The organism is Streptomyces sp. YPW6 (assembly GCF_018866325.1).
Taxonomy (GTDB): domain Bacteria; phylum Actinomycetota; class Actinomycetes; order Streptomycetales; family Streptomycetaceae; genus Streptomyces.
Genome location: NZ_CP076457.1, coordinates 2733079 through 2790749, shown reverse-complemented (window position 1 = coordinate 2790749; position 57671 = coordinate 2733079). Strand labels below are relative to the sequence as shown.

Annotated in this window: 41 protein-coding genes, 4 pseudogenes and 1 riboswitch (2 of these 46 only partly in view); of the genes and pseudogenes, 30 read left to right on the top strand and 15 right to left on the bottom strand. The window is 72.8% G+C overall.

Features of this window, described 5'->3' with window-relative positions; translation table 11 throughout:
• The 5 genes and pseudogenes from KME66_RS12025 to KME66_RS12005 form a co-directional block, all read left to right on the top strand.
• Positions 1-483, top strand: a pseudogene (locus KME66_RS12025) (protein kinase); it begins 3001 nt to the left of the window's first position.
• Between the two features lie 144 nt (positions 484-627).
• A pseudogene (locus tag KME66_RS12020) lies at positions 628-2342 on the top strand (protein kinase).
• Positions 2343-2500: 158 nt separating this feature from the next.
• Positions 2501-4117, top strand: coding sequence for a succinic semialdehyde dehydrogenase (locus tag KME66_RS12015; protein ID WP_073227720.1), 1617 nt, complete (start codon positions 2501-2503; stop codon positions 4115-4117).
• Positions 4118-4233: 116 nt separating this feature from the next.
• Entirely contained in the window at positions 4234-6114 is a 1881-nt protein-coding gene (locus KME66_RS12010; RefSeq protein WP_216321791.1) for a GMC oxidoreductase, read from the top strand.
• A gap of 164 nt (positions 6115-6278) precedes the next feature.
• The gene (locus KME66_RS12005; protein WP_216321788.1) at positions 6279-8036 is read left to right on the top strand and encodes a peptidase; all 1758 of its coding nucleotides are present in this window, start codon (positions 6279-6281) and stop codon (positions 8034-8036) included.
• Positions 8037-8391: 355 nt separating this feature from the next.
• Here the strand turns inward: KME66_RS12005 and KME66_RS12000 are convergent, their stop codons facing one another.
• Positions 8392-8691 (bottom strand): chorismate mutase, encoded by a 300-nt coding sequence (locus KME66_RS12000; protein ID WP_216321784.1) that lies wholly within the window; start codon positions 8689-8691, stop codon positions 8392-8394.
• Positions 8692-9035: 344 nt separating this feature from the next.
• On the opposite strand from KME66_RS12000, the gene guaA reads away from it, so the two are divergent.
• The 6 genes from guaA to KME66_RS11970 all read left to right on the top strand — a co-directional run bounded on the left by guaA (position 9036) and on the right by KME66_RS11970 (position 15056).
• Entirely contained in the window at positions 9036-10622 is a 1587-nt protein-coding gene (gene guaA, locus KME66_RS11995) for a glutamine-hydrolyzing GMP synthase (RefSeq protein ID WP_073227708.1), read from the top strand.
• A gap of 139 nt (positions 10623-10761) precedes the next feature.
• A complete protein-coding gene (locus tag KME66_RS11990; RefSeq protein WP_216321780.1) occupies positions 10762-11373 on the top strand; it encodes a Uma2 family endonuclease in 612 nt (203 codons plus the stop codon).
• A 43-nt stretch (positions 11374-11416) separates the two neighbouring features.
• Positions 11417-12187 (top strand): cyclopropane-fatty-acyl-phospholipid synthase family protein, encoded by a 771-nt coding sequence (locus tag KME66_RS11985; protein ID WP_216321777.1) that lies wholly within the window; start codon positions 11417-11419, stop codon positions 12185-12187.
• Between the two features lie 81 nt (positions 12188-12268).
• Positions 12269-13057, top strand: a complete 789-nt coding sequence (locus KME66_RS11980; protein WP_216321775.1) for a class II aldolase/adducin family protein — start codon at positions 12269-12271, stop codon at positions 13055-13057.
• A gap of 113 nt (positions 13058-13170) precedes the next feature.
• Positions 13171-14439: a hypothetical protein gene (locus KME66_RS11975; RefSeq protein WP_073227695.1), complete on the top strand. Its 1269-nt coding sequence runs from the start codon at positions 13171-13173 to the stop codon at positions 14437-14439.
• Positions 14440-14543: 104 nt separating this feature from the next.
• A complete protein-coding gene (locus tag KME66_RS11970) occupies positions 14544-15056 on the top strand; it encodes a DoxX family protein (protein WP_216321772.1) in 513 nt (170 codons plus the stop codon).
• On the opposite strand, the gene KME66_RS33910 is transcribed toward KME66_RS11970, so the two are convergent.
• The 4 genes from KME66_RS33910 to KME66_RS11955 form a co-directional block, all read right to left on the bottom strand.
• Complete coding sequence (locus KME66_RS33910) at positions 14963-15226, bottom strand: hypothetical protein (protein WP_253208311.1); 264 nt, start codon at positions 15224-15226, stop codon at positions 14963-14965. The genes KME66_RS11970 and KME66_RS33910 overlap by 94 nt on opposite strands.
• Positions 15213-16562 carry a PspC domain-containing protein gene (locus KME66_RS11965; protein ID WP_073227686.1) on the bottom strand — a complete coding sequence of 450 codons (1350 nt, stop codon included), beginning with the start codon at positions 16560-16562 and terminating at the stop codon, positions 15213-15215. Before KME66_RS11965 ends, KME66_RS33910 begins: the two co-directional genes overlap by 14 nt.
• A 143-nt stretch (positions 16563-16705) precedes the next feature.
• A complete protein-coding gene (locus KME66_RS11960; protein WP_216321769.1) occupies positions 16706-16897 on the bottom strand; it encodes a hypothetical protein in 192 nt (63 codons plus the stop codon).
• Entirely contained in the window at positions 16894-18096 is a 1203-nt protein-coding gene (locus KME66_RS11955; RefSeq protein ID WP_301184490.1) for a glycosyltransferase family 2 protein, read from the bottom strand. Before KME66_RS11955 ends, KME66_RS11960 begins: the two co-directional genes overlap by 4 nt.
• A gap of 483 nt (positions 18097-18579) precedes the next feature.
• Here KME66_RS11955 and KME66_RS11950 point away from each other — a divergent pair, with 483 nt between their 5' ends.
• Together KME66_RS11950 and KME66_RS11945 are read left to right on the top strand one after the other, a co-directional pair.
• Complete coding sequence (locus KME66_RS11950) at positions 18580-19866, top strand: ATP-binding protein (protein ID WP_216321766.1); 1287 nt, start codon at positions 18580-18582, stop codon at positions 19864-19866.
• The gene (locus KME66_RS11945) at positions 19863-20558 is read left to right on the top strand and encodes a response regulator transcription factor (protein WP_216321763.1); all 696 of its coding nucleotides are present in this window, start codon (positions 19863-19865) and stop codon (positions 20556-20558) included. The genes KME66_RS11950 and KME66_RS11945 overlap by 4 nt, the downstream gene beginning before the upstream one ends.
• Positions 20559-20683: 125 nt before the next feature.
• Here KME66_RS11945 and KME66_RS11940 read toward each other — a convergent pair whose 3' ends face one another.
• Complete coding sequence (locus KME66_RS11940; RefSeq protein WP_216321760.1) at positions 20684-21763, bottom strand: C40 family peptidase; 1080 nt, start codon at positions 21761-21763, stop codon at positions 20684-20686.
• A gap of 318 nt (positions 21764-22081) precedes the next feature.
• On the opposite strand from KME66_RS11940, the gene KME66_RS11935 reads away from it, so the two are divergent.
• Positions 22082-22435: a hypothetical protein gene (locus KME66_RS11935; protein ID WP_216321758.1), complete on the top strand. Its 354-nt coding sequence runs from the start codon at positions 22082-22084 to the stop codon at positions 22433-22435.
• 47 nt (positions 22436-22482) lie between these two features.
• Here the strand turns inward: KME66_RS11935 and KME66_RS11930 are convergent, their stop codons facing one another.
• Positions 22483-23679, bottom strand: a complete 1197-nt coding sequence (locus tag KME66_RS11930) for a C40 family peptidase (protein WP_073227667.1) — start codon at positions 23677-23679, stop codon at positions 22483-22485.
• Positions 23678-23833: riboswitch (cyclic di-AMP (ydaO/yuaA leader) on the bottom strand. (Overlaps the previous gene by 2 nt.)
• A gap of 302 nt (positions 23834-24135) precedes the next feature.
• Between KME66_RS11930 and pcrA the strand changes: the two genes are divergently transcribed.
• Complete coding sequence (gene pcrA / locus KME66_RS11925) at positions 24136-26574, top strand: DNA helicase PcrA (RefSeq protein ID WP_216321757.1); 2439 nt, start codon at positions 24136-24138, stop codon at positions 26572-26574.
• A 61-nt stretch (positions 26575-26635) separates the two neighbouring features.
• On the opposite strand, the gene KME66_RS11920 is transcribed toward pcrA, so the two are convergent.
• Together KME66_RS11920 and KME66_RS11915 are read right to left on the bottom strand one after the other, a co-directional pair.
• Positions 26636-28450: a M23 family metallopeptidase gene (locus KME66_RS11920; protein WP_216321756.1), complete on the bottom strand. Its 1815-nt coding sequence runs from the start codon at positions 28448-28450 to the stop codon at positions 26636-26638.
• 205 nt (positions 28451-28655) lie between these two features.
• Positions 28656-29561 (bottom strand): alpha/beta fold hydrolase, encoded by a 906-nt coding sequence (locus KME66_RS11915; protein WP_216321755.1) that lies wholly within the window; start codon positions 29559-29561, stop codon positions 28656-28658.
• A gap of 359 nt (positions 29562-29920) precedes the next feature.
• Here KME66_RS11915 and KME66_RS11910 point away from each other — a divergent pair, with 359 nt between their 5' ends.
• The 3 genes and pseudogenes from KME66_RS11910 to KME66_RS11900 form a co-directional block, all read left to right on the top strand.
• Positions 29921-30334, top strand: coding sequence for a cobalamin B12-binding domain-containing protein (locus KME66_RS11910; protein WP_010058670.1), 414 nt, complete (start codon positions 29921-29923; stop codon positions 30332-30334).
• A 398-nt stretch (positions 30335-30732) separates the two neighbouring features.
• Complete coding sequence (locus KME66_RS11905; protein WP_253208309.1) at positions 30733-32208, top strand: NF041680 family putative transposase; 1476 nt, start codon at positions 30733-30735, stop codon at positions 32206-32208.
• Between the two features lie 65 nt (positions 32209-32273).
• Positions 32274-32774: pseudogene (locus KME66_RS11900) on the top strand (transposase); the annotation flags it as partial.
• Between the two features lie 130 nt (positions 32775-32904).
• Here the strand turns inward: KME66_RS11900 and KME66_RS11895 are convergent.
• The 3 genes and pseudogenes from KME66_RS11895 to KME66_RS11885 all read right to left on the bottom strand — a co-directional run bounded on the left by KME66_RS11895 (position 32905) and on the right by KME66_RS11885 (position 36964).
• Positions 32905-33432: a hypothetical protein gene (locus KME66_RS11895; RefSeq protein ID WP_216321754.1), complete on the bottom strand. Its 528-nt coding sequence runs from the start codon at positions 33430-33432 to the stop codon at positions 32905-32907.
• Between the two features lie 76 nt (positions 33433-33508).
• A pseudogene (locus tag KME66_RS11890) lies at positions 33509-35184 on the bottom strand (DUF5691 domain-containing protein).
• A gap of 367 nt (positions 35185-35551) precedes the next feature.
• A complete protein-coding gene (locus tag KME66_RS11885; protein ID WP_216321753.1) occupies positions 35552-36964 on the bottom strand; it encodes an SWIM zinc finger family protein in 1413 nt (470 codons plus the stop codon).
• A 197-nt stretch (positions 36965-37161) separates the two neighbouring features.
• On the opposite strand from KME66_RS11885, the gene KME66_RS11880 reads away from it, so the two are divergent.
• The 7 genes from KME66_RS11880 (at position 37162) to sucD (ending at position 47476) form a co-directional block, all read left to right on the top strand.
• On the top strand, positions 37162-38286 hold the full coding sequence (locus tag KME66_RS11880; RefSeq protein WP_216321752.1) for an AAA family ATPase: 1125 nt from the start codon (positions 37162-37164) through the stop codon (positions 38284-38286).
• The gene (locus tag KME66_RS11875; protein ID WP_253208308.1) at positions 38283-40724 is read left to right on the top strand and encodes a DUF5682 family protein; all 2442 of its coding nucleotides are present in this window, start codon (positions 38283-38285) and stop codon (positions 40722-40724) included. Before KME66_RS11880 ends, KME66_RS11875 begins: the two co-directional genes overlap by 4 nt.
• Before the next feature lie 131 nt (positions 40725-40855).
• On the top strand, positions 40856-42259 hold the full coding sequence (locus tag KME66_RS11870) for a VWA domain-containing protein (protein ID WP_216329272.1): 1404 nt from the start codon (positions 40856-40858) through the stop codon (positions 42257-42259).
• A 115-nt stretch (positions 42260-42374) separates the two neighbouring features.
• Positions 42375-43643 (top strand): hypothetical protein, encoded by a 1269-nt coding sequence (locus KME66_RS11865; protein ID WP_216321750.1) that lies wholly within the window; start codon positions 42375-42377, stop codon positions 43641-43643.
• A 108-nt stretch (positions 43644-43751) separates the two neighbouring features.
• Entirely contained in the window at positions 43752-44933 is a 1182-nt protein-coding gene (locus KME66_RS11860; protein WP_216321748.1) for a hypothetical protein, read from the top strand.
• A 455-nt stretch (positions 44934-45388) separates the two neighbouring features.
• Positions 45389-46570, top strand: a complete 1182-nt coding sequence (sucC, locus tag KME66_RS11855) for an ADP-forming succinate--CoA ligase subunit beta (protein WP_216321746.1) — start codon at positions 45389-45391, stop codon at positions 46568-46570.
• 21 nt (positions 46571-46591) lie between these two features.
• Positions 46592-47476, top strand: coding sequence for a succinate--CoA ligase subunit alpha (gene sucD, locus KME66_RS11850; RefSeq protein WP_006126995.1), 885 nt, complete (start codon positions 46592-46594; stop codon positions 47474-47476).
• A 101-nt stretch (positions 47477-47577) separates the two neighbouring features.
• Here the strand turns inward: sucD and KME66_RS11845 are convergent, their stop codons facing one another.
• Complete coding sequence (locus KME66_RS11845) at positions 47578-49014, bottom strand: helix-turn-helix domain-containing protein (RefSeq protein ID WP_216321741.1); 1437 nt, start codon at positions 49012-49014, stop codon at positions 47578-47580.
• A gap of 126 nt (positions 49015-49140) precedes the next feature.
• Between KME66_RS11845 and KME66_RS11840 the strand changes: the two genes are divergently transcribed.
• Positions 49141-50985, top strand: coding sequence for a DUF6350 family protein (locus KME66_RS11840; RefSeq protein WP_216329270.1), 1845 nt, complete (start codon positions 49141-49143; stop codon positions 50983-50985).
• Here the strand turns inward: KME66_RS11840 and KME66_RS11835 are convergent.
• A complete protein-coding gene (locus KME66_RS11835; RefSeq protein WP_216321738.1) occupies positions 50975-51856 on the bottom strand; it encodes a hypothetical protein in 882 nt (293 codons plus the stop codon). The two genes, KME66_RS11840 and KME66_RS11835, sit on opposite strands and share 11 nt — an antisense overlap.
• A gap of 261 nt (positions 51857-52117) precedes the next feature.
• Here KME66_RS11835 and purN point away from each other — a divergent pair, with 261 nt between their 5' ends.
• From purN to KME66_RS11820, 3 genes are all read left to right on the top strand, one after another.
• The gene (purN, locus tag KME66_RS11830; RefSeq protein WP_073227623.1) at positions 52118-52774 is read left to right on the top strand and encodes a phosphoribosylglycinamide formyltransferase; all 657 of its coding nucleotides are present in this window, start codon (positions 52118-52120) and stop codon (positions 52772-52774) included.
• Positions 52761-54314, top strand: a complete 1554-nt coding sequence (purH, locus tag KME66_RS11825) for a bifunctional phosphoribosylaminoimidazolecarboxamide formyltransferase/IMP cyclohydrolase (RefSeq protein ID WP_216321736.1) — start codon at positions 52761-52763, stop codon at positions 54312-54314. The genes purN and purH overlap by 14 nt, the downstream gene beginning before the upstream one ends.
• A gap of 132 nt (positions 54315-54446) precedes the next feature.
• Entirely contained in the window at positions 54447-55991 is a 1545-nt protein-coding gene (locus KME66_RS11820) for a DUF2079 domain-containing protein (protein WP_073227617.1), read from the top strand.
• 105 nt (positions 55992-56096) lie between these two features.
• On the opposite strand, the gene KME66_RS11815 is transcribed toward KME66_RS11820, so the two are convergent.
• Complete coding sequence (locus tag KME66_RS11815) at positions 56097-56720, bottom strand: RDD family protein (RefSeq protein ID WP_073227614.1); 624 nt, start codon at positions 56718-56720, stop codon at positions 56097-56099.
• A gap of 222 nt (positions 56721-56942) precedes the next feature.
• Between KME66_RS11815 and KME66_RS11810 the strand changes: the two genes are divergently transcribed.
• On the top strand, positions 56943-57671 hold the 5' portion of the coding sequence (locus tag KME66_RS11810) for a bifunctional methylenetetrahydrofolate dehydrogenase/methenyltetrahydrofolate cyclohydrolase (protein ID WP_073227610.1). 153 nt of this gene lie beyond the right edge of the window; the window shows 729 of its 882 coding nt (coding positions 1-729); the start codon lies at positions 56943-56945; the stop codon falls past the right edge of the window.

The window sequence follows — 57671 nt, the reverse complement described above, 5'->3', positions numbered from 1 at the left end:
CCGCAGACCAGCCGGTCCGCGGCCGCCCTCGCCCCCGGCTACACGCTCCGCAAGGACGCGGAGGGCTTCGAGGTCGGCGTACCGGAGGACTGGCAGCGCAGCCCGGCCAACGCGGACCGTCAGATCCGGTACGGGAGCGACGGGTTCACCCTGCTCGTGGTGCCCGGCCGGGACACCGTGAAGTCGGGCGGCAGCGATCCCCTGGACTACCAGCGCGACAAGGAGCCCGAACTCCAGCCGTTCCGGGACTCCAGCTGGTCCTCCTCGTCCGGGCTGCGCCGGGTCGACGTCGGCCGGCAGGCGATGGCCGAGGGGCAGTTCACCTGGCAGGAGAGCGGCGGGCGCGAGGTGTTCGTCCGCAACCTCGCCATGATCGTCGACGGCCGGTACCACGTCATCCAGGCCATCGGCCCGGAGAACGACCGGGACAAGGTCACCGAGATCTACGAGCAGGCCATCGCCTCGTACCGGATCGCCAACTGACCGCACGTCATCGGCGCCGCCCGTGGGTGGGGGTTGTGCGGTACCGACAACCATCACGGTGCGGTCTCGTGGGCGATCCCCGGTATCCCCGCCGCGTCCCGCCTCCGTAATCTGGCCCTCCGAGGAACGGGGCGGGGACATCACGTGGATCGATCACAGGGCGCGGACGCGGGACCGGTGCTGGCGGGGCGCTACCGGCTGGGCGACGTCCTCGGCCGGGGCGGCATGGGCAAGGTCTGGCGCGCCCACGACGAAGTGCTGCACCGCACGGTCGCCGTCAAGGAGTTGACCGCCGGACTGTACGTCGCCGAGGCCGACCGGCTCGTCCTGCACGCCCGGACCCAGAAGGAGGCCCGCGCCGCGGCACGCATCACCCACCCCGGCGTCGTCACCGTCCACGACGTGATCGAGTACGACAACCGCCCCTGGATCGTCATGCAGTACGTCGACGGGCCCTCCCTCGCGGACGCCGCCAAGGAGAGCGGCGAGATCGCCCCGCGCGAGGCGGCCCGCATCGGGCTGCACGTGCTGAGCGCCCTGCGCGCCGCCCACGGCGCGGGGGTGCTGCACCGGGACGTCAAGCCGGGGAACGTCCTGCTGGCACGCGACGGGCAGGTGCTCCTGACCGACTTCGGGATCGCCGCGATCGAGGGCGACGCCACCATCACCCGTACCGGCGAACTGGTCGGCTCCATCGACTACCTGGCCCCCGAGCGGGTACGCGGCGGCGACCCGGGCCCGGCCTCCGACCTCTGGTCGCTGGGGGCGACGCTGTACGCGGCGGTCGAGGGGGCCTCGCCGTTCCGCCGTACGTCCCCGATCTCCACCATGCAGGCCGTCGTCACCGAGGAACCTCCCGCGCCGGTCAACGCCGGTCCGCTCGGGGCCGTCATCACCGCGCTGCTCCGCAAGGACCCGGCCGAGCGGCCGACGGCCGCGCAGACCGAGCAGATGCTGCTGGACGCCATGGAGGGCCGCGAACCCCGGGCCGCCCAGGCCCACGTGCCGACCCAGCGCTTCCCCGAGGAGCCCCGCCACGGCTACGGCGGCGGCTCCGTGGCCCTGCCCGGCTCCGAGGGCGCCACCGCCCGGCTGCCCGGCGCGCCCTCCACCGCGACCGGCCCGGCCGCCCACGTCACGCCGGCCGCCCGCACCGCCCCGGCCCCGGCCCCGCCTCCGCCCCGGTGACCCGGCGCGCCGGATCGCGGTGGCGCACGGTGCTCGTCGTGGTCGTCGCCGCGGCCGTGCTGGGCGGCGCCGCCGGGCTGATCGCGATGAAGTACGGCGAGGGCTCGGGATCCCCGGCCGGGGCGAGCGGCGGTCCGGGCGCCGGAAGCACACCCTCCGCTCCCCGGACCGCCCCGGGGCCCACCGGCCCCGCGCAGGGCGCGTCCGCGGTGCCCGACGGCTGGCACCGGGTCGACGACCCGGCCGGCTTCAGCCTCGTCGTGCCCGACGGCTGGGAGCGCCAGGTGAACGAGGGCCAGATCGACTACACCCCGGACGGCGGGGCCCACCGGATACGTATCAGCGTCGACCCCGACCCGGACTTCGACCATCCGTATCTGCACATGGAGAGCCTGGAGGAGCAGCTCTCCCGGAGACTGCCGGGCTACCAGCGGATCGGGATGCAGAAGAACAGCTTCCGCGACCGGCCGGGCGCTCTCTGGGAGTTCCGCTGGAACGAGACCAAGGACCACGCGGGACCCCGGCACGGGATCGACCAGATGTACTACGGGGGCGCCGGCGGTCCCGAGTACGCGCTGTACCTGACGGCCCCGGAGGAGGGCTGGGAGGCCAGCCGCAAGAAGTTCGACATCATGCTCCGCAGCTGGCGCGCACCGCGGGTGCAGCAGTGAGGGCGCCGGGCGATCGGCCGCAACGCCGCTGATCAGCGATTATGTCGCCAGCGATCACTGGCTCGTTCGAAGGGGATGCCGAACGAGCCGGACAGGTCCTGTGAAAAACTGTTACCGACGGGTACCCAAAGGCTCGGGCTGGACATACTCTCGGCCCCATGACGGACTCGCAGGCTCCTGACGCCCCTCTCGGCACGAACCCGGTGGCGGTCGCCCCCGCCGGGGTGCGCACGGCCGCCGACGTGGTCACCCCCGAGGTGATCGCCCAGCTGACCCGCGGCGTCGTCGGGTCGGGCCGAACGGCCAACCACACCCCCTTCACCGGGGAGAAGCTGGCCGACCTGCCCGAGTCCACCCCCGAGGACGTCGCCACCGCCTTCGACCGGGCCCGCGCCGCCCAGCCCGGCTGGGCCTCCGTCCCCGTACGACAGCGCGCCGCCGTCCTGCTGCGCTTCCACGACCTCGTCCTGAGCCGGCAGTCCGAGGTCCTCGACCTCATCCAGCTGGAGACCGGCAAGGCCCGTCTGCACGCCCACGAGGAGGTGCAGGCCATCGCCGTCGCCGCGCGCCACTACGGGCGCAGGGCCGCCTCCTACCTCAAGCCCCGCCGCCACACCGGCGTCGTCCCGACCCTCACCAAGGTCACCGAACTGCGCCAGCCGCGCGGCGTCGTCGGCCAGATCGCCCCCTGGAACTACCCGCTCGAACTCTCCGTGGGCGACGCCCTGCCCGCCTTCGTCTCCGGCAACGCCGTCGTGATGAAGCCCGACACCGAGACCGCGCTCACCGCCCTGTGGGCCCGCGACCTGCTGATCGAGGCCGGACTGCCCGCCGAGGTCTTCCAGGTCGTCCTCGGCGAGGGCCCGGTCGTCGGCCCCGAGGTCGTCAGCCGCGCCGACTACGTCTCCTTCACCGGCTCCACCCGCACCGGCCGCGAGGTCGCCGTCGGCGCGGCCTCCCGGCTGGTCGGCGTCTCCCTGGAGCTCGGCGGCAAGAACGCCATGCTCGTCCTGAAGGACGCCGACGTCGAGAAGGCCGCCGCCGGAGCCGTCCGGGCCTGCTTCTCCTCCGCCGGACAGCTCTGCATCTCCATCGAGCGGCTGTACGTCCACGAGTCGATCGCCGACGACTTCGTCCAGCGCTTCGCCACCCGCACGAAGGCCATGCGGCTCGGCAGCTCCCTGGCGTACGGGGCCGACATGGGCTCCCTCGTCGGCGAACGCCAGCTGGAGACGGTCGCGCGCCACGTCGACGAGGCCGTCGAGAAGGGCGCGACCCTCGTCGCCGGCGGCGTCGCCCGCCCCGACATCGGCCCGCTCTTCTACGAGCCGACCATCCTCGACGGCGTGGAGGCCCCCATGGCCGTCTGCGGCGAGGAGACCTTCGGGCCGGTCGTCGCGGTCTACCGCTTCCGCGACGAGGACGAGGTGATCGCGCTGGCCAACGCCACTCCGTACGGTCTCAACTCCAGCGTCTGGACCACCGACTCCCGGCGGGGCCACGCGGTCGCCGCCCGGCTGCGCACCGGCACCGTCAACATCAACGAGGGATACGCCCCCGCCTACGGCAGCGTCCAGTCCCCGATGGGCGGCATGAAGGACTCCGGTCTCGGCCGGCGGCACGGGTCCGAGGGCATCCTCAAGTACACCGAGGCCCAGACCGTCGCCCAGCAGCGGCTGATCCCGCTCGCGCCCGCCTTCGGGATGGACGACGAGAAGTACGCCGCGTTCATGACGAGCAGCCTCAAGGTGATGAAGGCGTTCCGGCTGCGCTGAGACGCCGGGAAGCCCGGCGCGCGGGAGGCCGAACGCGGACGCCCGACGCGTGGGGGACCGGCCACCGTGACGCCGCAGCACGCCCCTTCCGTACCGATTCCGTTCCGAGGAGTGCCATGTCCCAGGACAGCCCTGCCCAGCATCAGGCCGTCAGCCATGTCCCGGCCGAGGACGACGCCGCGTACGACTACGACGTCCTGGTCGTCGGCTCGGGCTTCGGAGGCGCGGTGTCGGCGCTCCGGCTCACCGAGAAGGGGTACCGCGTCGGTGTCCTGGAGGCGGGCCGCCGCTTCACCCCCGGCACGCTCCCCAAGACCTCCTGGGACCTGAAGAACTACCTCTGGGCCCCCGCCCTCGGGCTCTTCGGCCTCCAGCGCATCCACCTGCTCGGCAACGTCATGGTGCTCGCCGGGGCCGGCGTCGGCGGCGGGTCGCTCAACTACGCCAACACCCTGTACGTGCCGCCCGCCCCGTTCTTCGAGGACCGCCAGTGGGCCTCGATCACCGACTGGCAGGACGAGCTGAAGCCGTACTACGACCAGGCCCGGCGCATGCTCGGGGTCCGCCTCAACCCGACCATGACCCCCTCCGACATCCACCTCAAGGCCGTCGCACAGACCATGGGCGTCGGCGACACCTTCCACATGACCCCGGTCGGCGTCTTCTTCGGCGACGGCAAGGACGCCGACGGCACCGTGAAGGCCGAGGCCGGCGCCACCGTCCCCGACCCGTACTTCGGCGGCGCGGGCCCCGAGCGCAGGGCCTGCACCGAGTGCGGCGAGTGCATGACGGGCTGCCGCCACGGCGCCAAGAACACCCTCAACGAGAACTACCTCCACCTCGCCGAGCGGGCCGGAGCCGTCATCCACCCGATGACCTCCGTGGTCGCCGTCACCGAGGACCCCGAGGGCGGCTACCGCGTCCTCACCGTCCCCACCGACCGCCGCCGCCGGGCGAAGCCCACGAAGCTGCGCGCCCGCGAGGTCGTCGTCGCCGCCGGAACGTACGGCACCCAGACCCTCCTGCACACCATGAAGGACCGGGGGCTGCTGCCCCGGATCTCCGCGAAGCTCGGCGAACTGACCCGCACCAACTCCGAAGGCCTGGTGGGCGCCCAGACCAGCGACCGCCGCTACCGCAGGAAGCACGGCACCGCCAAGGCCGACTTCACCCGGGGCGTCGCGATCACCTCGTCGATCCACCCCGACGACAACACCCACATCGAGCCCGTCCGCTACGGCAAGGGCTCCAACGCCATGGGCATGCTGACCGTCCTCCAGGTGCCCTACGGGGCCCACCGGGTACGCCGCTGGGTCGCCGGCATGATCAAGCACCCGGCCCTCGCCGCCCGTTCGCTCTCCAACCGCCGCTGGTCCGAGCGCAGCATCATCGGTCTGGTCATGCAGTCGCTGGACAACTCCCTCACCACCTACCGCAAACCGGGCGGTATCGGAAAGGGCCTGCTCACCGCCCGCCAGGGCCACGGCGCCCCCAACCCGACGCAGATCCCGGAGGCGACCCTCGGCGCCAGCCTGCTCGCCGAGGAGATCAACGGCTTCGCCGGCTCCAACGTGGGGGAGCTGATGGGCACCCCGCTCACCGCCCACTTCCTCGGCGGCTGCCCGATCGGCGCGAGCGCCGAGGAAGGCGTCATCGACCCGTACCACCGCCTCTGGGGCCACCCCGGCATCAGCGTCGTCGACGGCTCCGCCGTCTCCGCGAACCTCGGCGTCAACCCGTCGCTGACCATCACCGCCCAGGCCGAGCGCGCGATGTCGCTGTGGCCCAACAAGGGCGAGGCGGACCCGCGCCCGGAGCAGAGCGCGGCCTACGAGCGGCTCGCCCCGGTCGCACCGCGCACGCCCGCCGTGCCGAAGGAGGCGTTCGGCGCGCTGAAGCTGCCGTTCCTGGGCATCCCCGTGGTGCCCCCGAAGGGCACGGCGGAGGCCGGGACGGACGTCAAGGGCGTCGGGAACACCCCCGTACCCAACCCGTGACCGAAGCGCGCGGGACCGTGCCCGATCCGTGACCTCGGGCGCGGGGCCGTGCCCGACTCGTGATCTCAGGGAGGACAACCGTTCGGGAAGCTGTGGGGTCCAACCCGTACCGCCACAACTGTCACAGCAGCCACACAGCTCCTGCCGAACGACTGAGGTACCCGATGACACGCTTTTCCCCCAGAACCGTGCTGCACCGCGCAGCCGGCTCCCTCGCCGCCGCCGGCCTGCTGGCCGCGGCCTCGCTCGCCGGGGCGGCCGCCCCGGCACAGGCCGCGGACGCGCCGGTGTTCACGCTCGGCGGCCCCGCCGAGACCGCCCTGCACCCGTACCCGGAGAGCGGCAAGCCGAAGTCCTCCACGGTCGGGATCAGCCTCAACAATCCGTCCGAGGACGAGGAGAACGGCGGCTTCGGCGGCTCCTTCACGCTCACCTTCGACCTCAGCGGCGTCGCGGGCGTCGCCGATGTGGAGTTCGAGGGGGAGGGCAACCCGGACTGCGAGGTCACCGGCACGAAGGCCGTCTGCGAGGACTGGGGCATCTGGCCCGGCCTCAACGGCGCGGTCGACCTCTTCGTCACCGCCGCCGACGGCAGCGAGAACGGCGACACCGGCACGATCACCGTGACCGGCGAGGCGGACGGCGCCACCTTCACGCCGTTCACCACCCGGCTCACGGTCGGCGGCCCCGACCTGGTGATGGAGCGGCTGCCGTTCAGGACGGAGCTGACCCCGGGGGAGAAGCAGCAGGCCCCGATCACCTTCGCCAACCGCGGCACCCGGGACGCCGACGGCGTCCTGCTCACCCTGCGGTACTCGCGCGGCCTCGACATCCCGCAGCGCTACTCCAACTGCGAGTACACGGTGGACGCCCCCGACCAGCCGGACTTCGGTTCGACCACGGCGCTCTGCTCCGTCGAGGGAGCCTTCGAGGCGGGCGCGACGTACACGCTGGCCACCCCGCTGACGCTGGAGGCCACCCAGCGCGCCTACTACGACACCTTCCTCTACCGCGTCCAGGAGGACAGCGCCGCCCAGCGCGCCGCCCAGCGTGCGGGCGCCACCTTCGAGCGGGGCACCGGCGGCGTGCTGAAGGCGGTCCCGGTCAAGAAGGGCCCCGCGGCCCGCAGCACCGACCTCGATCCGTACGACAACCAGCAGGACGTCGACTTCCGTACGAAGAACACGGCCGACTTCGTGGCGTACGGCGACGACGTGGCCGGGCCCGAGGGCTCCACCGTCAAGGCCGACATCGGCTTCCGCAACGAGGGCCCGGCGTGGATCGGCCACATCCGGTCCGGCGAGGACGTCGCCACCGTCGACTTCACCGTCCCGCAGGGCGCCTCGGTCACGTCGAAGCCGGAGCGCTGCCGCGCGGTGCAGGCCGACGGCACGTACCGCGAGGACCAGAAGAGCCCCGCGCCGCGCTACGTCTGCAACACCTCCATGTCCGTGCGGGACGGGGCCGGCCTCGACCTGCCCTTCGAGCTGCGGGTCGACAAGGCCATGGTCGGCGCGAGCGGCGAGGTGACCGTACGCGACACCTGGCTGCAGAAGCCGAAGCTGCCGTTCGACCCGAATCCGGCCAACAACACCGCCTACCTGATCCTGAACGGTGAGGGCGACGGCTCCGACTCCGGTGGCGCGACGGAGGGCGGCGACGGCGGCTCCGGTGAGCCGTCCACCCCGCCGACCTCCACCCCGGCCCCGGAGGAGAGCGCGCCGGGCACCTCCGGCACCTCCGGCACCACCACGTCCGGCGGCTCCTCGGCGGGCACGGCCGGAGGCTCCGGCGGTGGAGGCGGCGGCCTCGCCTCGACGGGGTCGGTCGCCCTGATCGCCTCGGGCACCGCGGCCGCGGCACTGGCCGCCGGCCTGGTGCTCTTCACGGCGGCACGGCGACGGGCCGCGCGCCAGAGCTGAGAAGCGGAGCGTGGCGGAGGAGGGATCGGGCCTCCGCCCGGATGTGTTCCGATGCGGCCGACCCGGGCGTCCCCGGGATCGGCCGCATATGGGGTGACCGGGCTGCTGTCCCCTGCGGACCGGTCACATACGCCGGGTCGTGGTCCCACGACGCACCTGCAGTACGTCACACTTCCCGGCGGAGCCACGCGTGGTTTCCTACCGATGCCGCCCCTGGTTGGCACGGACACCCGGACCAACGAAGGCACCGCGCTCCTGGTCACGCGCCGTACGGGTGAGACGGGTCCCGAACGCAGATACGGCCCGTGCGGCGCGGGCGGAGAACCGTTCCGTCCGCGCCGCCGCCCGCCCCGGCTCAGACCCGGCCGCGGCACAGCTCCAGGAGCGTCATCGCCAGCGCGGTGCCCGGCTTGCCCAGCGCGTCCCGGTAGTGACCGAGCACGGCCGTCTCGCGGGAGAGGCTGACCCGCCGACCGCCCGAGGTGATCCGGGCCTCCTGGATCACCGCCGAGACGGCCATCCGTTCCTGGACGAGACCGATGATCCGGTCGTCGAGGGCGTCGATGCGCTCCCGCGCACCGCCGATCAGGGCGGCGGCCTCGTCGGTGTGCGCGCCGGTGGCGGCGGTGGTGTCCGTGGTGCCGATGCTGCTCATGGTGACTCCCGTGGGTCGTGGCTGACGGCCCCCGGGGCCAGGGCCCGGACACGGCAGACGCCCCGGGCCTGGTGGCCCGGGGCGCCTGGAACGCTGCTTGTCAGTGGGTCAAGCAGCACGACCATGGCAGCCGGCGGGCCGGATGCCATAGGTAAAGACGAAGGTCGTGTGCTGACGCATGGCGCACAGTATGGCCCCGATGCCGTCGCCCCGACAAAACGCGGCCCGGATCGTGAGACGTGACCGGGCGGGCGCACCCCCGCGACCGGCCCGGCGGAGGGGCCGTGCACGGCCGGTAGAATCGGAAGAACCGACCCTCATCACCACCGCCGGAAGGCCGCCCCGTGCCAGCAGCACCCCCCGCCGCCCCCGACGCCACGGCCGACGTGGTCCTCGTCGTCGACTTCGGCGCGCAGTACGCCCAGCTCATCGCCCGCCGCGTCCGTGAGGCCCGGGTCTACAGCGAGATCGTTCCGTCCACCATGCCGGTGGCCGAGATGCTGGCCAGGAACCCCCGCGCGATCATTCTCTCCGGCGGTCCGTCGTCGGTGTACGCGGAGGGTGCGCCGTCCCTGGACCGCTCGCTGTTCGAGGCCGGGGTCCCGGTCTTCGGCATGTGCTACGGCTTCCAGCTGATGGCGACGGCGCTCGGCGGCACGGTCGACGACAACGGGGCCCGCGAGTACGGCCGTACCCCGCTGCACGTCACCAAGGCGGGCTCGACGCTCTTCGAGGGCACGCCCACCGAGCAGCCGGTGTGGATGTCGCACGGCGACGCCTGCTCGGCCGCCCCCGAGGGCTTCACGGTCACCGCCTCCACCGACGTGGTCCCGGTCGCCGCCTTCGAGAACGACGAGAAGAAGCTCTACGGCGTCCAGTACCACCCGGAGGTCATGCACTCGACCCACGGCCAGCAGGTCCTGGAGCACTTCCTCTACCGCGGCGCGGGCATCGAGCCCAACTGGACCACCACCAACGTGGTCGAGGAGCAGGTCGCCCTCATCCGCGAGCAGGTCGGCGACAAGCGCGCCATCTGCGGCCTGTCCGGCGGCGTCGACTCCGCCGTGGCGGCCGCGCTCGTCCAGAAGGCCATCGGCTCCCAGCTCACCTGCGTCTACGTCGACCACGGACTGATGCGCAAGGGCGAGACCGAGCAGGTCGAGAAGGACTTCGTCGCCGCGACCGGCGCGAAGCTGAAGGTCGTCGACGCGGAGAAGCGCTTCCTCGACGCCCTCGCCGGGGTCTCCGACCCGGAGCAGAAGCGGAAGATCATCGGCCGCGAGTTCATCCGCGTCTTCGAGCAGGCCCAGCTGGAGATCCTCCAGGAGGAGGGGCCCGAGGTCGCCTTCCTCGTCCAGGGCACGCTCTACCCGGACGTGGTGGAGTCCGGTGGCGGCACCGGCACCGCCAACATCAAGTCCCACCACAACGTCGGCGGTCTCCCCGACGACATCGAGTTCCAGCTCGTCGAGCCGCTGCGCCAGCTGTTCAAGGACGAGGTCCGCATGGTCGGCCAGGAGCTGGGCCTCCCCGAGGAGATCGTCCAGCGCCAGCCGTTCCCCGGCCCCGGCCTCGGCATCCGCATCGTCGGCGAGGTCACCAAGGACCGCCTCGACCTGCTCCGCGAGGCCGACGCCATCGCCCGCGAGGAGCTGACGGCGGCCGGCCTGGACCGCGACATCTGGCAGTGCCCGGTGGTCCTCCTCGCCGACGTCCGCTCGGTCGGCGTCCAGGGCGACGGCCGCACCTACGGCCACCCGGTCGTGCTGCGCCCGGTCTCCTCCGAGGACGCGATGACGGCCGACTGGTCGCGCCTGCCGTACGAGACGCTGGCGAAGATCTCCACCCGCATCACCAACGAGGTCGCCGACGTCAACCGCGTCGTCCTCGACGTGACGAGCAAGCCGCCGGGGACGATCGAGTGGGAGTGACCCCACCCGCCTCCTGAGCAGCACCCGGAGGCCACCGGGTCAACGCCGATGCCGTCGCTCATTCGTTTGGGCGGCGGCATTGTCGTATCGGATGGGTACGCTGAGTGAAGAGACGAGACTTCGGCGTATGGGAGCAACTATGAGCGCCGCACCCGAGGACCGGCTCGGCCAGGAGCCGAACCGGTGGCCGGTCCCGCCGGAGGGCGGCTGGACGGCGGACGACCTCGACCGGATTCCGGGCCTCCCGCCCCACACCGAGCTGATCGACGGGAGTCTCGTCTTCATGAGTCCGCAGCGGAAGTTCCACACGCGAGCCATGTGGCTGCTGGAGTCCGCCCTCCTCGCCCACGTCCCCGCGGATCTGGACGTGGACCGGGAGATGACCATCAGGCTCAACACCAGCAACCGCCCGGAGCCCGACCTCCTGGTGTACCGGGCCGATGCCGACACCGGCCCTGACCAGACCTGGTACGCACCCGAGGACGTCGTCCTCGCCGTCGAGGTCGTGTCCCCCGACTCCCGGGAGCGCGACCGGGGCGTCAAACCGCGCAGGTACGCCGAGGCCGGCATCAAGCACTTCTGGCGGGTCGAGCAGGACGACGACGATCTCCCCGTCGTCTACGTCTACGAGCTCGACCCGGCGACGCGCACCTACACGCCCACCGGCATCCACCACCGGAAGATGAACCTGTCCGTTCCCTTCCCGATCGACGTGGACCTCAGCGAGGTGTACCGCCGGGGCCGCCGCTAAATCCCTGGCACAGGCCCCACCCCCCGTGCCAGGCTCTTCGACCATGTCCGCCGAAGAAGTCCGCTCCGTCATGTCCGCCGCCGGGAACGACCGTCTCACCTGGAACACCCCCCTCTCCGAGGACCACGCGTCCCGTCTCATCGCCGCCTGCGACCCCGCCCCCGGGGCCCGGATCGTCGACCTCGGCTCCGGCTGGGGCGAACTGCTGATGCGGCTCGTGGAGTCCGCGCCCGGGGCCACCGGCGACGGCGTCGAGACCGACCCGGACGCCGTGGCGCGCGGACGGAAGCTCGCCGGGGAGCGGGGGCTCGCGGACCGGGTGCGGTTCCACGGGACGCCCGCGGCCGAGTGGACCGAGGGAGGCTACGATCTCGCCGTCTGCATCGGCTCCTCGCACGCCTGGCCCGGCGCCACCGCACGCGAGTCGACCGCGAACGCCCTCGCGGCCCTCGCGGCCGCCGTACGCCCCGGCGGGCGGGTGCTGTTCGGCGAGGGGATCTGGCAGCGGGAACCCACGCCCGCCGCGCTCGCGGGGCTGGGCGCCGGGCCGGAGGACTTCGGATCACTGCTGGAGCTGATCCGGCTCGCCGAGTCCGCCGGGCTCCGCGCCCTCCAGGTCACCGTCGCCGACGAGCGCGAATGGGACCTCTTCGAGTCCGAGGGCCCGATCGGACGGGGGCAGCGGTGGGCCCTGGCGAACCCCGGACATCCGCTGCACGCCGAGGTGACGGCCGAGGTCGACGCCCGCCGCACCGGCTACTACGGCGGCTACCGCGCCTCCTTCACCCTCGCCTATCTGGTGCTCGGCACCTGACCCGCAACCCACCTCTTCTCACCAACCCCACCCGGCGGTAACTTCCGTTCCTGTACGCCCCCGAGAACGTGAGGAGCCGCCGTGTCCGAGCAGATCGCCGTGTCCGACCCCGCCCCGATCCCCGTCGAGCAGCTCCAGTTCGCGATGCCGCCCGTGCACGCCTCGCCCGCCGAGGAACGCACGTACCGCAGGGAACGTCTGGCGGGCGCGCTGCGGCTGTTCGGGCAGCTCGGATACGAGGACGGGGTCTCCGGGCACATCACCGCGCGCGACCCCGAACTGGCCGACTGCTTCTGGGTCAACCCGTTCGGGGCGCCTTTCGCCGACATCACCCCCGGGGACCTGATCCTCGTCAACGGCGACGGCCAGGTCGTCCGGGGCCGCTTCCACGTCAACCAGGCCGCGTTCGCCGTGCACGCGGCGGTGCACCGGGCCCGTCCGGACACGGTGGCCGTCGCGCACACCCACTCCACGCACGGCCGGGCGCTCGCCGCCCTCAGGGAGCCGATCGAGCCGATCACCCAGGAATCCTGTGCCTTCTACGAGGACCACGCGCTGTACGACCACTACTCCGGGGTCGTCGTGGACGAGGACGAGGGCCGGCGGATCGCCGCCGCGCTCGGGCCGCACAAGGCGGTGATCCTGCGCAACCACGGGCTGCTGACCGTCGGGGACTCGGTGGACGCGGCGGCCTGGTGGTTCCTCACGCTGGAGCGCGCCTGCCAGGTGCAGCTGCTGGCGCGCGCCGCCGGGAAGCCCGTGCTCATCTCGCACCGGGACGCCGTGACCACCCGCGATCAGCTCGGCAGCGACCTGGTGGCCTGGATCAACTACCAGCCCCTGTGGCAGCGCATCGGTCGAACGTTCTGACGACACCCGCCCCCGGCCCGCCCCGATGCGGGGGCCGGTCGCCCGGTACGGCACAATTCGTCGATATCGCAAGTGAGTTGGCTGTACCGGGGCGGGAAAGGGCGTAATCCTCCGTGGCGTTGGACGAAACCAGGACGAGCGGCAGGGACAGCGGCGGCTGCACCTGCGGCGACTGCCCGCACGGAGCGCGCCGCGGACACCGGCACGCGGTCGCCGCGTTCCTCGCCAAGCGCGACGAACTCGCGGCGGGCAACGGACTGCCCGCCGGGGTCGCCCAGTCCGCCTCCGCCTCCCGGCAGTGGGTCTCCGACGAGCTGACCGGGTCCGCCCGCGCCGTCGCCGAACGGGCCCGGGAGGCCGGGGACGCCTGGCTGCACCGGCTCTGGCGGTCCACCCTGTTCACCGTCTGGGGCGCCGCCGGGGCGCTGCTCGTCGGGGTCTGCGTCACCGCGATCGGCGCCGGCTGGTCCACCGCCCGCACCGCCGCCCTGCTGGCCGCCCTCGTCACCGCCGGGCTGCTCACCGCCGCCGCCCGCCTCCACCGCGCCCGGGGCGGCCTCCTCGCCCCGCTGATCGGGGAGGACAACCGGCTCTCCACCTCCCGGACGGTCGCCGCCTCCTGGGTGCTGCTCGCCGTCTTCGCCGTCCTCGTCCTCGCGCTGCAACTGGCCGGGGCCTCCGACCCGCAGGCGCGGGACGCGCTGATCGAGGGGCTCGACCTCGTGCGCTCCGCCGGGGTCGTGGCCGTGCTGGCGCTGGTGTGCGCGGTCGCCGTCGTCGTTCGCCGCGTCGTCACCGTACGGGTGCTGGGCCGGCGGCTCCAGAAGCTGCGCGCGGACCGGCCGCGCGCGGCGGACCTGCTCACCGACGACTCCGGGCGCGGGTCGTTCACCGATGTGCAGTACGTGCTGGTCAGCGCCGTCGCCGTGCTGTTCGCCGCGGTCCGCCTGGCCCGCCGCCCGGAGCAGCTGCCCGACCTGCCGTGGGGGCTCGCACTGCTGGTGGCCGTCTCGGCGGCGACCTACTTCGCCGGGAAGTACGCGGAGGGCGGCCGGCCCGTCGTGCTGTCGGTCGTGCGGGCCCGGGAGGCCGGGGACCTGGACGGCGCGATCCGGACCGGCGACGACATCGAGATCCGGGGCGCGGGCTTCGTCCCGCCCGGCGCGGGCACCCCCGAGCGGCTGGCCCGGCTCGTCGTGCGGATAGGGACCGTCCACGTCCACGTCCCGCTGGTCCCGGTCGCCGGAGGCTTCGCCAACCCCACCGACACCGTCCTCACCGTGCCCGTCCCGGTCGAGGTCGAACCGGGGACCGTGGAGGTCCAGGTCGTCACCGCCGCCGGGGTGGAGACCGACCCGATCCCGATCGACGTCACCGACTGACCACCGTCCCCAGGCACCGAACCGCCCCGCAACCCTGGTGAGCGCCGCGCCGAAGGCGTACGTATGGTCGAAACGACGGGACAGCGGGAAGTGGGGCAGCGGCCATGAACGGATACGGCGACAGCGGTTCGTACGGACTGGGCGAGCGCAGGACACGCAAGGAGCGGGCGGGCACGTACGCCCTGCTGCCGCTGCGGATCTTCCTCGGCGTCACCTTCGTCTACGCGGGCCTCGACAAGCTCACCGACAGTGCGTTCCTGTCCGCGACCGGCAGCGGCTCGATCGGCGAGATGATGCGCGCGGTACGCGACTCCTCCGCGACCCCCGCCCTCGTCGACCTGGCCCTGAAGAGCCCCGAGGGCTTCGGCTACGCCATCGCGATCGGTGAGCTCCTCGTCGGCCTCGGCACCCTCGTCGGCCTCTGGGCCCGGCTCGCGGCGCTCGGCGGGGCGCTGATCTCACTGAGCCTCTGGCTGACCGTGAGCTGGCAGGCCACCCCGTACTACTACGGCAACGACCTGCCCTACCTCATGGCGTGGCTGCCGCTGGTGCTGGCGGGCGCCCCGTTGTTCTCCGCCGACGCCTTCCTCGCCGCGCGCCGCCGCCGCAGCAGGTAGGCGGCCCAGGTCACGGTCGCGGCCAGCCCCAGCCCACCGCAGAACAGCGGCAGGAAGAACGTCCACGGAGCCTCCCACGCCCCGGCCGCGTCCGCCGCGTACCCGGCGGCCAGACCCAGCATCACCAGGCCCGCCACAGCCCTGCCGGGCCGGAATTCATGACGCAGCACGGGTGACCTCCACCTGTCCGATGCCGACTTCCACGACCAGTTCGACCGTCCCGGCGGGCGCCGTGCCCTCCGGCGGCGGCAGCGTGCGCTCGGTCGACTCGCCGTTGTTGATCCGGACCTGCACCCGCTGCCCCTCCTCGAGTCGGACCTCCCCGAGACCCGCCTCGGCGCGCACCTCGACCGTCACATCCGCCGGAACGACCACGGCCGCCCGCCCCGCCGCCACGTCGAGCGCCGTGCGCACCGTCTCGCCCTCGGGGACCTTCAGGCCGGACAGGTCCAGCCGGGCGTCACCCGTGCTCAGTTCGTAGCGCGGCTGGACGGCGGTCACCGAGGCGGGCCGCCACTCCTGGCGGGCCCAGGAGGTGTCGATGTCCTTCGGCAGCACCGCCGCGCCGGCCAGCAGGCCCGCCGTGACCATCGCCATGAGGACCGTGCCGAAGCCGGTCCGTCCCAGCAGCGAAGCGGTCAGCAGGCCGAGCCCGAAGACGGCGAGAGCCGCGACGAGACCGATCTGGAGCGCGGTGCCCAGCGGCTGGTGCTCCCAGCTCAGCCCCGTGCCCAGACCGCCCGCCACCAGCGCCGTCAGGAAGACCACACCGCCGATCGAGCGCGGCCCGCGCGGCGCGGGCGAGGGCTGCGGCGCCCGGAACGGGGCGTCCGGAGTGGGCCGCCCGGCCTTCGCCCCGGCCCGCGCCGCCTCCGCGTCGGTGTCCGGCGGTCCCCACAGATAGCCGGAGCCGACCGGCCCGGTGGTGCCGTCCTTGACGATCGGATCCCGCCACCACGACGGACCGCCCGGCGTCGGAGGGGCCTTCACCTCCGGCGGCGGCGTGCCGAGCCCGCCGGTGTGGGCGGGTCCCGGAGGGGCGGCCGGTGCGCCGGGCGGGGCGGCCGGGTCCTCGGGGTCCGCCGTCCGGCGGGACTGCGTCCACACGGCGAAGCCGACGACGGCCACCGTCAGCAGCGCGGCGAACGACAGCATGCCCCGGTTGTGCAGCATCGACAGGAAGAGACCGCAGCCGATCAGCGCCAGCAGCAGCGCCACCAGGGCCGCCCCGTCGACCCGCCCCGACAGCAGCTTGCGCGCCTCGTTCTGGTCCTCGCCGTCGGCGGGCAGCAGCAGCCAGGCGAAGCCGTAGAAGATCAGCCCGATGCCCCCGGTCACCGACAGCACCCCGATCACGATCCGGAAGATCACCGGGTCCACGTCGCAGTACCGGCCCAGCCCGCCGCACACCCCGGCGACGACCTTCTGCCGGGGGGTGCGCCGCAGCGTCGGCTTCGGCGCTTCGGGGGGCGCGACGCCGGGAGCGGCGTTGGAGGGAGCGGTCATGCCTCCATGGTGACGGCCCGGACCGCCCGCCGGGACCCGCCCCGACCCTGGACGGTCCCTGATATTGGCCGCGCACGCCCCTGAAGGGCCGGGCGCGGCGGACTGTCCGTCCATCGCCCCCGGCGACCGGGCCGGACCGTCGCTCACCCCGGGGAGGGCTCCCTGGAGGGGAACACGGCCGGGGGCCGCGCCGAGCGCTCGTCCACGACGCGCGCGTCGTGCCACCTGCGGGCGAACGAGGCCAGGTAGCAGCCGGCGCTGAACAGGAGGATCAGCAGGCTGACGCCGAGGAAGACCAGGCCGAGCGGGCCCAGTTCGGAAAGGGTGCGTGTCACGCCCATGTGGCCGCTCCGGAGGTGTAGGAGCGCCACAGGGAGGCGCCCATCCAGTAGGTACGGATGAACTGGAAGACCAGCTCCGGCAGGAGCAGAGCGCACACCAGCATCGCCTTCCAGCCCAGCGGGATGACCCGGACCGCCGAGAAGACCGACCAGGCGAGCAGGAGGAGCAGCCAGAGCGGGTCTCCGGCGGGCTGCCCCTGCGCGATGGACTGGGCGGCCCACACGGCGACCCAGCCGAGGCTGTAGGCGAAGCCGAGGAGGCCGAGTACGTACTGGACGATCGAGAGCCGCGTGTGCCGGGTCCAGCCACGCTGCCGCATGATGTCCAGTGTTCCGCGTACCCAGCGCTCCCGTTGGCGCACCAGGTCGCCGAGAACCGGCATCAGGTCGGTGTAGGCGACGCAGTACTGGTTGGCGGTCACCCGCCAGCCCGCCTCCTTCAACGACAGCGTTGTCTCGTAGTCCTCGACCAGGTTGCCGCTGTGCTGCCAGAAGACTTCGCCGCGGGCGTCGATGAGGTGCTGAAGGGCGGCCGTGCTGTAGAAGGAACCGGCGCCGGCCATGGTGTGCAGGTCGGTCCGGGAGCGTGTGTGGGCGTACCTCCCGTACTCGATGATCTGCATCCCGGCGAGGTAGCGCTGCCATGGGTTCTGCCACAGACCGCTGCGGCCGTAGCAGGTCGCGCTGACCCCGCCCAGAGTCGGATCGGATTCCATGACCATCCGTGCCCGCTGGACGAATCGTGGATGCAGGGAGGTGTCCGCGTCCATGACGAGGACGTAGCGTGCCGCGCCGGTGAGGTCCCCGCACTGCTCGGCGAGACCCGCGAGGGCATGGTTGAGAGCCCCCGCCTTCTTGTGGGGATTGTCGGGCAGGCACAGGACCCGGGTCTGCGGAACGCCGGGCCGGCCGGCGAACTCGCGGGTGATGCGCTCCGTGCCGTCCGTCGAGTTGTTCACCACGACGAGGATCAGGTCGGGGCGGTGGGTCTGGGCGGCCAGGGACTCCAGGGAGCTGAGCACTTCGGCTTCCTCGTTCCGGGCCGGGATCACGACCACGGTGTCGTGCGCTGGTTCGCGATGCGCTTTCGGCAACACCTTGTCCACTGCTGGGGGCGGCGCCTGCCTGACGGCTTCGGTGCCTGGGGGAAGTGCTTCCTCGGAATCGAGCAGGGCCGACCCTGTCAATGCCATAAGGGTTCTCCAGTCGAGCGCGGATCGATATGTGCAGCACACGGCACTGTGTACCTGGTTCACCTGGCAGCGGTCATGATCACACACCTCTTGTCATTGGTCTGGACCTGTCTCGGTGTACGGGTCGCGAAGAAGTGGCGAACTCTGGTCCGGTCTTTTCGGTTGATTGCGTTGGCAACGATCTACGTATGCATTCCGGCCACTCCGTCAGCCACGCTTTTGGGAGAAACCGCCCGATCTCGGCCGAGGCTGCCTTATGTGCATTTGATGAGACGTCAGGGAGGCGGCCGGCGTCCGGTGAGCGAACTCACATGAGCACCTCCGGGGCTCCGTCTCCGCAGGGCGCGTTCCAGAGGCGCCACCGCGCGTCGGACCGCATCGAGACGGACGCCGGCACCCGGCCGCGTGCGGGGGACGGCATCAGGGTCACTTCGGGGGCTGACCCTGATGCCGCACCGCGTGCGCGCGTGTGACGATCGGGGTATGCCCGCCGCCACCGCCCGAGCCGCCAGCTCCTTCACCGCCGACCCGGGGGAGACGCCGCCGCGCAAGCTCTACCGCAGTGCCGACGGACGGCTGCTGGGCGGCGTCGCGCGCGGGCTGGCCGGGCACCTGGGCCTGCCGGTCGCCTGGGTGCGGCTCGTCTTCCTCGGACTGTTCGTCACCGACGGCCTCGGCGCCCTGCTCTACGCGGTCTTCTGGATCGTCGTCCCGCTCGGCGTCGGCGGCGTCGAGCCCTCCCGCTCCGTCTTCGAGACCGGCGCCGACGGCCGCCGCAGGCTGCGCAAGCCGGACAAGGGGCAGGTCTTCGCGCTGATCGCCCTGGTGAACGGGGCCGTGGCCTACTTCGTCAACGTCGACATGGGCGGCGAGACCGGTCGCTACATCTGGCCCACCCTCCTCATCGGCGCGGGCTCCGTCCTGGTCTGGCGGCAGGCGGACAACGCCCGACGCGCCCGCTGGATGGAGGTCAGCCGCAACCGCAGGCTGCTCCACGTGGCCCGCGGCCTCGCCGGGGTCGCCCTGGTCGGCCTGGGCCTCGCCGTCTTCCTCGTCGTCCGCGGCTCCGCCGCCCAGCTCGGCAATGTGCTCACCGCCGCGATCGCCGTGCTGACCGGCATCTTCCTGCTCGCCGGGCCCTACCTGGTGCGGATGACCCAGGACCTGTCCGAGGAGCGCCTGATGCGCATCCGGGCCCAGGAGCGGGCCGAGGTCGCCGCCCACGTCCACGACTCGGTGCTCCACACCCTCACCCTGATCCAGCGCAACGCGGACGACGCGGGCGAGGTCAGACGCCTCGCCCGCGCCCAGGAACGCGAGCTGCGCAACTGGCTCTACAACCCCGAGGGCACCGGCAAGGACGAGGACGACGAACCGGAGACCCTGGGCGAGGCGGTCAAGCGGGCCGCCGCCGAGGTCGAGGACAAGCACGGCGTCCCCCTGGAGGTCGTGGTGGTCGGCGACTGCCCCCTCGACGAGAAGCTGGCCGCCCAGATGCAGGCCGCGCGCGAGGCGATGGTCAACGCCGCCAAGTACGGTGGCGAGGGCGGGGCCGTCCAGGTCTTCGCGGAGGTCGAGGGCCGGACGGTCTTCGTGTCCGTACGGGACCGGGGTCCGGGCTTCGACCTGGACGAGGTTCCCGCGGACCGGATGGGCGTACGAGAATCAATCATCGGCCGGATGCAGCGCAACGGCGGGAGCGCCCGGCTGCGTTCGGTGCCCGGCGGAGGCACCGAGGTCGAGCTGGAGATGGAGAGGGCGGGCGAATGACCGAGAACACCGGGGCCACCGGGGGCCCGGAGCGGCGGGTACGGGTCGTGCTCGTCGACGACCACCGGATGTTCCGCACCGGGGTGCAGGCCGAGATCGGCCGCACCGAGGAGACCGGCGTCGAGGTGGTCGGCGAGGCCGCCGACGTCGACCAGGCGGTCACCGTCATCACCGCGACCCGCCCCGAGGTCGTCCTCCTCGACGTCCACCTCCCGGGCGGCGGCGGCGTCGAGGTGCTCCGCCGCTGCGCCCCGCTGATGGGCGCGGTGGAGAACCCGGTCCGCTTCCTCGCGCTCTCCGTGTCGGACGCGGCCGAGGACGTCATCGGCGTGATCCGGGGCGGCGCCCGCGGCTACGTCACCAAGACGATCACCGGCACCGACCTCGTCGACTCCGTCTTCCGGGTCCAGGAGGGCGACGCGGTCTTCTCGCCCCGACTGGCCGGGTTCGTCCTGGACGCCTTCGCCTCCACGGACGCCCCGCCGGTCGACGAGGACCTGGACCGCCTCACCCAGCGCGAGCGCGAGGTCCTGCGGCTGATCGCCCGCGGCTACGCCTACAAGGAGATCGCCAAGCAGCTGTTCATCTCGGTGAAGACGGTCGAGTCGCACGTCTCGGCGGTGCTGCGCAAGCTCCAGCTCTCCAACCGGCACGAACTGACCCGCTGGGCGACGGCGCGACGGCTGGTCTGAGACCGGGGGCCAGGGGACGGGGACGGGGGCCAGGGGCCCGTGCCGGCCCGGTACCGGGGCCTCGTGCCGGCGTCCGGTGCGGGAGCCCGGTGCCGGCGCATGGCGCCTGGCGCCGCGGCCCGGGGCTACGCCACCCGGGTCGCGCCCGCGAACGGCATCTGGTCGATCGGCGCGATGCGCACCGGTGCTCCCGGACGCGGGGCGTGGATCATCTCGCCGCCGCCGATGTAGAGGCCGACATGGCTGATCCCGGAGTAGAAGAACACCAGATCGCCGGGGGCCAGTTGGGAGCGCGGGATGCGCTGTCCGGCGTTGATCTGGGTGTAGGTGGTGCGCGGCAGGCTGACCCCCGCGGCCTTCCAGGCCGCCTGGGTGAGGCCGGAGCAGTCGAAGGCGTTCGGTCCGGTCGCGCCCCAGACGTACGGCTTGCCGATCGCGCCGCGGGCGAAGGCGATGGCCTGCCCGGCGCGGGAGCCGGTGGCCGGTGCGGGGCCGCTGCGGGCGGTGGAGCGGTCGGCGTGGACCGGGCCGCCGCCGTGCCGGGCGTCGGCGGCGCGTTCGACGTCGGCCCGTTCGTCGGCGGTCAGGGTGGCCAGCAGCTTCCGGGCGTCGGCCAGCTTGGTGCGGATCGCGGCGCGGTGCTCGCGCAGTTCGGTGCGCCGGGCGGCGAGGCGTTCGGTCTCCTCGTCGGCGCGGGCCTTGACCTGGGAGATCCGGGAGACCTGCCGCTTGATGTTCCGCAGCAGCCCGCTCTGCCGGTCGCCCGCCCGGTCGAGGTAGGAGGCGCGTTGCAGATAGGCGTCGGGGTCGGAGGAGAGCGCCAGTTGCAGGGCCGGATCCAGGGTGCCGGAGCGGTACTGCGCGGTGGCCAGTGAACCGAGCGCGTGCCGGGCGGTGTTGAGGCGGTCGGTGCGGCGGGCGGCCTCGTCGGTCAGGGCGTCGACGGCGCGGGTGGCGGCATCCGCCTTCTCCTTCGCTCCGTTGTACTTCTCGGTGGCGACCTCGGCGTCGTGGTAGAGCCGGTCGACCTTCGCCTTCACCTGGTCCGCGGTGGGGGCCGGTTCGGCGGGGGCCGCCCCCGCACCGGTGACCGATCCGGCGGTGGCGGCCCCGGCGAGCGCCAGGGTGGCGGCGGTGCGGGCAGCAGGGCCGAAGAGCGGGCGCTGCTTGGGTTTTCGATGAGCTGACCTGCGGTGCGCTGCCACGGGGGCGGCATCCTTCCTCTCGGCTGTCCGCCGGGAAACGGCGGCGGGTCCGGGATGGACGCTAATCCTGGCGAGGGGAAAAGAGTCGCCATGACAGGTATTGCCCTGATGTGACGTTTCGCCGGTCACGGATGATCGAATCGATCAAGGAAGTCGAAGGCGGCAAGGAAGCCGTAGGCGGCAAGGAAGCCGAATGCAGCAAAGAGGCCGAAGCCGTCAAGGAGGCCGAGCCATCAGGGGGGAGAGAGGCCGGGGGCGGGCGAGGAAGGCTTACCTCACTGAAGGGTAAAACTTTGGCCATGGCTAGGCTGCCGAGCCATGGACGTACTCATCAATGTCTTCGTCGCCCTGCACATCATCGGCATCGCCTCCCTGCTGGGCGGCTTCCTGACGCAGATGAAGGCCATGGGGTCCGGGGCCGCGCGCTTCACCCCCGCGATGCTGCACGGCGCGCTGACCATGCTGGTCACCGGCATGGTCCTGGTCGGCCTCAACCAGGCCGACGACCAGACCGTGAACAACGTCAAGGTCGGTATCAAGCTGGCGCTGCTGGTCGTGATCCTCGCCCTGGTCTACGTCAAGCGCGACGAGGAGAAGACGGGCAAGGGCCCGTTCATCGCGGTCGGCGCCCTGACGACCGCCAACATCTTCATCGCCACGGTCTGGACCTGAGGCCGGTCCCGGTCGTCCGGGGGGCGGCCTCAGGTCCGGACACCGGGTCACGCCGGGCGGACGCTCCCGTAGATCGGCATGTAGTAGATCGACTCCTCGCGCACGTTCGCACCGGGCTTCGGGGCGTGGATCATCATCCCGTCGCCCTTGTAGATGCCGACGTGGCTGATGTCGTCGTAGAAGAACACCAGGTCCCCGGGCCGGAGGTCGGACGTGGCGACCCGCGTGCCGACCTCGACCTGGTCCCAGGTGGTCCGGGGCAGGGTCACGCCCGCCTCCCGCCAGGCCGCCTGCGTCAGCCCCGAGCAGTCGTAGCTGGCGGGACCCGAGGCCCCCCACACGTACGGCTTGCCGATCTGGGCGCGGGCGAAGGCCAGCACCTTCTCCGCCTTGGCGGCGTAACCGCTGTCCGTACCGGACCCGGACCCCGTGTCCGTGCCCGTACCGGTGCCCGATCCGGATCCCGGACCGCCGCCGGAATCCCGCGCCGCCTCCTCGCGGGCCTGCTCCTCGGCCTCGGCCTTCTGCTTCGCCTCGGCGGCCTGGCGGGCGGCCAGCTTCGCCGCCTTCTCCTTCGCCTCGGCCTCCTTCCGCCGCTCCAGCTCCGCCAGCCGCGCCTTCTCCTCGGCGGTCAGCCGGGACAGCAGCTCGCGCGCCTCGGTCAGCTTGGCCTGGACGTCCTTCTTGCTGGAGGCGAGCGTGGCCTGCGTCTCGGTGAGGGTCTCCAGACTCTTCACGGCCTCCGCGCGCTTCTTCGCCGCCGAGGCCTGCTGCGTACGGAAGTCACTCAGGGCCATCTGCTGCCGCTGCGTCGCCCGGTCCATCAGCCGGCTCTGGTCGAAGTACCCCTGCGGGTCGTCCGCGAGGAAGAACGTCGCCGTGGGAGCGATGCCGCCGCTGCGGTACTGGGCCGCCGCGTAGGAGCCCAGCGCCCGGCGCGCCTCGTTGATCTTCTCGGTCCGCTTCGCCACGTCCGCGAGCAGCCCGTCGACCTTCTTCTGCTGCGACGAGGAGGCGGCCTTGGCCCGGTTGTACTCCTGGGTGGCCGTGCCCGCCTGCCGGTACAGGGCGTCGACCTTCTTCTGCACGTCCTCGATGGCGGGCTTCGGCTCCGCGGGCGCCGCCGTGGCGCTCTGCGTGGAGAGCAGCGTCACCGAGGCCAGCGCGGCCGTCGTCAGTCCGACGGCGGGGGTGGTGGTGCGCACCTTCGTGCGCGGCTTGCGATGCGATGCCAAGACCGGCATCTCCTTCCGTGGACCGCCTACCGGGTTAGCTGTCGGGTTCGGACGGAACGGAAGGCTGTCCTACGGTCCGCATACGGGAGTGCGGGCCGATTCACCCCGGTGCTGCGTGTGGGTCCCCGGTTCCGGACCGCCGGGGAGGCGGCGCGGATTCGGCAGAGGTGTCCGTCAGGCGCGGTTCGCCTCAGGGAGGTACGGATCACCTGACCGAGCACGCTAGCCAAAGCGCCCCACCGCTGGGAAGGACGATGAGCGATATGCCCGATACATTTTCGTGACCTGTCCGGATCGGAGGTCCGGCACCCCCTCCGACCGGGCCGTCCTTCACGGACCGTGGACGTCCGCTCTCCGTGCGTACGGGTGACGGGCGGGCGGTTCCCCGGGTCCCGGCGGCCGCTGCCGACCGCTTCCCGGCTTCGGCGGAAGGTTGTCGGTCCGGCCGCCTAGACTCGGGAGGCGATGAGCAGCCTCTTTGACGACAGTTTCCTGACCGGCCTCCAGCCCGCGGAGGACGGCCCCCCGCCGCCCCCCGAGGACCACGCGCCCGAAGCGGTGCCGGAGGGACTCTTCGAGGGTGTCTACGACGCGCCCCCGCCGCCCCGCGACGGGTACTACCGGGACGGCCACCCGCGCCCGGCAATCGATTCCGCCGGGCTGCTCGAAGGACTGAACACCGAGCAGCGCGCCGCCGTCGTGCACGCCGGATCCCCGCTGCTCATCGTCGCCGGGGCCGGTTCCGGCAAGACCCGGGTGCTCACCCACCGCATCGCCCACCTGCTGGCCGAGCGCGGCACGCACCCCGGGCAGATCCTCGCGATCACCTTCACCAACAAGGCCGCGGGCGAGATGAAGGAGCGCGTCGAGCAGCTCGTGGGTCCGCGCGCGGGCGCCATGTGGGTCATGACCTTCCACAGCGCGTGCGTCCGCATCCTGCGCCGCGAGTCGAAGAAGCTCGGCTTCACCTCGTCCTTCTCGATCTACGACGCCGCCGACTCCAAGCGCCTGATGGCCCTGGTCTGCCGCGATCTGGACCTGGACCCCAAGCGCTATCCGCCCAAGTCCTTCACCGCCAAGGTCTCCAACCTCAAGAACGAGCTCATCGACGAGGAGACCTTCGCCGGGCAGGCCGCGGATGGTTTCGAGAAGACCCTCGCCCAGGCGTACGCGCTCTACCAGGCCCGCCTCCGCGAGGCCAACGCCCTGGACTTCGACGACATCATCATGACGACGGTCCACCTCCTCCAGGCCTTCCCGGACGTCGCCGAGCACTACCGCCGCCGCTTCCGCCACGTCCTCGTCGACGAGTACCAGGACACCAACCACGCCCAGTACACGCTGGTCCGTGAGCTGGTCGGCCCGGCCGGCGAGGACGACGCCCCCGCCGAGCTGTGCGTGGTCGGTGACGCGGACCAGTCGATCTACGCCTTCCGGGGCGCGACCATCCGCAACATCCTCCAGTTCGAGGAGGACTACCCGAGCGCGACCACGATCCTGCTGGAGCAGAACTACCGCTCCACGCAGACGATCCTCTCCGCCGCCAACGCCGTCATCGAGCGCAACGAGAGCCGCCGCCCGAAGAACCTGTGGACCAACGCCGGCACCGGCGCCCGCATCACCGGCTATGTCGCCGACACCGAGCACGACGAGGCGCAGTTCGTCGCCGACGAGATCGACCGGCTCACCGACGCGGGCGACGCCAAGGCGGGCGACGTCGCCGTCTTCTACCGGACCAACGCCCAGTCCCGTGTCTTCGAAGAGGTCTTCATCCGCGTCGGCCTGCCCTACAAGGTCGTCGGCGGCGTGCGCTTCTACGAGCGCAAGGAGGTCCGGGACGTCCTGGCCTATCTGAGGGTCCTCGCCAACCCCGAGGACAGCGTCCCGCTCCGCCGCATCCTCAACGTCCCCAAGCGCGGCATCGGGGACCGCGCCGAAGCCATGATCGACGCCCTGTCGCTGCGCGAGAAGATCTCCTTCCCGCAGGCGCTGCGCCGCGTCGACGAGGCGTACGGCATGGCGGCCCGTTCCTCCAACGCCGTCAAGCGGTTCAACACGCTGATGGAGGAGCTGCGCACGATCGTCGAGTCCGGCGCCGGACCGGCCGTCGTGCTGGAAGCCGTCCTGGAGCGCACGGGCTATCTCGCCGAGCTCCAGGCCTCCACCGACCCGCAGGACGAGACCCGCATCGAGAACCTCCAGGAACTCGCCGCCGTCGCTCTCGAATTCGAGCAGGAGCGCGGCGAGGAGGAGGGCGCGGGCACGCTCGCGGAGTTCCTGGAGAAGGTCGCGCTCGTCGCGGACTCCGACCAGATCCCCGACGAGGACGAGGACGGCTCCGGCGTCATCACGCTGATGACCCTGCACACCGCGAAGGGCCTGGAGTTCCCCGTCGTCTTCCTCACCGGCCTGGAGGACGGCGTCTTCCCGCACATGCGGGCCCTCGGCCAGACCAAGGAGCTGGAGGAGGAGCGCCGCCTCGCCTACGTCGGCATCACCCGCGCCCGCGAGCGGCTCTATCTGACCCGGGCCGCGATGCGCAGCGCCTGGGGCCAGCCCTCGTACAACCCGCCGTCGCGGTTCCTGGAGGAGATCCCGGAGGCGCACCTGGAGTGGAAGCGCAAGGGCCCGATGGCCGCCCCCGCCGGTCCCACCTCCGGCATCACGTCCTCGCTGTCCTCCTCCCGCTCCCGCTCCGGCCCCTCGGGCTTCGCGACCCGGCGCTCCTCGGACAAGCCGACGGTCGCCCTGGCCGTCGGGGACCGGGTGACGCACGACCAGTTCGGCCTGGGCACGGTGACGGCCGTCGAGGGCCACGGCGACCAGGCCAAGGCGACGGTCGACTTCGGCGACGACCGCCCGAAGAAGCTGCTCCTGCGGTACGCGCCGGTCGAGAAGCTGTAGGCCGGAAGGCACGGGAGCGGGGGAGGGCCGTCGAAGCCCTCCCCCGCTCCCGTGCGTGCCGTCAGGCCGGGTTGAGGCCCTTGCTGCGCAGCCACACCAGCGGGTCGATCGCCGCGCCGCCGCCGGGCCGGACCTCGAAGTGCAGGTGCGGGCCGGTGGAGTTCCCGGAGTTCCCGGAGTACGCGATGACGTCGCCGGCCTTCACCGGGCCCGAGCGGATCTTGGTGCTGCTGAGGTGGCAGTACCAGGTCTCGGTGCCGTCGGCGGCGGTGACGATCGCCATGACCCCGTAGGCGCTGTTCAGCTGGGTGCGTACGGTGCCGTCGGTCGCGGCCATCACCGGAGTGCCGTACGAGACGGGGAAGTCGATGCCCGAGTGCACGGACATCCAGTTGACGCCCGCCTGGCCGTAGTAGGCGGAGAGCCCGTGCTGCTTGACCGGCAGGAAGAACTTGGGGCGCAGCGCCTCGCGACGTGCGGCCTCCTCCTCGCGCTTCTTCTTCTCCGCCGCCTGCCGCTCCCGCAGGTCGATGCGCTCCTGGGTGCGGCTCGCGCGCTCGCGGAAGTCGTCGCTGCCCTCGGAGAGCTGCGCCAGCTGGCTGTCCAGCCGGTTGTTCGCGGCGACCGGCTTGACCGTGCTGGGGTCGGCGACCGCCAGCGAGGTGGTCGTCTCCTCCGGCTTCTCCTCGCCGCCGGGCATCCCGACCGAGGCGGCCGCAATGCCCGCGACGCTCATCACGCAGGCGGAGGGCACCGCGACGGTGAGCAGGGCGGAGCGTTTGGCGGGGGTGCGGCGGCGGGCCCGGCTGCGCGGGGCGGGGGGACGGGCCGCGGTGCGGTTCACGGAGTGCGGGGCGGGGAAGTCGTCGTCGGCGTCCTGCTCCGCCGCAGCCGGGGTGACGTCCGGTGCGGTGTCCGGTGCGACGTCGTGGGCGAGGACGTCGAACCGGGCGGTGGCGGACACGTCGGCCGCCGGTTCACCGGCCGTCCGGTCCGCCTCGGCCGCTCCCTCGGGCTCCGTCGCGTGGTCCTGCTGCTGTTCGTACAGCGGATACGACGTCTGTTCGGGTTCGTACGCGGTGTCCCCGGGCGTGGCGCCGGAGTTCCAGGCGGTCGCGTCGTAGGCACCGGAGTCGTACCCGACCGTGCCGTACGCGCCGGTCTCGTAGGCGCCCGTCTCGTAGCCGCCGGTGGCGAAGGCGGTGGTGGCGTACGCGCCGGTCTCGTAGGCGTCAGCCCCGTGGCCGCCGGTGGCGTGCGCGGTGTCCGCCGGGTATGTACCGGTCCCGTAGGCGGACGTCTCGTACGTCCCGGTGTCGTGCGCCCCGCTCTCGGGTGCCTCGGTGCCGTACGTACCGCCGTCGTACGTACCGCCGTCGTAGGTCCCGGTGTCGTAGGTCCCGGTGTCGTACGCCTCCGCCCCGTACGCGGCGTCCGTGCCGTACGGGGCGGAAGGGAAGGCGGTGGTGGGGAAGGCGCCGGTGTCGGCGGTCGCCCACTGGCCGGTCAGGTCCTGGTCGTTGACCTGCTGCCAGGCCCCGGAGGTGTCCCACTGCTGCGTGCCGTGGGCCTGCGGGGTGTGCTCCTGGGCGGTGTAGCCGTCGTGGGCCGGCGTCTGCTGGGGGCCGGTGCTCCAGGCGGAGGCGTCGTACTGGCCGCTGTGGTCCGGCTGTCCGGTCGCGTACGCGGTGGTGAAGCCGCCGCCGTACGTCCCCTGGTCATAGGCGCCGTCGCCGTATCCGGCGGTGGGGTGACCGGCGTCGTAGCCGGTGTCGTGGCCGCCGGGGATCGAGCCGAAGAGCGGGTCGGTGTCGAAGCTGCCGGTCGATCGGTCGTCGTATCCGACGTGCCCGGCGTGGGGGTGCTGGTCGTTCACCAACGTCTCTCTCGCCTCGGCAGCAGGACTTTTCCGGGGCCCGGTCAGGGGTGTCCCAGGGGGAAGCAGTGGCCGCGACTGTACCCGGCGGTATGTGAGGACGACAATCTTCGGCGGGTTTCGGTCCGCAGGAAACGGGCAATCGACCGTCTTTCGGCGGGCGGCAGACGGAGCCTTGGTCCTACGTTCGAGTGCTGTTCTATTTCTAGGCGGCCGGTGTCGCCCCGGTGGCCCGGGTGTCCTCCTCACCGGTCTCCGGTGCATCAAGAACCTCACGGACGGCGGCGGCGACCGTCGGGTGCACGGGCAGTGCGAGGTGTCCGATGCCCGTGACGCGTACGTTCACCGCGTCGAGATCGGGGTGGTCGACGCACGCCGTCCCGACCGGAACCATGACCTGGTCCAGCTCGCTCCAGAAGCTCACGAACCGGGTTCGGCAGCCGGGCGCCGGACCGCGCAGCTCCTCGATCACCGAGGAACCGCCGCGCATCTGCCGCACGATGGGGTGAATACCCGCCCCGGGGGCGACGGCGGTGCCTCCGTGCGGGGTCCCGAGCGTCACCAGGGTGCGTACGCGCCGGTCCCCGCCGAGCCGCTGTACGTAGTAGCGGGCGATCAGGCCACCGAGGCTGTGCCCGACGACGTCGACCCGGCCGTGCCCGGTGCGTGCGCAGATCTCCTCCACATGCCGGCCGAGCAGTGCGGCGGCGGTGCGTACGTCGCGGGTCAGCGGCGAGTAGTTGAGGGACTCCGGGCGGCGGCCGTACCGGGTCAGCGCGCGGCGCAGGACGACGAACGCGGAGCGGTTGTCGATGAAGCCGTGCAGCAGGACGACGGGCGGCGGCGAGGGCGGTGGGGCGGCGGTCGTGGCCGGATGGCCGGTCATTGCCGCAGGTCCGGCCCCGGCGGGCGCGTCCCCACCCCGCTCGGCAGTGAGCCCGAAGGGGTAGACGACCAACCGCCCCGTGAGGACGAACAGCTCCAGCGCGGTGGCGCCGACGAGTGCGGACGACAGCCGGGGCCCCGGCAGCCGGGGGAGAGCCGGGAGGCGGGGTAAGCGGACGGGGTGAGTGAGGCGGGTCAGCGAGGGGAGGGGTGGGGGGAACTTCACGGCCTGCCTCCTGCACCGGCGTACGGGGGAGGCGGCTCCTGCCCCCGTACGCCCTTGTGGGTGGCGGGACGAGGAGTGCTGCCGACCGGCCGGGCGGCTGTGGCCGGGGCGTGGGGGCCGTACCACCGTGCCGTGCGGCTGGCGGCGCGGTGATACGGCGACCTCGTAGCGGCTCTCCTTGCGCCGGGCCCCGCGCGGCCGGAACTCCGCGTGATGCCGGGGACGACGCCTGGCGAACATGTCCCACGTGTGATTTCCCCCTCCCCGCCTGCCGCGAAACTGTGGCGTGCGGGATGCTGTGGATAACGTTCGTTCACATCCCCGTCCCTTCAGACGCGGGAGACCAGGTGGAGGCAGTGATGGGTGTGACCGGTCCGATCCGTGTGGTGGTGGCCAAGCCGGGGCTCGACGGCCACGACCGCGGGGCCAAAGTCATCGCGCGGGCGTTGCGGGACGCCGGTATGGAGGTGATCTACACCGGGCTCCACCAGACGCCCGAGCAGATCGTCGACACGGCGATCCAGGAGGATGCCGACGCCATCGGCCTCTCGATCCTCTCCGGGGCGCACAACACGCTGTTCGCCAAGGTGATCGAGCTGCTGAAGGCCCGCGAGGCGGAGGACATCAAGGTGTTCGGCGGCGGGATCATCCCGGAGGACGACATCGCCCCGCTGAAGAAGCTGGGCGTCGCGGAGCTGTTCACCCCGGGCGCCACGACGACCGAGATCGTCACCTGGGTGAACGCCAACGTCCGCCAGGCCGCCCAGACCTGAACGGCCCCGGGGAACGGGCCCGCCGCGCACGGGCTCGTCCCCGCCCGAGGCCATCCATCGGCTCTGTCCCTCCGTCCCTCCCGCCCGGGGCCATGGGATCCGTCCGTCCCGTGCGGGCCATCGGTTGCGCTCCTCCCGGGCCGACCGTCGGCTGTGCTCACCCCGAGCCGTCGGCTGGGCTCCTCCGGGGTTACCGGCTGGGCTCATCCCGGGCGGGCTGTCGGCTGGGCTTCCCCCGGGCGGGCCGTCGGCTCTGTCGCTCTCAGCTTGTCATTTATGGTCCGGCGTCGAACGCGGCTCGAACTTGATCGGCGTTTTCGCAGTTCAGCGGACACGTAGGCGGCCTTCGTCTGATCCTGTGCTCCGTCACAGAGTGGATCAGCACGAAGGCCGTGGTCGTGAGTTTGGTGCATCAGGGCGTCCTGCGGGATGCGTTCGCGGAAGTGTCACACTTCCGGTCGGAGCTGTACTCGTGTCTGACCGCGCGGGGCGACGCGTTGTTCGAGTTGTGCGACGCGCTGCTGTGCACGGACGGGCCGGTACGGACGTTGGTCGATCTCGCGCTTGCGCCGGAACACCGCCGTGGTCATGGAGCTCTGTACGGGGGGCTCAACCAGGGGCGGATCGATGTCGCCCGGCTGCGTCGTGCCCTGGCCGGGGTGCTGTTGCCGAGGGCGGCGGACGGTCGGCTCGTGCTGGCGGTAGATGTCTCGCCGTGGCTGCGGCCGGACGCCAACACGTGTGCTGACCGGGCCTTTTGCCACACCTTCGGGCGGGGTGAGGGCAAGCATCAGATGGTGCCCGGCTGGCCGTACTCGGTCGTGGCCGCGCTGGAGAGTGGCCGCACGTCCTGGACTGCGGTGCTGGACGCGGTCCGCCTTCAGCCCGGCGCCGACGTCGCCGCGGTGACCACCGTGCAGATCCGCGAAGTCGTCGAGCGGCTGGTCGCCGCCGGTCAGTGGAAGCCGGGTGATCCGGAGGTCCTGGTCGTGCTGGACGCGGGATACGACGCTCCGCGCATCGCCCACCTGCTGGACGACCTGCCCGTCGAGATCCTCGGCCGGCTCCGGTCCGATCGCGTGATGCGGCGTCCGACGCCCTCCCGCGAAGAGTTCCACCTGGCCAACCCCAAAGGCGGCCGGCCGCCCAAGCACGGCGGAGAGTTCGTCTTCGGCGACCCCATAACCTGGGGCGCCGAGCAGGCCCTGACGGTCACGGACACCCGGCTCTACGGGAAGGCGACCGCGCAGGCGTGGCACCGACTGCACCCGCGGCTGACCCGCCGGGCCGCGTGGCTCGACCACGACGGCCCGCTGCCCCTCATCGAGGGCACCGTCGTCCGGCTGGTCGTGGAGAAGCTGCCCAGCGGCGGGGTCAACAAGCCGGTCTGGCTGTGGTGGTCGCGCACCGGTGCCACCGAGGCGGACGTCGACCGCTGCTGGCAGTCCTTCCTCCGCCGCTTCGACATCGAGCACACATTCCGCCTGTTCAAGCAGACACTCGGCTGGACCAAGCCCCGGCTCCGCAGCTCGGAAGCGGCCGACCGGTGGACCTGGCTGATGATCGCCGCCTACACCCAGCTCCGGCTCGCGCGCCCGCTGGCCACCGACCTCCGCAGGCCCTGGGAGAAGCCGGTCGAGCCGAACAAACTGACACCCGCCCGCGTCCGCAGAGGGTTCAGGAACCTGCACGCGAAGACCGGCTCTCCGGCCGGTGCACCGAAACCGTCCCGGCCCGGCCCGGGAAGGCCGCCCGGCTCGAAGAACCGCCGGCCCGCCACCCGGCACGACGTGGGCAGAGTCCTCGCCACCGGCGAGGCGCACAGCCGACCCGCCCACCACAAGGTGGGGACGAAACCCCGGCGAACTGGATAAATGACAAGCTCAGTGCCTGTTTCCAAGCCTCGATCTGAGGAGCCTTGGCTCCTACGCTGGCGTAAAAAGGCCCCCGAGCGGTCGCCACCGTGATCGACTCCCAGTCCGTCAAGGCCGCCGAGACCGTCGGGAAGGACTCCCGCGGCTACGACGCGGGCAAGAAGATCAACGGCCGCAAGCGGCACCTCGTCGTCGACACCCGCGGCCTTCCCCTGTTCGTGATGGTGACCCCCGCTGACCTCCACGACAGTCACGCGGCCAAGGAAGTCCTCTTCCGCCTCCGCCTGATGCACCCCGAGATCACCATCGTCTGGCCCGACTCCGCCCACGCGGGAAAGCTCGTGACCTGGGCGAAGAAGCACCTATGGCTCACGAACAAGACCGTCAGCCGCCCGAAGGACTCCTCAGGCTTCATCGTGCTGCCCCGTCGCTGGGTCGTCGAACGGACCTGGGCCTGGACGATGCACGCCCGGAGGCACGCACGCGACTACGAACGACTCGTCCAGCACTCCGAGACCCTGATCACCGGGGCAGCCATCACCCTCATGACCCGCCGGATCACCCGCGGGAAGAAGAGCCCCGACCGCTGCCCGCCCGAAGCACCCCAGCTCACGCAAGCCGCATGATCTCGCCTCGTCGCGCTCGCGGCCGACGCTCACAGTCCACAGTCAACGGTTCCCGGCGTCTCTGCCGGGGCTACTTACCCGCCAGCCCCAGATTGGCCCCGCTCCGCAAGTCCGGAAACCCCCGCGCGATGACAGCAGCCGACTCCAGGCATGCCTTGCGCGTGTCCGCTGCCGTCGGGCCCGTGGCACATCCCAAGGTTCCGTAGGTTCGAACTGCGTCCTGGAGCTTCCGGGCGACGGAATCGAGCGTCGCGAAGCCCTGGTGCCCATTGATCTCGCGCAAGGCCAGGCCGGCAGCCTCGGACGTGGCATCGGCTGCTGCCTTGCACTGCGCAGTGAACATCTGAGGCGACGACGTCGAGCAGGGTGAGTTCGTGCCCGAGCCGAACTGCCCTTCATCCACCGAGATGCGCTCCTCAACGGCGAGCTTCACCTTCTCGGCAGCCTGCGCCTTCGCCGAGACCGGCTCAATCGACGAGGAGGAGGAGACCGAGGGCTGGTCCGAGCGATTCGCACCTTCAGAGTCGTTGCATCCCGTGATGAGTACCCCTGACAGGCCCACCACGGCCACCGCTCGCAGCACTTGCCCCTTGATCATCCGCTCCCCCTTCGAACTGTCGCGCCACCCTACCCGAGAGGTTGTTCAAGATCAGAGAGCCTTCAGGAACAGGCCTTCAGGTCATCAGCTCCGCCTCCATCGCGGCGCGCAGCCGCAGGGTGGAGACCAGGCGCTGGAAGGCCTCGGACCAATAGCCGCCGGCCCCGGGCGACGCGCCCTCCCGCTCGTCCTGTGCGGCCGTGAGAACCTCCAGCCGGTCGGCCTCGGCCGGATCCAGACAGCGTTCCGCGAGGCCCATCACGCCGCTGAAGCTCCACGGATAGCTCCCGCCGTCCCGCGCGATGTCGAGCGCGTCGACCACCGCACGCCCGAGCGGCCCGGTCCAGGGGACCGTGCACACTCCGAGCAGCTGGAACGCCTCCGACAGGCCGTGTGCCGCGATGAAGCCGGCCACCCAGGAGGCGCGTTCCCCTTCGTCCAGAACGGCCAGGAGCTTCGAGCGCTCGGCGATCGACGCCGTCCCGGGACCGCTCGCCACCGGCTCCGACGGACGTCCCAGCAAGGCCCGGGACCACCGCGGATTCCGCTGCCGTGCCGCCGCCCGGCACCACGCGGTGTGCAGCTCGTCGGCCCAGTCGTCGGCGACGGGCAGGGCCACGATCTCTTCGGCCGGGCGCCCGCCGAACCGCACCTCCCAGACGCCGAGCGGGGCCGCCTCCACCAGCTGTCCGAGCCACCAGGACCGCTCGCCCCGGCCCGTCGGCGGGACCGCCACGATGCCGTCGCGCTGCATTCCCGCGTCGCACTCGTGCGGTGCCTCCACGGCGATGGAAGCGGCGTCCCCCGTACGGTCCGGGTGCACGCAGGACAGCGCGCGGGCCGCCATCCGTCCGGCGAGCGCCGACGCGGGGAGGGCGGAGAGCAGCTCGGCGGCGGTGGCGCGGACATTGCGGCTGCGGTCGGACAGGGCCTGCTCCAGGAATGGCTCGTCCGCGTCGCCGAGCCCCGACCGCAGGGAATCCAGGAACATCAGCCGGTCCTCGGCCCGTTCGGTCGGCCAGGTGGTGGCGAGCAGGGCGAGCGCGGCGGGCGGATCCTGTGCCCGTACCGCGTCGAGCAGCGCGACCCGCTCCGCGAACAGCCCCTCCTCCCACAGCCGGGCCACCGTGTCCGGGTCCGTCAGGGCGTCCTGCGGCGTGCCGCGCGCGGAGTCCCGCAGGGCGAACTTCCAGTCGGGGTTCAGCCCGGCCAGCCACCTGCCGCGCGGCCCGGCGAACGCGAGCGCCTGCGGGCGCAGGTCCGTACGCGCGCGGGCGGCGTCCAGCAGCGGGGGCAACAGGGCCGCCGGGGCGCGGAAGCCGCGCCGGTTGGCGATGGCCAGCCACTGCGGGATGAGCTCGGTGAGGTCGGGCGCGGTCCCGCGCCGTCCACCGCCCGAGGGCGTGGACCGGTCGGCCAGCAGGTGGGCGAGCCGGTGCCGGGCGGCCTCGGAAGCGCCGGGCGCGGATCCGGGGCGGCGGGCTCGGGCCGGGCCTCCGGCACGGCGGGCAGCAGCCCGGCCCGCCGCCGCACGGTGTGCAGCGCGGCGGCGTCCAGCAGAACCGCGGGGGCATCGGCCGACCCTGTGCCGTGTACTGCCGGAGGGCGGCGGTCGGTCCCCAGGAGGGCCGAGGTGACCAGGTCCTCCCAGGGGAGGTGGCCTCCGGATGCGGGTGGGGATGCTGATGCGGAACGGGATGCGGGTGTGGTTGCGCCGATGGTCATTGCTGTGGGGCGGGTGGTCTGGGGCATCTCATATCCCCTTCCGTGGCAGGGATGCGCGGACAGCGGACAGCGGACAGCGGACAGCGGACAGCGGGCGGCGCTGATGGCGGACTGGGGGCCGGAGATGGCTGACCGAGGACGGCTGACAAGGGGAGTGGACTGAGGCAGGCGGACGGGGCGGCTGAGGGAAGCGGCGGACAGGGCGGCGAAGCGGGTGGGGCGGGTGCGCGGGCACGGCGAGGGGGCCCGTCGACCCACTCGTCCCGCCGGTTCGCCACGACGTCACCTCTTGGCCCGCCGGGTCCGCTCGTTCCGTCGGCCCGCCAGGACGCCAGTCCCTCGTCCCGGCGGTCCGCTTGTTCCGGCGGTCCGCTTGTTCCGTCGGCCCGGCGGATCAGATCAGTCGGACGACCGATCCGCTGCCCATGACGCCTTCGCATTCCTCCCCCTCGCCCGGATCCCAGGCCGCGAACGGGTCGAAGCCGCGGTGCCCGATCTCGCCGAACACCGTGACCGGGGCACCCCCGGACAGGGCGACGAGCTTCCAGAGGCCCGGCCGGGACAATGCGGCCGGGGCCACCGGCAGCGCGGCTGCGGACTCCGTGTGGGCATCGACCACCTGCCAGCCGTCCTTGGACGGCACGGGTATGACGTCGCGCAGGGTGACCGGCCAGGCGTCCAGCCAGGGGTCGTCCCGCAGGGCGTTCCCGTACACGGCCGGTGCGGCCGCTGCGGCGATCCCCGGCGGTGGACCGGCCGCGGGCGTGGCCCCGAACTGCTCACCGAGCTCCGCCCGGAGCTGCCCGCCGCCCGGATACGGCGTCAGCTCGGCGTCGATCGTCACCCCGACCGGCAGCGCCTGCGCGGGTGACCGGCCCGCCGCACCGAACGAGAGCAGCAGGGCGGTGCGGTGCGACCCCCGCCCGTACAGCCAGATCCGGCGAGCGACGATCCTGCCGTCCGGGGTGTCGTACTGCGCGAGGACCAGCCAGCGGTCGCGGACCGGGGGGCCTTCGGCGGACATGGGCAGCCCCACTCTCGTCCGCACGGTCGCTGCCAGCGGATCCGGGAGCCGGTCACGGCCGAGCCAGGCCGTGTCCAGCAGATGGAGCAGGGCGCACTCCTCCAGCAACCGGACCGGCCAGCCGGGCCCGGACCCGGTGATCGCGCCCAGCTCCCGCACACGGGAGGCGAGACCGGGAGCCTGGGCGTCGACCATGCGGGCCGCGGTCTCCTCCCACACGCCGTACTCCGATCGGTCGGTCGCCGCCAGTCCGCCGCGCAGCACGTCGGCCAGGCGCTGTTCCAATTCCCGGGCGCCGCCCGTGACCCGCTCCGCGCGGCGCTCCGCCCGCTTTCGGGCGGCGGCCGGGTCGGCGGTGCCACGCGGGCTGGCGTCGCCCGCCGGACCGCCCTTCCGCGCCGCGCGTGCGCGCCGGTCCGCCAGCCACGTCCGGGCCCAGTCGGCCGGCTCGGCGGGCCGGAACGCGATGTCGTCGGATGTCCGGAGCAGCAACAGCCCCAGCGCGTGCTTGCACGGAAACCTCCGGCTCGGGCAACTGCACGCGTAGGCGGGCCCCGTGGTGTCGACCACCGTCCGATACGGCGTGCTTCCGCTTCCCTCGCACAGGCCCCACACCGCGCCCGTCGCATCGGACCCCGTGCCGGACCACGGACCGGCCGCGCCGAGGCGCATGGCCGCCTTGCGTGATGCTGCGTCAGGAGCCAGTGCCAGCACCTGCTCCACCGACCAGCGCGCCATCGGGACGCCGGTGGGCGAAGGTTCTCCCCCGTGAGATAGCTGCATGTCTCCGACGGTAGGGGGCGCCACTGACAATCCCCTCCGACCGGGGAGGCGGCGGTCCGAGGTAGCGGTCCGAGGTGGGTGGGGCACGCGCCCTCCGACGGGCTCTGACGCGTAAGGAGCAGCAGGTCAGGGGCCGTTGTCAGTGGCATGGTGCACGGTGGTCATCACATCGGGTCGACCGATCTGGAGGGGGAGCCATGACCGTGTCCAACACCACCGCGGCCGTCGAGCCGGAGACCGGCGCCCAGGCACTGCGCCCGCACGCGGAGGACGCGTTCGCCGACGAGCTGAAGGCGCTCGCGGCCGCCGACGACCGTCCCAGGCCGGCCCGTTGGCGGCTGTCGCCGTGGGCCGTCGCCACCTATCTGCTGGGCGGGACCCTGGCGGACGGGACGGTGATCACCCCGAAGTACGTGGGCCCGCGCCGCCTGGTCGAGGTGGCCGTGACCACGCTCGCCACCGACCGCGCGCTGCTCCTGCTCGGTGTCCCGGGCACGGCCAAGACCTGGGTGTCCGAGCATCTCGCGGCCGCCGTCAGCGGCGACTCGACACTGCTCGTGCAGGGCACCGCGGGCACGCCCGAGGAAGCCGTCCGTTACGGGTGGAACTACGCCCAGCTGCTGGCCCACGGACCCAGCCGCGACGCTCTGGTGCCCAGTCCGCTGATGCGGGCCATGTCCGAGGGCATGACCGCTCGGGTCGAGGAGCTGACCCGCATCCCCGCCGATGTGCAGGACTCGCTCATCACGATCCTGTCCGAGAAGACGCTTCCCGTCCCCGAGCTGGGACAGGAGGTCCAGGCCGTCCGCGGGTTCAACCTCATCGCCACGGCCAACGACCGCGACCGCGGCGTCAACGAGTTGTCCAGTGCGCTGCGCCGACGGTTCAACACCGTGGTGCTGCCGCTGCCCGAGACGCCGGACGCCGAGGTCGACATCGTGTCCCGGCGCGTCGACCAGATCGGCCGCTCGCTCGACCTGCCCGCGTCCCCGGAGGGGCTGAGCGAGATCCGGCGCGTGGTGACGGTCTTCCGCGAACTGCGTGACGGGGTGACCACCGACGGGCGCACCAAGCTCAAGTCCCCCTCCGGAACGCTCTCCACGGCCGAGGCGATCTCCGTCGTCACGAGCGGCCTCGCTCTCGCCGCCCACTTCGGCGACGGCGTCCTGCGCCCCGGTGACGTCGCGGCGGGCATCCTCGGCGCGGTCGTCCGGGACCCCGCGGCGGACCGGGTGGTCTGGCAGGAGTATCTGGAGACCGTGGTCCGCGAGCGGGACGGCTGGAAGGACTTCTACCGCGCCTGCCGCGAGGTGTCCGCATGAGCGGAACACCGGCCGCCGCCGTGACGCCGGTCCACGCCGGGACGGGCGCCGCGACCGGACAGCCCGGACCGAGGCCCCGCCCGGCCGCCGGGCCCTGGCTCCTGGGAGTGCGGCACCACGGCCCCGGGTCGGCCCGCGCGGTCCTCGCCGCGCTCCGGGCGACCCGCCCGGCCGCCGTCCTCGTCGAGGGGCCGCCCGAAGGAGACGCGCTGGTGCCCCTGGCCGCCGACCCGGCCATGCGCCCGCCCGTCGCGCTGCTCGCGCACGCCGTGGACGATCCGGGGCGGGCCTCCTTCTGGCCGATGGCCGCGTTCTCGCCCGAGTGGGTGGCCATCCGCTGGGCCCTCGACCACGACGTCCCCGTCCGCTTCATCGACCTGCCCGCCGCCCACTCCCTCGCCCTCAAGGAGCCCCCGCACCGGCCGGAGCGCGAGGAGGAAGAACAGGTCACGCCGGTCGTCGACCCGATCCGGGTGCTCGCCGGGGCCGCCGGGCACGACGATCCCGAGCGCTGGTGGGAGGACATCGTCGAACACCGCTCGCCGGGCGGCGACGGCCCGGGTCACGGCCGCGCCGCAGGCGCCGAAGGCACGTCTCCCGGCGGCACGCCCGACGACGTCCTCGCCCCGTTCGCCGCGCTGGCGGAGGCGATGGGCGCGCTCCGCGAGGCCTACGGCGACGGCGGGCAGCCGCGCGACGCCGTACGCGAGGCGTACATGCGGATTCAGCTGCGGACCGCGCGCAAGGAGTTCGGGGACGCCGTCGCCGTCGTCTGCGGCGCCTGGCACGTCGCCGCTCTCGCGGGGCGCACCACGCTCGCCGCCGACCGCGCCCTGCTCAAGGGGCTCCCGAAGGTCAGGACGGACCTGACCTGGGTGCCGTGGACCCACCGCCGCCTGGCCCGGCAGAGCGGATACGGGGCCGGGATCGACTCGCCCGGCTGGTACGGGCACCTTTTCGAGGCGGCCGACCGGCCGATCGAGCGCTGGATGACCAAGGTCGCCGGACTGCTGCGCGGCGAGGACCGGTTCGTCTCCACCGCCCACGTCATCGAGGCCGTCCGGCTCGCCGAGACCCTCGCCGCTCTCCGCGGCCGCCCGTTGGCCGGCCTGGGCGAGACGACCGACGCCGTGCGGGCCGTCATGTGCGAGGGCTCCGACGTCCCGCTCGCCCTCGTCCAGGACCGGCTGATCGTCGGCGAGCGCCTCGGCGAGGTGCCGGAAACCGCCCCGGCCGTTCCCCTGCAACGGGACCTGACCCGCAGCCAGCGCACCCTCCGGATCAAGCCGGAGGCGTCGGAACGCGAGCTGGACCTGGACCTGCGCAAGGAGACCGACGCCGCCCGCAGCCGCCTCCTGCACCGGCTGCGCCTCCTCGACGTCGGCTGGGGCGACCCGGTCGTGGGGCGGGGAAGCACCGGCACCTTCCGGGAGAGCTGGCGGCTGCGCTGGGAACCGGAACTGCACGTCCGGGTCGCCGAAGCCGGCATGTGGGGCACGACCGTGCTCACCGCCGCGACCGCGAAGGCCGAGTCGCAGGCCGCGGCGGCGACCTCGCTGGCCGATGTCACCGCACTCGCCGAGCACTGCCTCCTGGCCGGACTGCCGGAAGCGCTGCCCGTCGTGATGAAGGCCCTCGCCGACCGGGCCGCACTCGACGCGGACGTCGTCCACCTCGCGGACGCGCTGCCGGCCCTGGCCCGTTCCCTGCGCTACGGAGATGTGCGCTCCACGGACACGGCGGCGCTCGCGGAGGTCGCCGCCGGGCTCGCGGAGCGGATCTGCGTCGGCCTGCCGCCCGTCTGCACCGGCCTCGACCAGGACGGTGCCGCGGCGCTGCGCGCTCAGGTGGAGGCGGTGCACGGGGCGATCTGCCTCCTGGACACCGGAGCGGAGCCGGGCACGGGGCTGCGCAAGCGCTGGGACGCCGTCCTGCACGCACTGGCGGTCCGGGACGCGGTCGCCGGGATCATCAGGGGCCGGGCCACCCGGCTGCTCCTGGACGAAGGACGGCTGGCGGAGGACGAGGCGGCCCGGCTGATGGGCCTGGCGCTCTCGCCCGGAACTCCGCCCGCCGACGCCGCCGCCTGGATCGAGGGATTCGTCGGCGGCGCGTCGGGTGGCGGCATGCTGCTGATCCACGACGAGCGGCTGCTCGGCCTCGTCGACACCTGGCTGACCGGTGTCCCCGCCGATCTGTTCACCGATGTGCTGCCGCTCCTGCGCCGCACGTTCTCCGCGTACGAGCCAGGCGTACGGCGCACCCTCGGCGAGCTGGTCGGGCGCGGGCCCGTCCCCGAGGGCGCCCGCCGCGACGCCGCGGCCCCGGCGACCCGAGGATTCGGACCCGGCCTCGATCCGGCCAGGGCCGACGCGGTCGAGCCGGTGGTGCGCCTGCTGCTCGCCCGCCCGCCCGAGCCCGAGGAGAAGGCTGTATGACGACGGACGAGGCGACGACGAACACGACGGACGAGGCGACGACGGACACGACGAAGACGGCGACGGACACGACGAAAACGGCGACGGACACGACGAAAACGGCGACGGACATGACGATGAGGACGGACGCGATGGGGCGGACGCCGGGGGAGACCACGGCACGGTCGGCGGTACGGACGGCCACGCCCTCGCGGACCCCGCCCGAAGCTGAACGGCTGCGGCGCTGGCGGATGGTGCTGGGGGCCGACAGCGCCGACAGCACGGGATACGCCCTCACCGGCCAGGACGCGGCGATGGACCGTGCGTTGAACGCGCTGTACGGCGTGGGCGCCGGGAAGAAGCCCAACGGCCGTGCCGCCGGCAGCCGTTCGGCGGGGCTCGGGGCGTCGGCGCCCTCCGTCGCCCGCTGGCTCGGCGACATCCGGACCTACTTCCCCAGCTCCGTGGTCCAGGTGATGCAGCGCGACGCGATCGACCGGCTCGACCTGTCGGCCCTGCTCCTGGAACCGGAGATGCTGGAGGCGGTCGAGCCGGACGTCCATCTCGTGGGCACCCTGCTGTCCCTCGGCAAGGCGATGCCCGAGACGACGAAGGAGACCGCACGTGCCGTCGTCCGCAAGGTCGTCGAGGACCTGGAGAGGAGACTGGAGAGCCGCACGAGGGCCACTTTGACCGGGGCGCTAGACCGCTCGGCGCGGATCAGCCGGCCGCGCCACCGGGACATCGACTGGGACCGCACCATCCGGGCCAACCTCAAGAACTACCTGACGCTTCCGGAACCGGACTCCGCGACGACAGCCGGAACGGCAGAGGCAGCCGGGACGGCAGGAGCGCCTGGAACGCCCTGGGCGGCAGGGGCGGCCGGGACACCCGAGGCAGCCGGGACGGCAGAGGCGGCAGGGATGACCCGGGCGGCCGGGGCGAACGGGGCGGCCGGGGCGACGACGGGAACGGTCGTGCCGGAACGCCTCATCGGTTACGGCCGTTCCTCCCGGTCCGTCAAGAAGGACATCATTCTGTGCGTCGACCAGTCGGGCTCGATGGCCGCGTCCGTCGTCCACGCCTCGGTCTTCGGTGCGGTGCTCGCCTCCATGCGCACCCTCGCGACCCGGCTCGTCGTCTTCGACACGGCGGTCGTCGACCTCACGGAGCAGCTCGACGACCCGGTCGACGTCCTCTTCGGCACGCAGCTCGGCGGCGGCACCGACATCAACCGGGCGCTCGCCTACTGCCAGTCGAGAATCACCCGCCCCGCGGACACGGTCGTCGTCCTCATCAGCGATCTCTACGAGGGCGGCATACGCGACGAGATGCTCAAGCGGGTCGCCGCGATGAAGGCCTCCGGCGTGCAGTTCGTGACGCTGCTCGCCCTCTCCGACGAGGGAGCACCCGCGTACGACCACGAGCACGCGGCGGCGCTCGGAGCGCTGGGCGCACCCGCGTTCGCCTGCACCCCGGACCTCTTCCCGGACGTCATGGCGGCGGCGATCGAGAGGAGACCCCTGCCCATACCGGACAAGGAGTACCAACCGTAGTCAGGGACTTGCGTGACCCCCACGGGCTCGTGCAAGCATCGGCACCGTCGTTCGCGGAGGGGACCATTCCGCCCCCTCCGCAGCTACCCGCCCGCGTACCAGGAGCCCATCCGAGGTGACCGCAACCGCCGCTGCCCGCTCAGCTGTCGATCCGCGCCCGGCGCGTGGGACGACGGGGCGTCGCGCGGTACGGGTGGTCCTCTTCCTCGGTGGACTGCTGGCCCTGGGGCTGCTCGCGGGCGGCCGCGCGGAGGCCCAGGAACGTCTGGACGCGGGAGTGTTCACCGCCTCCGTGGTGGAGTCCGTGTCCGAGGATGCGACTCGGGAGGGCGCGGTTCCCCGGGAACTCGCCCGCACCGCAGGTGAGTCTCCGGTTCGCCAGGGTGTCGACGAGGTGACTGATCCGGTTGCGGACCAGACCGACCAGACCGACCAGACCGACCAGACGGCCCAGACGGCCCAGGCCGACCGGACGTCCCGGGCGGACCGAAGCGTCGACGAGGTGACGGCCCCGGTCGCGGAACACGTCGCGGGCCACGTCGTGGGCCGGGCCGTGGAGCCGGTGACCCCGTCGGCTGTCGAAGCGGTGACCGCATCGACTGCCGATCCGTTGGCCGCGCTGGCTGTCGCCCCGCCGACCGACCGGACCCCGCCGACCGACCGGACCGCGCCGCACCGGACCGCGCCGCTCGGTAGCGTCCCGGCGGCGACTCCTGCGCCCTCCGCCGAACCGGCCGCCCGGACCGTCGGCTCCGTGGCCCGGGTCGCCGCTGCACCCGCACCCGCCCGAGAGGCCCGGGACGCGGTGACCGGGGGAGCAGGCGACGCTGTCGAGGCCGTCGACCGGATCAGCGATGAGGCGCAGCCCTTGGTGGCGTCCCCGCCGCGGCTGCCTCCGCTGCTCTCCGTACTGCCTCCGCTTCCCGTGCTTCCCCTGCCGACAGGTGACGCGGACGCACCGGCCGCGCCGGGTGCTCCGGCGCCGTCCGCTCCGGACGCCGGGCGTGGTGCCGACGGCTCTGCAGGGCCGGGCGGCCCCGGCGCGGACGGCTCGGCCGAGCGTGCGGCCGGCCGGGACCCGAGAATCGGGGCACCGAGCCTCGCATCGGCCGAGCCGGACTCGTCCGGCACGCCGCGCGCCGGGCAGGCGCAGCTCACCGCGCCCACGCCGACGTTCCCCGCGCAGGACCGGCCGCCCTTTGCCCCCTGCGGCGACCTGGCGCGCACGGCGGTGGCCGACGCCCAGGGCCCGCGCGGCGGCGACCCGCAGACGGCCCCCGTCCCGGGCGGCCCGCATGCCGCGCTCGTGCGAGGAGCCGGGCTCCCCGCGACCGCTTCCCCGATCACCGACAGATCCGGCGAGATCCTCGAATTCCCCGGCTAGGGCAGGCCGTTCCCCCGCCTCGACCTGCCGCGCGGGGGCGGAACAGGTCTGCCCGCGTCCGGACGAACCCCCGGACAGCCGAACATCGTCGAAGGATCTGACACACCCATGCACAAGAACATGCGCCGATCGATAGCCGTCGCCGCCACCGCCACCGGTATGTGGGCGCTCGGCACCGCCGCGGCGAGCGCGGCCGAGCTGCCCGTGTCCGTACCGCTGTCCACCCCGGACCTGGCGGCCGAGGCCCCCGACGCGACGGAGGCCGTCGAGGACGTCACCGAGGCCGAGGTGGTCGAGGGGGCCAAGGCGGCCGTCACCGACGCCGAGGCCCTGGAGCGTGCCGCCGATGCGAAGGACACGCTGACGGAGGCCGGGAACAGGGCCGCCGATGCGGTCCAGGACACCGATGCGGTTCAGGACACCAGGTCGGTCCAGGACGCTGGGGTGGCCGACGTGCGGGACGGTCTCCCGTCGCAGGTGCGCGCGCCGCAGACCCCGGAGTTCCCGCAGACCGGCGAGGCACCGGAACTCGGTGACGTACGGCAGGTGCCCGGAGCCGGCCACCTCGCCGACACGCGCACCCCCGACACGCGCACCCCCGACACGCGCACCCCCGAGACGCGGGTCCCCGACGCCCAGTTCCCGGAGGACCGCTTCCCCGACACGCAGGTGCCGGCGGTCCCGGCGGACGGGATCGACTACCTCTTCGGGCCGATCGAGCAGCTCCCCGGCTACGCGCAGGACCAGGTGCCGGCCGCCGTGCAGGGGGCGTCGGCCGAGGCCGGGCCCGTCGTCGAGCAGACGTCCGACTCCGTGCTGCCGCCGCTCGCCGCAGGTGCGGTCGGCGTCGCCGTCCCGGTCGCCGGGCAGGCGGTCGGTGACGTCGGCACGCTCGCGCAGGGGGTTGTGGGCGAGGTCGCCCCGTTCGCCGGGGGAGTCGTCGGCGATGCCGCCGCCCCCTTCGTGCAGGGCGTCACGACCGAGGTCCAGCCGCTGGCGTACGGCGTCACCGGTGCGGCCGTGCCGTTCGCCGAGAGCGTCGTGTCCGAGGTGCGGCCACTCGCTCAGGGGCTTGCCGGGGACGCGGTCGCGCCGTTCGCCCAGGGAGTCACCACCCGGGTGCAGCCGCTGGCCGAGGGCGTCGGAGCGCAGGCCCGGCCGTTCGCGGGCGGTCTGGCGGACACGGTCCGCGAGGACGCCCGTCCCGCCGTCGGCAACGCGGTCACCGGCGCTCAGGGCCTCGACTCGGTCGTCCCGTCCTTCGTGACGGACGCCGTGCCCGGTCAGTGAGCGCCTGAGCGGGGAGCGTCCAGGCCGTGCGCCGCGCCCACGGCGTGAGCTCGACCAGCGGGGCGCACGGCGTGACCGAACGGGCGGGCGCCCCGCTGGACGCAACCGCATGAGCGGGGCGCACACGGCGCACGCGCCGTAGGCGGTTCACCGCACCGGAGCAGCCGGCCCCCGGGGACCCGGGCCGGGTGCTCCGGTGTCCCCACAGCCCTTTCCGGTCCCCGGCGAGCCCCGTCCGGGGGGCCGGGAGGGGCCACCCTCTGTGACCGTTATCACCGCTCAGGTGTGATCTGCGATTTAGGGTCACGCGGAGCGCGGGGATAACCTGCCGGGTGGACATGCCGCGTACGCGGACACCGTGTATGCCTCCCTAGTGACAGCGCAGTCACGTTGCCCTTCGCGGCACGCCCACGCAGAAGAACGAACCGCGATACCACTAAAAGGGACGGACGCGCGTGGACCTGTTCGAGTACCAGGCGAGGGACCTCTTCGCCAAGCACGGTGTACCGGTGCTGGCCGGTGAAGTCATCGACACGCCTGAGGCAGCCCGCGAGGCGACCGAGAAGCTGGGCGGCAAGTCGGTCGTCAAGGCGCAGGTGAAGGTCGGCGGCCGCGGCAAGGCCGGCGGCGTCAAGCTGGCCGGCGACGCCGACGAGGCGGTCGCCCGGGCGACCGACATCCTCGGCATGGACATCAAGGGCCACACGGTCCACAAGGTGATGATCGCCGAGCTGTCCCCGGAGATCGAGGCGGAGTACTACGTCTCGTACCTTCTCGACCGCACCAACCGCACCTTCCTGGCCATGGCCTCGGTGCAGGGCGGCATGGACATCGAGGAGGTCGCGGAGAAGACCCCCGAGGCCCTCGCGAAGGTTCCGGTCGACTCCAACTCCGGCGTGGACATCGTCAAGGCCCGCGAGATCGTGGCCCAGGCGAAGTTCCCGGCCGACGTGGCCGAGGGTGTCGCCGAGGCCCTGGTCACCCTGTGGAAGACCTTCGTCGCCGAGGACGCGCTCCTCGTCGAGGTCAACCCGCTGGTGAAGACCAAGGACGGCCGCATCCTGGCGCTGGACGGCAAGGTCTCGCTCGACGAGAACGCCGACTTCCGCCAGCCGGAGCACGAGGCTCTGGAGGACAAGGACGCAGCCAACCCGCTCGAGGCTGCGGCCAAGGCCAAGAACCTCAACTACGTCAAGCTCGACGGCGAGGTCGGCATCATCGGCAACGGCGCCGGCCTGGTCATGTCGACCCTGGACGTTGTCGCGTACGCCGGTGAGAACCACGGCAGCGTGAAGCCCGCCAACTTCCTCGACATCGGTGGCGGCGCCTCCGCCGAGGTCATGGCGAACGGCCTGGAGATCATCCTCGGCGACCCGGACGTCAAGTCCGTCTTCGTCAACGTCTTCGGTGGCATCACCGCCTGCGACGAGGTTGCCAACGGCATCGTGCAGGCGCTCGCGCTCCTGGAGTCCAAGGGAGAGAAGGTCGAGAAGCCGCTGGTCGTGCGTCTCGACGGCAACAACGCGGAGCTGGGTCGCAAGATCCTCTCCGACGCCAACCACCCGCTCGTGCAGCGCGTGGACACCATGGACGGCGCGGCCGACAAGGCCGCCGAGCTCGCCGCGGCTGCGAAGTAAGGGACGAGGGACTCCAACACCATGGCTATCTTCCTCACCAAGGACAGCAAGGTCATCGTCCAGGGGATGACCGGCGCCACGGGCATGAAGCACACCAAGCTCATGCTCGGTGACGGCACCAACATCGTCGGCGGCGTCAACCCGCGCAAGGCCGGTACGTCCGTCGACTTCGACGGCACCGAGGTACCGGTCTTCGGCTCCGTCAAGGAGGCGATGGAGAAGACCGGCGCGAACGTGTCCGTCCTCTTCGTCCCGCCGGCGTTCTCCAAGGCCGCCGTCGTCGAGGCGATCGACGCCGAGATCCCGCTCGCGGTCGTGATCACCGAGGGCATCGCCGTTCACGACTCCGCCGCGTTCTGGGCGTACGCGAACGAGAAGGGCAACAAGACCCGGATCATCGGCCCGAACTGCCCCGGTCTCATCACCCCGGGCCAGTCCAACGCCGGCATCATCCCGGGCGACATCACCAAGCCCGGCCGCATCGGTCTCGTGTCCAAGTCCGGCACGCTGACCTACCAGATGATGTACGAGCTCCGTGACATCGGCTTCTCCTCCGCCGTCGGCATCGGTGGCGACCCGGTCATCGGTACGACGCACATCGACGCCCTCGCGGCGTTCGAGGCCGACCCCGACACCGACCTGATCGTGATGATCGGCGAGATCGGCGGCGACGCCGAGGAGCGTGCCGCCGACTTCATCAAGGCGAACGTCACCAAGCCGGTCGTCGGCTACGTCGCGGGCTTCACCGCCCCGGAGGGCAAGACCATGGGCCACGCCGGCGCCATCGTCTCCGGCTCCTCGGGCACCGCCCAGGCGAAGAAGGAGGCCCTGGAGGCCGCCGGCGTCAAGGTCGGCAAGACGCCGACCGAGACCGCCAAGCTGGCGCGCGAGATCCTCGGCGCCTGACGCAGGCAGCCCGAGGCGCACACGCGACGGCGCGGGCCCGCACACCTGATCGACCAGGGGTGCGGGCCCGCGCCGTTTCTGTACCTACCCGGCCGTCCGGCTCACCTGAGCTCCGGGACCAGCCGTTCCGGGCCGTGCGCCAGGTGCTCGCTCAGCGACTTCTGGAGCTTCCGGTCCTGCGCCGTGAGCTTCTGCGGACCACCGCGCGGCGGTACGCCCCCGACCCGTTCGGGCGGCGAGATCGGCGGCTCGTAGTGGGTGGGCGCGGTGTGCAGGGTCAGCCCGGTCACGGCGATGAGCAGGGCGACGCCCGCGACCGCGGACCGGGTCCACAGCCGGGCCTTGCTCTCGCTGCCGGTACGCACGGCACGGGCCGGGCGCGGTACGGGTACGTGCTCGGCGCGGGCCAGGCCGCCGAGCCGGTCGTGCAGCAGCGCCGACTGCTCCGCGGGCGAGCCGGAGCCCTTCAGGTCCGGTAGCCGCTCGGCGACGGCGGCCCGGGCGGTCAGCAGACGGCCCGCCGCCGCAGGGGTGCTGGCCTCCGTCTCGGCCGCGGTCTCCGGCAGATCCAGACCGACCCCGTCGTACAGGAGCAGCGTGCGCCGGTAGGCCGGCGGCAGGTCGAGCAGCGCGTCGAACAGCGCCCGCTTGCCCGGCTCCGTGGGCGGGGCGTCGGGATGCCGGTGGGCGCGGCGCAGCCGGTGCCAGGGCGACATCGCGTACTCGTACGCCGCCGCGCGCACCCAGCCGCCCGGGTCCCGGTCGACGGCCACCTCGGGCCAGCGGTGCCAGGCCAGTTCGAAGGCGCGCTCGACGGACTCGCGGGCCAGGGAGCGGCGGCCGGTCAGCAGATAGGTCTGCCGGACGAGGCCGGGGGCGGTGCCGGCGTACAACGCGTCGAACGCCTCGGCGGGGGAGAAGTCCCGTTCGCCCTTCGGGTCGCCGGCGTCGCCCGGCCCCTGCGCCGTGGCGCCCGGCTCGTCGGCCGCCTCCGTGCCGGCACTCGCGCCCGAAGGCGGGGCCGGGGTGGCGGGCGGGGGCGGCTCCACGGGCAGGTCCGCCGCTGCCGATGCCGCCGCCTTTGTGCTCCCCTGTGAAGTCGGTCTCTCCTGCGAAGCCGGGCTTCCCTCGGCCTCCGGCTTCTCCTCCGAGGCCGTGCTCCCTGCCGAAGCCGACCTCTCCTCCGAAGCCGGGCTCTCCTCCGGAGTCGGGCTTCCCGCCGCCTTCGGGCTTCCCACCGGCTCCGGGCCCGCCCCCGGGCCCGCCTTCGGCTCCGAGGGCCTTCCCGAGAGCTTCCCCACGGGCTTCGCTGCCGGTTTCACCGCCGCCTCGGGGGCGATGAGCCGGGCGTACAGCGCGCGCCTGCGTCCGCGCGGGTTCGTGCGCCCCGTCTCCCAGGAGCGCACGGTGGCGCGCGTGACGCCGACCACGGCCGCCACCTTCTCCTCACTCAACGATTTCGCCTCGCGCAGTCTGCGGCGCTCCTTGGGGGAGGGCAGCGGCGGCACGGCGGCCTCGTCGGCCGTGCTCCGGGTCATGGACGACCCCCGGCAGCACCACGCTGGCTCAAAAAGTACATAAACGTATATTGAGCGACACAGCGGTGGTTCGCGCGTTACGCGACATCAGCGCGTGTCGTTGGCAGCATGGGCCGCGTGACCCGAATGACGCAACGCAGCCCGAAGGTGACGGTGCGACAGAACCGCACCCTGGCCCTGCTCTCCGCGCTGGTGAAGGGTGCCGTCGCCGCCGGGCTCGGCCTCGGGTCGCTGGCGGTGCTGGTCATGGTGGTGTGGATCAGCTCCCCGTACCCGGACAGCGGACCGGGCGGGGCGCTGCGCGCGGCGGCCGGGGTCTGGCTGCTCGCGCACGGCGCCGGGCTCGTGCGGCCCGACACCCTGAGCGGCGTCCCCGCGCCCGTCGGCGTGGTTCCGCTGCTGCTCGTGCTGGGGCCGGTCTGGCTGGCGCACCGCGCGGCGCGCGACGCGGCGGAGGCGCCGGACGAGCTGCGTGAGGGCCGCGCGAGGGCGCGCGGAGCGGGCGGCCGGCCCTCGCGGGCGGGCGCGTTCTGTGCGGTGACGGCGGGATATCTGCTGGTCGTCGCGGGGGCGGCGGCCTACGCGCGGGGCGGCCCGCTGTACGCGGACCCCGGCGCGCTGGCGTTCCCGGTGGCACCGCTGGTGGCCGGGGCGGCGGCTGCCGGGGTGTGGACGGCGACCGGGCGGCCGCTCGGACCCGCGCCGTCCTGGTCACCCCTGGCCCTCCAGGAGGCCGTCGCGCGGACGCTCTTCCGCCGCCGGGCCGAGGCGGCGCTCCGCTCGGCGGCGGCGGGCCTGGCGATGCTGCTCGGAGGCGGTGCGCTGCTGGTCGCGGTGGCGCTCGGCCGGAACGCGGCGGCGGCCCAGGACGCGTTCCTCGGGCTCGCGGGCGACTGGTCGGGGCGCATCGCCGTCCTCCTGCTGGCCGCCGCGCTGGTGCCGAACGCCGCACTGTGGGGCGCGGCGTACGGGCTCGGGCCCGGCTTCTCGCTCGGTACGGGGGCCACCGCGACCCCGCTGGGCCTCGACGGAACCCCCGCGCTGCCCCGCTTCCCCCTGCTGGCGGCGGTGCCGGACCAGGGAGCGGGCTCGCCGGCGAACTGGGCGGCCCTCGCGGTTCCGGTGGCGGCGGCCCTGGCGGTCGCCTGGTTCGCCGCGCGCAGGGCCGCGCCCGCCGACGTGCCCCGGGCCCGGGCCTGGAGCCCGCGCGAGACGGTGCTGGTGACCGGCCTCGCGGCACTCGGGTGCGGCGTGGGGACGGCGCTGCTCACGGCGGTGGCCGGCGGACCACTCGGGACCGGGGAGCTGAGCGCGTTCGGCCCGGTGTGGTGGCTGACCGCTCCCGCGGCGCTGGTGTGGACGGCCGTCATCGGCGTACCGGCCGCCCTGCTGCTGCGCCTGTGGCGGCTGCGCACCCCGGGCTGGGCCTGGCGCAGGGACGTGGGCGAGGCGGATGAGCCCTCGACGGCCGAGGTCCGGCAGGAGGTCGAGGTCCGGCAGGAAGGGGCGGGAGGGGCGGGAGAGGCGGAAGAGCGAGAACAGGGACAGGGAGCGGAGGAGGACGCGGGGGACGACGCGGGGGACGACGCCGCTCCCGGACGGCCGCGCCGCCGGTGGTCACCCTGGCGCCGATGGCGCGCGACGGCGGGCGGGGACGGCGGGGCGGGGACGGCCGATGCCGCGTCACCGGCCGCGTCCTCCGTACCGGCCCCCGGCCCCGCACCCGAAGCGGCCCCCGGCTTCGAACCGTACGACTTCCTGCCGACCGACCCGTGGCACGAGACGGGTGACCCCTGGCACGGGGGAGCGGCCAGGGAGGCCCGCTGGGCCTCCCTGAAGCAGGGCTCCGGCGGGCTGATGGCCGACTTCCCCGCCGACCGCCCGGCGGACCGCGCCGGTCAGGCCGACCGCGCCGATCCCGTCCCGGACCGCCGGGCGCCGGACTCGGGCGGGCCCGAAGCTACTCCTTGACGCCGAAGAACGGCTCCAGCGGCTTGGGCAGCTTGTCGTTGCAGGCCACCGAGGCCGACTTGGTCAGGGCGTCGTTCACGCACGTGTAGTAGTCGCGGTAGACCAGCTGCACGGTGAACGACGTCGCCACGATGAGCAGCGCCAGCAGCGCGGTCACCAGGCCGCCGACCGCCGCCGTGGTCTGCTGTCGCCTGCTGATACTCGCGGGCGAGGCGGGCGAGGCGGGCGAGGCGGGCGCGGCCGGGTCGGCGGGTGAACCGGGAGCCGCCGGGTTCGCCGGTGCGCCGGCCGCGCCGCCGTCCGCCCCCGCCCGGTCCGTGGCGGAGGCGTTCTTCAGCGGCGTACGCAGTGCGCTGATCGCCCAGTACGTCGCGAGCGCCCCCAGCAGCAGGGCGATCTCCGGGAAGTCGAAAAGGGCGAAGAAGAAGGCCCACATGCCGCCGAGCACCGCGTAACGGGCGCGCCGCTGGGCGGGGTCCGTGGGGTCCCAGCGCAGTCCGCCCGGACCGCCGCGGTCGTTCCCGCCCCTGCCTCCCGGGCCGCCCGTGCCACTCCCGCCGGGGCGGCCGCCGAAGCCGCCGCCGCCCCGGCCGGGCTGCCGGTCGCTCCACTGGCTGCCCCAGGCCGGGCGGTCCCCGCCGGAGCCGTCGTCGTCCTGCTCGTCCGGTCCCCGGCCCTGGGAACCGGAGGGACGGCGCGGCTGCCACGGCTGGTCGGGCCGGTCCGCGGGCGGCGCGGCGAAGGGGTTGTCCTCCTGCGGCTTCCCGGCGGCCCCGGAGTCCGGCGACGAGGACGGGCGTTCCCGCATCAGCGGTGCGGACCGCTCCGGGAGGGGGAAGCGGAAGGCGGTGCGACGGCGTCGGTCCGGCATGTGGTGAACGTCTTCCCCATCTCGTCATGTCCGCCCCGAGGACGGTTCGTCCGCCCGGTGGGCGGCTCACTGTCCCCTGACGCTACCTCCCGGTCACGCCCCCGTCCCGTGGGGGCCGTCGGGTGTGCCGGTATCGTTGCTGACGGTCGGCCCGTTCGTAGGGTTCCCCGTATCGGGCGAGGCGATTGCTTCGTACGACCCTACAAAGAGCATGCCGCACCTGCGTCACCACGCGGTCATCACGTGAGAAAGGGCCCCGACGTGGCCTCCCCGCCCACCCCCGCCCCTCCTGCCCGGCTGGTCGTCCTGGTCTCCGGATCCGGTACGAATCTCCAGGCGCTCCTCGACGCCATCGGCGACGACCCCGAGGGGTACGGGGCGCGGATCGTCGCGGTCGGCGCGGACCGCTTCGGGACCGGGGGTGCGGAGCGCGCGGAGCGGGCCGGAATCCCCACGTTCGTGTGCCGGGTCAAGGACCACGCGAGCCGCGCCGAGTGGGACGAGGCGCTCGCCGCACAGGTCGCCGCGCACCGTCCCGACCTGGTCGTCTCGGCCGGTTTCATGAAGATCGTCGGCCCGGCGTTCCTCGCCGCCTTCGGCGGCCGGACCGTCAACACCCACCCCGCCCTGCTGCCCAGCTTCCCCGGCGCCCACGGAGTGCGCGACGCACTCGCGTACGGCGTCAAGGTCACGGGCTGCACCGTCCACTTCGTCGACGACGGTGTCGACACCGGTCCGATCATCGCGCAGGGCGTGGTCGAGGTGACCGAGGAGGACACCCCGGAGGGCGAAGCCGCCCTTCACGAACGCATCAAGGAAGTCGAGCGCTCGCTGCTCGTCGAGGCCGTGGGGCGGATCGCCCGTGACGGCCATCGCATTGAGGGACGAAAGGTTCATCTCGGTCATGTCGGTGAATAAGCCCATCCGCCGCGCCCTGGTCAGTGTCTACGACAAGACGGGGCTCGAAGACCTCGCCCGCGGTCTGCACGAGGCGGGCGTCGAGCTCGTCTCCACCGGCTCCACCGCCGGGAAGATCGCCGCCGCCGGAGTCCCCGTCACCAAGGTCGAGGAGCTCACCGGCTTCCCCGAGTGCCTCGACGGCCGCGTCAAGACCCTGCACCCCCGCGTCCACGCGGGCATCCTCGCCGACCTCCGGCTGGACGCGCACCGCGAGCAGCTCGCCGAGCTGGGCGTCGAGCCCTTCGACCTGGTCGTGGTGAACCTCTACCCGTTCAAGGCGACGGTCGCCTCGGGCGCCTCCGACGACGAGTGCGTCGAGCAGATCGACATCGGCGGCCCCTCGATGGTCCGCGCCGCCGCCAAGAACCACCCGTCGGTGGCCGTCGTCACGAGCCCCGAGCGGTACGCGGACGTCCTTGCGGCCGTGAAGGCGGGCGGCTTCGACCTCACCGCCCGCAAGCGGCTGGCCGCCGAGGCGTTCCAGCACACCGCCGCCTACGACGTGGCCGTCGCCTCCTGGTTCGCGGACGGCTACGCGGCCGCCGACGACTCGGGCCTCCCGGAGTTCCTGGGCGACACCTTCGCCCGCAAGAACGTCCTGCGCTACGGCGAGAACCCGCACCAGCCCGCCGCGCTCTACACCTCCGGCGACGGCGGCCTCGCCGAGGCCGAGCAGCTGCACGGCAAGGAGATGTCCTACAACAACTACACGGACACCGACGCCGCCCGCCGCGCCGCGTACGACCACGCCGAGCCCTGCGTCGCGATCATCAAGCACGCCAACCCGTGCGGGATCGCGACCGGCGCCGACGTCGCCGAGGCCCACCGCAAGGCGCACGCCTGCGACCCGCTCTCCGCGTTCGGCGGCGTCATCGCCGTCAACCGCCCGGTGACGGTCGAGCTGGCCGAGCAGGTCGCGGAGATCTTCACCGAGGTCATCGTCGCCCCGGCCTACGAGGACGGCGCCGTGGAGGCGCTCGCCCGCAAGAAGAACATCCGCGTGCTGCGCGCCCCCGAGGCCCCCACCGCCGCGTTCGAGGTCAAGCCGATCGACGGCGGCGCCCTGCTCCAGGCCGCCGACCGGCTCCAGGCCGACGGCGACGACCCCGCGAACTGGACGCTGGCCACCGGCGACGCGCTCTCCGAGGCCGAGTTGAAGGAGCTGTCCTTCGCCTGGAAGGCGTGCCGCGCGGTCAAGTCCAACGCGATCCTGCTCGCCAAGGACGGCGCGTCGGTCGGCGTCGGCATGGGCCAGGTCAACCGGGTCGACTCCGCCAAGCTCGCCGTCGAGCGGGCGGGTGCGGAGCGGGCCGCCGGTGCGTACGCCGCGTCCGACGCGTTCTTCCCGTTCCCCGACGGCCTGGAGATCCTCACGGCCGCCGGGATCAAGGCCGTCGTCCAGCCCGGCGGATCCGTCCGCGACGAGCTGGTGATCGAGGCCGCGCGGAAGGCGGGCGTGACCATGTACCTCACGGGAACGCGCCACTTCTTCCACTGACCGCTCCGGCGTCCGGCGGCGGCCGCACCCCTGGCCGGGGAGTGCGGCCGCCGCCGTGTCCGTCGTACGGGATCGGCTCGCCGCTCTGTTCTAATGACACGGCCGTAGCAATCCCCAGCAGGGACGGTCACCGTGCTTGAGCTGAACAAGAGTGGAACGGACCGGTCCGAGCCGGGACGCCTGCCCGCCCAGGACCAGGGACCCGACCCCGCCCCGGACCCCCGCCCGGCCGACGCCTCCCCGAGCACGGGCCCGGCCGCCTCCGCCGACCGCGTCCCCCTGCGCCCGTACCTCATCGCCGGCGCCGTCCTGTGCGCGCTCTACTTCCTCTACGCGTACTTCCAGTACGCCCGCTTCGGCTCGCCCTCCTGGGACCTGGGGATCTTCGAGCAGGAGGTCCGGGCGTACGCCGGGTTCGACGCGCCGATCGTCGACATCAAGGGCCCCGGCTATCTGATCCTCGGCGACCACTTCTCCCCGATCGTGGCGCTGCTCGCCCCGCTGTACTGGATCTGGCCGTCCGCCGCGTCCCTGCTCTTCGCCCAGGCCGCACTGTTCGCGCTGGGCACGGTCGTCGTCGGCCGCACCACCCAGCAGCTCCTCGGCGGGCGTTCCGGGCTCTGCGCCACCGTCGCCTGCGGACTCTCCTGGGGCATCCAGGAGGCGGTGAAGGCGGACTTCCACGAGATCGCGTTCGCCGTACCGCTGCTGGCCCTCGTCTGCCGGGCCCTGCTCCTGAAGCGGTACACGGCCGCCCTGCTCTGGTCGCTCCCGCTCGTCCTGGTCAAGGAGGACCTCGGCGCGACCGTCGCCGTCGTCGGCTTCCTGCTCTTCGTGTACGGCCGCCGCCTCCAGGGCGCGCTGCTCGCCGCCTTCGGGGTCGCCGCCTTCGTCGTCACCCTCGTCGTCCTCATCCCGGCGGCCAGCAGCGCCGGCCGCTACGACTACTGGACGAAGATCGACAAGAACGGCGAGCAGGACGTCTCGATGCTCGACTCCGTCCTCGGCGTCCTCGACTCCTCCGTCAAGATCGAGATGCTGGTCTTCCTGATCGGCATCACCGCGTTCATGGCGCTGCGTTCACCGCTGACGCTGCTGATCGTCCCGACGCTCGGCTGGCGGCTGCTCTCGCAGGACAGCAACCACTGGGGCATGGTCTGGCACTACAGCGCGATCCTCATGCCGGTGCTCTTCCTCGCGCTGGCCGACGGCGTCCGCCGCAGCCGCGGATCGCGCCGCCCCTGGCTCGCCTCGTACGCCGAGGTGGCCGTGCCCGTCGCCGCCGCGATCGCCGTCACGATGACCCAGCACCTGCCGCTGCGCGATCTGCTGCGCCCGGAGACCTACCGCACCGACGACGCCCGCAGCCAGGCGGCCCGTGCGGCGCTGGACGCCATCCCGGCCGGATCGCGGGTCGAGACCGACATCACGCTGATGGCCCACCTCACCTCCGACCGCACCGTCTACTGGGTCGGCGGAGCCCCGGGCACCGCACCCGACATCGTCGCCATCAACCTGGACTTCGGCTGGTCCCGCCCGATCCAGGACCCGGTGGCGTACGCCGAACAGCTCCACCCGGAGGCGCGCTACCGGCTCAAGCACCGGGGCGGCAGCTTCGTGGTGATGGAGCGCACGACACCGGAGCCGGCCGACATCCCGGGCGTACGCGACGGCTGAGCGGGGACCGCACGTGCGGCGAACCGCACGGACACGCCGCGAGGGCCGCACCCCGTGATCGGGTGCGGCCCTCGCGGCGTGTCCGGAAGGGTCCGGGACGGAGCGTCAGTTGGCCTTGACGACCACGGACGAGCAGACCTTGTCCGCGAACGTCTGCTTCTTCTGGTCCCACAGCGGCCACAGCCACCCGATGTAGCAGGCGAGGCTGTCCAGGAAGTGGGCCAGGCGGCGGACGAAGGCCATGCCGAAGCCGAGCGGGCGGCCGTCGGCCTCGCGCAGCAGGCGGATGCCTACGGCCTTCTTGCCGATCGTCTGGCCGGTGGTGCCCTCCTGGTACAGCTGCCAGATGGCGAGACCGACCAGCGCGACGAAGCCGAGCAGGGCGAAGACCGCACCCCCGGAGTCGCCCATGGCCCCGCCGATGCCGCCGAGGACGAGGTAGGGGACACCGACGACGAGGCCGTCGATGATCAGTCCGCCCGCGCGCAGACCCCAGTGGGCCAGCTCCGGCATGCCGCCGCCGTAGCCGGGCTGCTGGGCGCCGTAACCCGGCTGCTGCGGGTAGGCCCCGTACGGCTGGCCGGGCTGCTGGGGGTAGCCGTAGCCCTGCTGCGGGACGCCCTGCGGAGCCTGCTGCGGGTAGCCGTATCCGGGCTGTCCCTGCGGCGGTCCCTGGGGAGGCTGGCCGGGCTGCTGCCCGTACGGGTTGTTCGGGTCGCCGAAGCTCATAAGGGGTGTTCCTTCAACAGACGTGTGGGGACGAGACAGGCCACACGGAGGAAGGACGACGATCAGCGGCCCACCCCCCCGTACAACCGCGTCCCTCATCGTTATGAGCGGGACCCTCGTTTGTCCAGTCCGGGGCCCGGGACGTTGTGCAAGTGCAATGTCCCTCGCGGGCCTGCCACCGGCAATTGGTATGCGGGCGGGGTCATCCGCGAGGATGGCCCCATGACTGCCCAGATTCTCGATGGCAAGGCCACCGCTGCCGCGATCAAATCCGATCTGACCGTCCGTGTGGCGGCCCTCAAGGCCCAGGGGATCACTCCCGGCCTCGGAACCCTGCTCGTCGGGGACGACCCGGGCAGCCGGTGGTACGTCAACGGCAAGCACCGTGACTGCGCCCAGGTCGGTATCGGCTCGATCCAGCGTGAACTCCCCGACACCGCCACCCAGGAGGAGATCGAGGACGTCGTCCGGGAGCTGAACGCCAACCCGGAGTGCACCGGCTACATCGTCCAGCTGCCGCTGCCCAAGGGCATCGACACCAACCGGGTCCTGGAGCTGATGGACCCGGCGAAGGACGCCGACGGGCTGCACCCGATGAGCCTCGGCCGCCTCGTCCTCAACGAGACCGGCCCGCTGCCCTGCACCCCGCAGGGCGTCGTCCAGCTCCTGCGCGCGCACGGGGTCGAGATCAACGGGGCGCACGTCGTGGTCGTCGGACGCGGCGTCACCATCGGCCGGTCGATCCCGCTGCTGCTGACCCGCAAGTCGGAGAACGCCACGGTGACCCAGTGCCACACCGGCACCCGGGACCTCTCCTCGCATCTGCGCCAGGCCGACATCATCGTCGCCGCCGCCGGGGTGCAGCACCTGATCAAGCCCGAGGACGTGAAGCCGGGCGCGGCCGTGCTCGACGTCGGCGTCAGCCGGGACGCGGACGGCAAGATCGTCGGC

Excerpts from the sequence above, each read along its gene's own strand:
- KME66_RS11880 (WP_216321752.1), top strand. The coding sequence starts at position 37,162 with ATGACCGTGTCCAACACCACCGCGGCCGTCGAGCCGGAGACCGGCGCC.
- KME66_RS11840 (WP_216329270.1), top strand. The coding sequence starts at position 49,141 with ATGACGCAACGCAGCCCGAAGGTGACGGTGCGACAGAACCGCACCCTG.
- KME66_RS11970 (WP_216321772.1), top strand. The coding sequence starts at position 14,544 with ATGAACGGATACGGCGACAGCGGTTCGTACGGACTGGGCGAGCGCAGG.
- KME66_RS12000 (WP_216321784.1), bottom strand. The coding sequence starts at position 8,691 with ATGAGCAGCATCGGCACCACGGACACCACCGCCGCCACCGGCGCGCAC.
- KME66_RS11930 (WP_073227667.1), bottom strand. The coding sequence starts at position 23,679 with ATGCCGGTCTTGGCATCGCATCGCAAGCCGCGCACGAAGGTGCGCACC.
- KME66_RS11845 (WP_216321741.1), bottom strand. The coding sequence starts at position 49,014 with ATGACCCGGAGCACGGCCGACGAGGCCGCCGTGCCGCCGCTGCCCTCC.
- KME66_RS12015 (WP_073227720.1), top strand. The coding sequence starts at position 2,501 with ATGACGGACTCGCAGGCTCCTGACGCCCCTCTCGGCACGAACCCGGTG.
- sucD (WP_006126995.1), top strand. The coding sequence starts at position 46,592 with ATGGCTATCTTCCTCACCAAGGACAGCAAGGTCATCGTCCAGGGGATG.
- KME66_RS11910 (WP_010058670.1), top strand. The coding sequence starts at position 29,921 with ATGGGTGTGACCGGTCCGATCCGTGTGGTGGTGGCCAAGCCGGGGCTC.
- KME66_RS11875 (WP_253208308.1), top strand. The coding sequence starts at position 38,283 with ATGAGCGGAACACCGGCCGCCGCCGTGACGCCGGTCCACGCCGGGACG.
- KME66_RS11935 (WP_216321758.1), top strand. The coding sequence starts at position 22,082 with ATGGACGTACTCATCAATGTCTTCGTCGCCCTGCACATCATCGGCATC.
- KME66_RS11895 (WP_216321754.1), bottom strand. The coding sequence starts at position 33,432 with ATGATCAAGGGGCAAGTGCTGCGAGCGGTGGCCGTGGTGGGCCTGTCA.
- purH (WP_216321736.1), top strand. The coding sequence starts at position 52,761 with ATGTCGGTGAATAAGCCCATCCGCCGCGCCCTGGTCAGTGTCTACGAC.
- KME66_RS11955 (WP_301184490.1), bottom strand. The coding sequence starts at position 18,096 with ATGGCATTGACAGGGTCGGCCCTGCTCGATTCCGAGGAAGCACTTCCC.
- KME66_RS11870 (WP_216329272.1), top strand. The coding sequence starts at position 40,856 with ATGGGGCGGACGCCGGGGGAGACCACGGCACGGTCGGCGGTACGGACG.
- KME66_RS11835 (WP_216321738.1), bottom strand. The coding sequence starts at position 51,856 with ATGCCGGACCGACGCCGTCGCACCGCCTTCCGCTTCCCCCTCCCGGAG.
- KME66_RS12005 (WP_216321788.1), top strand. The coding sequence starts at position 6,279 with ATGACACGCTTTTCCCCCAGAACCGTGCTGCACCGCGCAGCCGGCTCC.
- KME66_RS11990 (WP_216321780.1), top strand. The coding sequence starts at position 10,762 with ATGAGCGCCGCACCCGAGGACCGGCTCGGCCAGGAGCCGAACCGGTGG.
- KME66_RS11985 (WP_216321777.1), top strand. The coding sequence starts at position 11,417 with ATGTCCGCCGAAGAAGTCCGCTCCGTCATGTCCGCCGCCGGGAACGAC.
- KME66_RS11815 (WP_073227614.1), bottom strand. The coding sequence starts at position 56,720 with ATGAGCTTCGGCGACCCGAACAACCCGTACGGGCAGCAGCCCGGCCAG.
- KME66_RS11945 (WP_216321763.1), top strand. The coding sequence starts at position 19,863 with ATGACCGAGAACACCGGGGCCACCGGGGGCCCGGAGCGGCGGGTACGG.
- KME66_RS12010 (WP_216321791.1), top strand. The coding sequence starts at position 4,234 with ATGTCCCAGGACAGCCCTGCCCAGCATCAGGCCGTCAGCCATGTCCCG.
- pcrA (WP_216321757.1), top strand. The coding sequence starts at position 24,136 with ATGAGCAGCCTCTTTGACGACAGTTTCCTGACCGGCCTCCAGCCCGCG.
- KME66_RS11860 (WP_216321748.1), top strand. The coding sequence starts at position 43,752 with ATGCACAAGAACATGCGCCGATCGATAGCCGTCGCCGCCACCGCCACC.
- KME66_RS11965 (WP_073227686.1), bottom strand. The coding sequence starts at position 16,562 with ATGACCGCTCCCTCCAACGCCGCTCCCGGCGTCGCGCCCCCCGAAGCG.
- KME66_RS11950 (WP_216321766.1), top strand. The coding sequence starts at position 18,580 with ATGCCCGCCGCCACCGCCCGAGCCGCCAGCTCCTTCACCGCCGACCCG.
- KME66_RS11885 (WP_216321753.1), bottom strand. The coding sequence starts at position 36,964 with ATGCAGCTATCTCACGGGGGAGAACCTTCGCCCACCGGCGTCCCGATG.